The organism is Kitasatospora sp. NPDC096140, from assembly GCF_040303045.1.
Taxonomy (GTDB): domain Bacteria; phylum Actinomycetota; class Actinomycetes; order Streptomycetales; family Streptomycetaceae; genus Kitasatospora.
This window is the reverse complement of record NZ_JBEOUW010000004.1, coordinates 1-57,671: the sequence shown is the minus strand read 5'-3', so window position 1 is coordinate 57,671 and position 57,671 is coordinate 1. Positions and strand designations below refer to the sequence as shown.

General features: G+C 71.5%; 47 protein-coding genes and 3 tRNA genes (1 of these 50 running past the window's edge). 8 read left to right on the top strand and 42 right to left on the bottom strand.

The window, feature by feature from the left end; all coding sequences use genetic code 11:
* Positions 1-1,248 carry the 3' portion of a DUF2142 domain-containing protein gene (locus ABT048_RS04955; protein ID WP_350519898.1) on the top strand. It extends 321 nt beyond the left edge of the window, so only the last 1,248 of its 1,569 coding nucleotides appear in the window; its start codon lies beyond the left edge, outside the window; it ends in the stop codon at positions 1,246-1,248.
* On the opposite strand, the gene ABT048_RS04950 is transcribed toward ABT048_RS04955, so the two are convergent.
* The 7 genes from ABT048_RS04950 to ABT048_RS04920 form a co-directional block, all read right to left on the bottom strand.
* Positions 1,235-1,720, bottom strand: a complete 486-nt coding sequence (locus tag ABT048_RS04950; RefSeq protein WP_350519897.1) for a GtrA family protein — start codon at positions 1,718-1,720, stop codon at positions 1,235-1,237. The genes ABT048_RS04955 and ABT048_RS04950 overlap by 14 nt on opposite strands.
* Positions 1,717-2,679 carry a glycosyltransferase family 2 protein gene (locus ABT048_RS04945; RefSeq protein ID WP_350519896.1) on the bottom strand — a complete coding sequence of 321 codons (963 nt, stop codon included), beginning with the start codon at positions 2,677-2,679 and terminating at the stop codon, positions 1,717-1,719. The genes ABT048_RS04950 and ABT048_RS04945 overlap by 4 nt, the downstream gene beginning before the upstream one ends.
* 191 nt (positions 2,680-2,870) lie before the next feature.
* Positions 2,871-4,064, bottom strand: a complete 1,194-nt coding sequence (gene tuf / locus ABT048_RS04940; protein WP_350519895.1) for an elongation factor Tu — start codon at positions 4,062-4,064, stop codon at positions 2,871-2,873.
* 220 nt (positions 4,065-4,284) lie between these two features.
* Positions 4,285-6,390: an elongation factor G gene (gene fusA / locus ABT048_RS04935; RefSeq protein WP_350519894.1), complete on the bottom strand. Its 2,106-nt coding sequence runs from the start codon at positions 6,388-6,390 to the stop codon at positions 4,285-4,287.
* A 39-nt stretch (positions 6,391-6,429) separates the two neighbouring features.
* Positions 6,430-6,900, bottom strand: a complete 471-nt coding sequence (rpsG, locus tag ABT048_RS04930) for a 30S ribosomal protein S7 (RefSeq protein WP_148644378.1) — start codon at positions 6,898-6,900, stop codon at positions 6,430-6,432.
* A 2-nt stretch (positions 6,901-6,902) separates the two neighbouring features.
* Complete coding sequence (rpsL, locus tag ABT048_RS04925) at positions 6,903-7,274, bottom strand: 30S ribosomal protein S12 (RefSeq protein WP_014144289.1); 372 nt, start codon at positions 7,272-7,274, stop codon at positions 6,903-6,905.
* Between the two features lie 410 nt (positions 7,275-7,684).
* Positions 7,685-8,275 (bottom strand): DUF1707 and DUF4190 domain-containing protein, encoded by a 591-nt coding sequence (locus ABT048_RS04920; protein WP_350519893.1) that lies wholly within the window; start codon positions 8,273-8,275, stop codon positions 7,685-7,687.
* A gap of 244 nt (positions 8,276-8,519) precedes the next feature.
* Here ABT048_RS04920 and ABT048_RS04915 point away from each other — a divergent pair, with 244 nt between their 5' ends.
* The 4 genes from ABT048_RS04915 to ABT048_RS04900 all read left to right on the top strand — a co-directional run bounded on the left by ABT048_RS04915 (position 8,520) and on the right by ABT048_RS04900 (position 13,563).
* Complete coding sequence (locus tag ABT048_RS04915) at positions 8,520-9,371, top strand: ABC transporter ATP-binding protein (RefSeq protein WP_350519892.1); 852 nt, start codon at positions 8,520-8,522, stop codon at positions 9,369-9,371.
* Positions 9,368-10,990, top strand: a complete 1,623-nt coding sequence (locus ABT048_RS04910; protein WP_350519891.1) for a transporter — start codon at positions 9,368-9,370, stop codon at positions 10,988-10,990. The genes ABT048_RS04915 and ABT048_RS04910 overlap by 4 nt, the downstream gene beginning before the upstream one ends.
* Before the next feature lie 119 nt (positions 10,991-11,109).
* On the top strand, positions 11,110-12,396 hold the full coding sequence (locus ABT048_RS04905; RefSeq protein ID WP_350519890.1) for a DUF2786 domain-containing protein: 1,287 nt from the start codon (positions 11,110-11,112) through the stop codon (positions 12,394-12,396).
* 54 nt (positions 12,397-12,450) lie between these two features.
* Positions 12,451-13,563 carry an ADP-ribosylglycohydrolase family protein gene (locus tag ABT048_RS04900; RefSeq protein ID WP_350519889.1) on the top strand — a complete coding sequence of 371 codons (1,113 nt, stop codon included), beginning with the start codon at positions 12,451-12,453 and terminating at the stop codon, positions 13,561-13,563.
* 52 nt (positions 13,564-13,615) lie between these two features.
* On the opposite strand, the gene ABT048_RS04895 is transcribed toward ABT048_RS04900, so the two are convergent.
* From ABT048_RS04895 to ABT048_RS04800, 20 genes are all read right to left on the bottom strand, one after another.
* Positions 13,616-14,935, bottom strand: a complete 1,320-nt coding sequence (locus ABT048_RS04895; protein WP_350519888.1) for a serpin family protein — start codon at positions 14,933-14,935, stop codon at positions 13,616-13,618.
* 118 nt (positions 14,936-15,053) lie between these two features.
* Positions 15,054-16,052, bottom strand: a complete 999-nt coding sequence (locus ABT048_RS04890) for an ADP-ribosylglycohydrolase family protein (protein WP_350519887.1) — start codon at positions 16,050-16,052, stop codon at positions 15,054-15,056.
* Between the two features lie 18 nt (positions 16,053-16,070).
* A complete protein-coding gene (locus ABT048_RS04885) occupies positions 16,071-17,285 on the bottom strand; it encodes a cytochrome P450 (protein ID WP_350519886.1) in 1,215 nt (404 codons plus the stop codon).
* Positions 17,286-17,376: 91 nt separating this feature from the next.
* Entirely contained in the window at positions 17,377-18,117 is a 741-nt protein-coding gene (locus ABT048_RS04880) for an SIR2 family NAD-dependent protein deacylase (protein ID WP_350519885.1), read from the bottom strand.
* Between the two features lie 142 nt (positions 18,118-18,259).
* Positions 18,260-18,868 carry a hypothetical protein gene (locus tag ABT048_RS04875; RefSeq protein ID WP_350519884.1) on the bottom strand — a complete coding sequence of 203 codons (609 nt, stop codon included), beginning with the start codon at positions 18,866-18,868 and terminating at the stop codon, positions 18,260-18,262.
* 133 nt (positions 18,869-19,001) lie between these two features.
* Entirely contained in the window at positions 19,002-19,682 is a 681-nt protein-coding gene (locus ABT048_RS04870; protein ID WP_350519883.1) for a response regulator, read from the bottom strand.
* Complete coding sequence (locus ABT048_RS04865) at positions 19,679-20,866, bottom strand: sensor histidine kinase (protein ID WP_350519882.1); 1,188 nt, start codon at positions 20,864-20,866, stop codon at positions 19,679-19,681. The genes ABT048_RS04870 and ABT048_RS04865 overlap by 4 nt, the downstream gene beginning before the upstream one ends.
* Before the next feature lie 82 nt (positions 20,867-20,948).
* Positions 20,949-21,623, bottom strand: a complete 675-nt coding sequence (locus ABT048_RS04860; RefSeq protein WP_350519881.1) for a DUF4097 family beta strand repeat-containing protein — start codon at positions 21,621-21,623, stop codon at positions 20,949-20,951.
* 223 nt (positions 21,624-21,846) lie between these two features.
* Positions 21,847-25,740 carry a DNA-directed RNA polymerase subunit beta' gene (locus ABT048_RS04855; RefSeq protein WP_350519880.1) on the bottom strand — a complete coding sequence of 1,298 codons (3,894 nt, stop codon included), beginning with the start codon at positions 25,738-25,740 and terminating at the stop codon, positions 21,847-21,849.
* A 100-nt stretch (positions 25,741-25,840) separates the two neighbouring features.
* Positions 25,841-29,317 carry a DNA-directed RNA polymerase subunit beta gene (gene rpoB / locus ABT048_RS04850; RefSeq protein WP_350519879.1) on the bottom strand — a complete coding sequence of 1,159 codons (3,477 nt, stop codon included), beginning with the start codon at positions 29,315-29,317 and terminating at the stop codon, positions 25,841-25,843.
* A 719-nt stretch (positions 29,318-30,036) separates the two neighbouring features.
* Positions 30,037-30,420 (bottom strand): 50S ribosomal protein L7/L12, encoded by a 384-nt coding sequence (gene rplL, locus ABT048_RS04845; RefSeq protein WP_350519878.1) that lies wholly within the window; start codon positions 30,418-30,420, stop codon positions 30,037-30,039.
* Positions 30,421-30,508: 88 nt separating this feature from the next.
* Positions 30,509-31,072, bottom strand: coding sequence for a 50S ribosomal protein L10 (rplJ, locus tag ABT048_RS04840; RefSeq protein WP_045693068.1), 564 nt, complete (start codon positions 31,070-31,072; stop codon positions 30,509-30,511).
* Positions 31,073-31,423: 351 nt separating this feature from the next.
* On the bottom strand, positions 31,424-32,290 hold the full coding sequence (locus ABT048_RS04835) for an SCO4651 family lipoprotein (protein WP_350519877.1): 867 nt from the start codon (positions 32,288-32,290) through the stop codon (positions 31,424-31,426).
* 268 nt (positions 32,291-32,558) lie between these two features.
* Positions 32,559-33,401 carry an SCO4651 family lipoprotein gene (locus ABT048_RS04830; RefSeq protein ID WP_350519876.1) on the bottom strand — a complete coding sequence of 281 codons (843 nt, stop codon included), beginning with the start codon at positions 33,399-33,401 and terminating at the stop codon, positions 32,559-32,561.
* 134 nt (positions 33,402-33,535) lie between these two features.
* Positions 33,536-34,318, bottom strand: a complete 783-nt coding sequence (locus tag ABT048_RS04825; RefSeq protein ID WP_350519875.1) for a hypothetical protein — start codon at positions 34,316-34,318, stop codon at positions 33,536-33,538.
* A 225-nt stretch (positions 34,319-34,543) separates the two neighbouring features.
* On the bottom strand, positions 34,544-35,266 hold the full coding sequence (gene rplA / locus ABT048_RS04820; RefSeq protein ID WP_329930358.1) for a 50S ribosomal protein L1: 723 nt from the start codon (positions 35,264-35,266) through the stop codon (positions 34,544-34,546).
* Positions 35,267-35,342: 76 nt separating this feature from the next.
* Positions 35,343-35,777: a 50S ribosomal protein L11 gene (gene rplK / locus ABT048_RS04815; RefSeq protein ID WP_350519874.1), complete on the bottom strand. Its 435-nt coding sequence runs from the start codon at positions 35,775-35,777 to the stop codon at positions 35,343-35,345.
* Between the two features lie 165 nt (positions 35,778-35,942).
* Complete coding sequence (gene nusG, locus ABT048_RS04810; RefSeq protein ID WP_350519873.1) at positions 35,943-36,803, bottom strand: transcription termination/antitermination protein NusG; 861 nt, start codon at positions 36,801-36,803, stop codon at positions 35,943-35,945.
* 210 nt (positions 36,804-37,013) lie between these two features.
* The gene (secE, locus tag ABT048_RS04805) at positions 37,014-37,373 is read right to left on the bottom strand and encodes a preprotein translocase subunit SecE (RefSeq protein ID WP_350519872.1); all 360 of its coding nucleotides are present in this window, start codon (positions 37,371-37,373) and stop codon (positions 37,014-37,016) included.
* A 150-nt stretch (positions 37,374-37,523) separates the two neighbouring features.
* Positions 37,524-37,596 (bottom strand) — tRNA-Trp (locus ABT048_RS04800).
* 285 nt (positions 37,597-37,881) lie between these two features.
* On the opposite strand from ABT048_RS04800, the gene ABT048_RS04795 reads away from it, so the two are divergent.
* Together ABT048_RS04795 and ABT048_RS04790 are read left to right on the top strand one after the other, a co-directional pair.
* A complete protein-coding gene (locus ABT048_RS04795) occupies positions 37,882-39,129 on the top strand; it encodes a pyridoxal phosphate-dependent aminotransferase (protein ID WP_350519871.1) in 1,248 nt (415 codons plus the stop codon).
* Between the two features lie 109 nt (positions 39,130-39,238).
* Positions 39,239-40,312, top strand: a complete 1,074-nt coding sequence (locus tag ABT048_RS04790; protein ID WP_350519870.1) for an adenosine deaminase — start codon at positions 39,239-39,241, stop codon at positions 40,310-40,312.
* Between the two features lie 70 nt (positions 40,313-40,382).
* Here the strand turns inward: ABT048_RS04790 and ABT048_RS04785 are convergent, their stop codons facing one another.
* The 8 genes from ABT048_RS04785 to ABT048_RS04750 form a co-directional block, all read right to left on the bottom strand.
* Positions 40,383-41,426 (bottom strand): UDP-N-acetylmuramate dehydrogenase, encoded by a 1,044-nt coding sequence (locus ABT048_RS04785; protein WP_350519869.1) that lies wholly within the window; start codon positions 41,424-41,426, stop codon positions 40,383-40,385.
* A 79-nt stretch (positions 41,427-41,505) separates the two neighbouring features.
* Positions 41,506-42,963, bottom strand: coding sequence for an MFS transporter (locus tag ABT048_RS04780; RefSeq protein ID WP_350519868.1), 1,458 nt, complete (start codon positions 42,961-42,963; stop codon positions 41,506-41,508).
* A 107-nt stretch (positions 42,964-43,070) separates the two neighbouring features.
* Positions 43,071-43,637: a TetR/AcrR family transcriptional regulator gene (locus tag ABT048_RS04775; protein WP_350519867.1), complete on the bottom strand. Its 567-nt coding sequence runs from the start codon at positions 43,635-43,637 to the stop codon at positions 43,071-43,073.
* Between the two features lie 135 nt (positions 43,638-43,772).
* The gene (locus ABT048_RS04770) at positions 43,773-44,195 is read right to left on the bottom strand and encodes a MaoC family dehydratase (RefSeq protein ID WP_350519866.1); all 423 of its coding nucleotides are present in this window, start codon (positions 44,193-44,195) and stop codon (positions 43,773-43,775) included.
* Between the two features lie 5 nt (positions 44,196-44,200).
* A complete protein-coding gene (locus ABT048_RS04765; RefSeq protein ID WP_350519865.1) occupies positions 44,201-44,659 on the bottom strand; it encodes an FAS1-like dehydratase domain-containing protein in 459 nt (152 codons plus the stop codon).
* Between the two features lie 132 nt (positions 44,660-44,791).
* On the bottom strand, positions 44,792-44,956 hold the full coding sequence (gene rpmG / locus ABT048_RS04760; protein WP_006604855.1) for a 50S ribosomal protein L33: 165 nt from the start codon (positions 44,954-44,956) through the stop codon (positions 44,792-44,794).
* An 83-nt stretch (positions 44,957-45,039) separates the two neighbouring features.
* Positions 45,040-45,112 (bottom strand) — tRNA-Met (locus ABT048_RS04755).
* Positions 45,113-45,155: 43 nt separating this feature from the next.
* A tRNA-Thr gene (locus ABT048_RS04750) sits at positions 45,156-45,228 on the bottom strand.
* A 252-nt stretch (positions 45,229-45,480) separates the two neighbouring features.
* On the opposite strand from ABT048_RS04750, the gene ABT048_RS04745 reads away from it, so the two are divergent.
* Positions 45,481-46,749 carry an amidohydrolase family protein gene (locus tag ABT048_RS04745; protein WP_350519864.1) on the top strand — a complete coding sequence of 423 codons (1,269 nt, stop codon included), beginning with the start codon at positions 45,481-45,483 and terminating at the stop codon, positions 46,747-46,749.
* A 335-nt stretch (positions 46,750-47,084) separates the two neighbouring features.
* Here ABT048_RS04745 and ABT048_RS04740 read toward each other — a convergent pair whose 3' ends face one another.
* From ABT048_RS04740 to ABT048_RS04710, 7 genes are all read right to left on the bottom strand, one after another.
* Complete coding sequence (locus tag ABT048_RS04740; protein WP_350519863.1) at positions 47,085-47,759, bottom strand: response regulator; 675 nt, start codon at positions 47,757-47,759, stop codon at positions 47,085-47,087.
* Positions 47,752-50,385 carry an ATP-binding protein gene (locus tag ABT048_RS04735; RefSeq protein WP_350519862.1) on the bottom strand — a complete coding sequence of 878 codons (2,634 nt, stop codon included), beginning with the start codon at positions 50,383-50,385 and terminating at the stop codon, positions 47,752-47,754. Before ABT048_RS04735 ends, ABT048_RS04740 begins: the two co-directional genes overlap by 8 nt.
* Before the next feature lie 125 nt (positions 50,386-50,510).
* Complete coding sequence (gene kdpC / locus ABT048_RS04730) at positions 50,511-51,146, bottom strand: potassium-transporting ATPase subunit KdpC (protein WP_350519861.1); 636 nt, start codon at positions 51,144-51,146, stop codon at positions 50,511-50,513.
* Between the two features lie 14 nt (positions 51,147-51,160).
* Positions 51,161-53,275: a potassium-transporting ATPase subunit KdpB gene (gene kdpB, locus ABT048_RS04725; protein ID WP_350519860.1), complete on the bottom strand. Its 2,115-nt coding sequence runs from the start codon at positions 53,273-53,275 to the stop codon at positions 51,161-51,163.
* On the bottom strand, positions 53,275-54,939 hold the full coding sequence (gene kdpA / locus ABT048_RS04720; RefSeq protein WP_350519859.1) for a potassium-transporting ATPase subunit KdpA: 1,665 nt from the start codon (positions 54,937-54,939) through the stop codon (positions 53,275-53,277). The genes kdpB and kdpA overlap by 1 nt, the downstream gene beginning before the upstream one ends.
* 1 nt (position 54,940) lies before the next feature.
* On the bottom strand, positions 54,941-55,030 hold the full coding sequence (kdpF, locus tag ABT048_RS04715) for a K(+)-transporting ATPase subunit F (protein WP_350519858.1): 90 nt from the start codon (positions 55,028-55,030) through the stop codon (positions 54,941-54,943).
* 397 nt (positions 55,031-55,427) lie between these two features.
* On the bottom strand, positions 55,428-57,257 hold the full coding sequence (locus ABT048_RS04710) for an APC family permease (protein WP_350519857.1): 1,830 nt from the start codon (positions 57,255-57,257) through the stop codon (positions 55,428-55,430).
* Positions 57,258-57,671: the final 414 nt, after the last annotated feature.

Genomic DNA, 57,671 nt, shown 5'->3' with positions numbered 1-57,671 from the left:
AAGGCGCCCGGCGGCGCGGACCAGCAGATCGAGCGGGTGGGCACCCGGGCCGGCCGGTACAACCCGGTCTACTACGCGCTCGTCGGCTGGCCGATGGCCCTCTGGCCGAACTGGCTGGGCCTCACCCTGGCCCGGCTGGTCAGCGCCGCCCTGGTGTCGGCGCTGCTCGCCTCCGCCGCGCACAGCCTGGTCGCCTGGACCAGGCACCGGATCGCGGCGGCCGGGCTGCTGGTCGCGGTGACCCCGATCACCGCGCACCTGGCGGGCTCGATCAACCCCAACGGCATCGAGATCGCGGCCGGCGTGGCCCTGGTCGCGGCCCTCATCCCGACCATGCTGGACCCGGAGCAGCCGCTGCGGCGCGCGGCCATGGTGCAGATCGCGATCGCCGGATCGGTGCTCATGACGGTCCGCGCGCTCGGTCCGCTCTGGTGCGCGGCGGTCCTCGGGATCATGCTGATCCCGGCCAAGCGGGAGCGGGTGAAGGAGCTGCTGCGCTTCCGGCCGGCCTGGTGGGCGGCCGGGACGCTGTTCGCCGCCGGCGCCGCGGGGGCGCTGTGGACCGTGGTCATGAAGGCCTCGGAGATGATGCCCGTCCAGGTGCCGCCCGGCATCACGGTGCCCAAGGCGATCCGGCACGAGGTGATCGTCCGCTGGCCCGACTACTTCACCGAGGTGATCGGCGTCCCGTCGTGGCTCGACACGCACCTGCCCGGCACCGCCTACTACCTCTGGTACCTGGCCATCGGCTGCCTGGTGCTGCCCGCGCTCGCCTTCGGCGCGTGGAGCGACCGCTGGCGGGTGCTCGCCTTCTTCCTCGCCCCGTTCGCGGTGATCACACTCTCGGACGCGATAGCGGCGCACAAGGTCGGCTTCGCCGGCCAGGGCCGGTACATGCTGCCGGTCGCCGTCGGGGTCCCGCTGGTCGCGGCCTTCGTCCTCGGACGCCGGGACGTGCTCGACGGGGCCCGGTCGGCCTCGCTGGTCCGGATGATCGCGCTGCTGGTGCTGCCGCTGCAGCTGGCCTTCCTCGGGTACACCATGATCCGCTGGCAGGCGGGGCTCGGCACCTCGGTGGACTACACCCCGCTCAACCCGCTGGCCGGCACCTGGCACCCGCCGGCGGGCTCGGCGACCGCGCTGCTGACCGCCGTGGCCGGCTGCGTGGTGCTCGGGTACTGGGCGTGGACGAGCACCGGCGGCCGCGCCGGGCGGCAGGAGCGGACCGCCGCGGTCAGCGCTTCCTGAAGACCCACAGTTTGAGGAGGACGAACCGGGCCACGGTGGCGAGACCGTTCGCCACCACGAGCCCGGTCACCTCCACCACCCGGGAGGCGTGCGGCACCGCCGCGTCGAGCAGCGCGAGGACACCGCTGCTGAGGCCGAGGCCGATCAGGAACGCGACCGCGCCCTGGAGCTGGTGGCGCACCGCGCCGTCCGAACCGGTGATGCCGAAGGTGAAGCGGCGGTTGGCCGCGGTGTTGGCCACCGCGCTGACGGCCAGCGCGACCAGGTTGGCCACCTGCGACGAGGCGACCAGCCGCAGGGCGACGAACAGCGCCAGGTAGAACAGGGTGCTCAGCACCCCGATGACCAGGAACGACGGCAGCTGCCGACGGACCGCCGGCGGCTCGGTGCGCGGCCCGTCGCGGTGGTCGTGCCCGTCGCGGTCGTTCGGCCCGTCGTGCTCGCCCCGGTCGGCGGAGAGGATCTCGTTCACTCGCCCGTACCGTACCGGTCCGGCTCCTCGGCCGAGTCGTAGCCGATGAAGTAGGCGGGCCGCGCCTGGACCGCGGAGTAGATCCGGCCGACGTACTCGCCGAGCAGTCCGACGCAGACCAGCTGGACGGCGCCGATGAACAGCATCCCTATGAAGAGCGAGGACCAGCCGGGCACGGTGGAGCCGACCGCGTACGCGACCGTGGTGTAGAGCGCCAGCGCGATGCAGACCAGGAAGCTGAACAGCCCGAGCCAGGTGGCGAGCCGCAGCGGGGCCGCGGAGAAGTTGGTGATGCTGTCCAGCGCCAGTCGGACCATCTTGGACAGCGGGTAGTGGGTGCTGCCCGCGACCCGCTCCTCGCGCACGTAGACCACCTCGCCGCTGGGGAAGCCCAGCCACGGCACCAGCAGCCGGTAGACCGGCTGGTGCTCGGGCATCGCCTTCAGCGCATTCACCGCGGCCCGGCTGAGCAGCCGGAAGTCGCCGGCCTGGTTGGGCATCCGCTTGCCGACCAGCTTGCGCATCAGCCAGTAGTACGCCCCGGCGGTGCGCCGCTTGAAGGAGGTGTCGGTGCCGCGGTCGCCGCGGACGCCGTAGACGATGTCGAGGCTCTCCTCGCGGGCGAGCTCCAGCATCTCCGGGATCTTCTCCGGCGGGTCCTGGAGGTCGGCGTCGATGGAGACGACGTAGTCGCCGAAGGCGCGGTGGAGGCCGGCGGTGAGGGCGGCCTGGTGCCCGGAGTTGCGGGCGAAGCGGACGATGCGGAACTCCGGCCAGTCCTGGTGGATCTTCTGCATCAGCACCGGCGTCGCGTCGGTGCTGCCGTCGTCGACGCCGACCACCTCGTAGGCCACGTCGAGCCCGTCGAGGATCGGCCGCAGCCGCTCGACGGTCAGCGGGAGCGCCTCCTGCTCGTTGTAGATCGGCATCACGACCGACAACAGCGGTGCCGTTGACATGCGTTGGATCCCACTTTCCGCGACGGCGGGGCTGGTTGGTGGCCCGACCATAACAGTCTGCGATGAGCGGCCGGTGAAAGGAGGCGCGCTCCGGTGAGCGCCCCGTGAGACGCCGAAGGGCCCCGCGCACCGTGCGGTGCGCGGGGCCCTTCGGACTCAGCCTGTACGGGGCAGGCAGGTCAGATCGTCAATTACTTGATGATCTTGGTGACCTGGCCGGCGCCGACGGTGCGGCCACCCTCACGGATGGCGAACTTCAGGCCCTCCTCCATGGCGATCGGCTGGATCAGCTGAACCGTCATGGCGGTGTTGTCGCCCGGCATGACCATCTCGGTGCCCTCGGGGAGGGTCACGACGCCGGTCACGTCCGTGGTACGGAAGTAGAACTGCGGGCGGTAGTTGTTGAAGAACGGGGTGTGGCGGCCACCCTCGTCCTTCGACAGGATGTAGGACTGGGCCTCGAAGTCGGTGTGCGGCGTGACCGAACCCGGCTTGATGATGACCTGGCCGCGCTCGACGTCCTCGCGCTTGATGCCACGGAGGAGCAGACCGACGTTCTCACCGGCCTGGCCCTCGTCGAGCAGCTTGCGGAACATCTCGATGCCGGTGACCGTGGTGGTGGTCTTGGTCTCCTTGATGCCGATGATGTCGACAGTCTCGTTGACCTTGAGGATGCCACGCTCGATACGACCGGTGACGACGGTGCCACGACCGGTGATCGTGAAGACGTCCTCGATCGGCATCAGGAACGGCTGGTCCACGGCGCGGGCCGGGGTCGGGATGCTCTCGTCGACGGCGTGCATGAGGCCGAGGAGCTTCTCGCCCCACTCCTTGTCGCCCTCCAGCGCCTTCAGCGCGGAGACGCGGACGACCGGCAGGTCGTCGCCCGGGAACTCGTACTCGGAGAGGAGCTCACGGACCTCAAGCTCGACGAGCTCCAGGATCTCCTCGTCGTCCACCATGTCGGCCTTGTTCAGGGCGACGACGATGTACGGAACGCCGACCTGGCGGGCCAGGAGGACGTGCTCCTTGGTCTGCGGCATCGGGCCGTCGGTGGCGGCGACGACGAGGATCGCACCGTCCATCTGGGCCGCACCGGTGATCATGTTCTTGATGTAGTCCGCGTGACCCGGGCAGTCGACGTGGGCGTAGTGACGCGCCTCGGTCTGGTACTCGACGTGCGCGATCGAGATGGTGATACCGCGCTGCCGCTCCTCCGGCGCCTTGTCGATCTGGTCGAACGGCGTGAAGGGGTTGATCTCCGGGTACGCGTCGTGCAGCACCTTGGTGATGGCCGCGGTAAGGGTCGTCTTACCGTGGTCGATGTGACCGATGGTGCCGATGTTGACGTGGGGCTTCGTCCGCTCGAACTTCGCCTTCGCCACTGCAGTCCTCCTGAGGACAGATCCTGTACGCCGTGCTGACGTCAGTTGGTCTTGTATCGGGCTTGGTCCGCGGTGCCGGAAGCACCTCGTACCGTCCCGCGGGTGGGGGCCGGAGGCCCCGGGAGGATCCGTCCGGATCCTCCCGGGTCGCCTCCTCATAGCCTAAGGGGTCGAAATCATCCCGAATGTCGGACTGATCCCGAGGCCGGCAGAGCCGGACTCACTCGCCCTTGGACTTGGCGATGATCTCCTCAGCCACGGCCTTGGGGACCTCGGCGTACGAGTCGAACTGCATCGAGTAGCTGGCGCGACCAGAGGTCTTGCTGCGCAGGTCACCGACGTAGCCGAACATCTCGGAGAGGGGCACCAGCGCCGTGACGACGCGGGCACCGTGACGCTCGTCCATGGACCGGATCTGGCCACGGCGAGAGTTGATGTCGCCGATCACGTCGCCCATGTAGTCCTCGGGCGTGGTGACCTCGACGGCCATCATCGGCTCAAGAAGGACCGGCTTGGCCTTCTTCGCGCCTTCCTTGAAGGCCATCGAGCCGGCGATCTTGAACGCGAGCTCCGAGGAGTCGACGTCGTGCGACGCACCGTCGAGCAGCGTGACGCGGACACCCTGCAGCGGGTAGCCGGCGAGCACACCGAACTCCATGGCCTCCTGGCAACCGGCGTCGACCGAAGGGATGTACTCCTTCGGCACGCGGCCACCGGTGACCTTGTTCACGAACTCGTAGCCCTCGGCCTGCTCAAGCGGCTCGATCGCGATCTGGATCTTCGCGAACTGGCCCGAACCACCGGTCTGCTTCTTGTGCGTGTAGTCGATGCGCTCGACGGCCGAACGGATCGTCTCGCGGTAGGCGACCTGCGGCTTGCCGACGTTGGCCTCGACCTTGAACTCACGCTTCATACGGTCGACCAGCACCTCAAGGTGCAGCTCGCCCATACCCGCGATGATGGTCTGGCCGGTCTCCTCGTCCGTGTTGACCTGGAAGGACGGGTCCTCCTCGGCGAGACGCTGGATGGCGACACCCAGCTTCTCCTGGTCACCCTTGGACTTGGGCTCGATGGCGACGCGGATGACCGGGGCCGGGAAGTCCATGGACTCCAGGATGACCGGGTTCTTCTCGTCGGCCAGCGTCTCACCGGTGGTGGTCTGCTTCAGGCCCATGACGGCGACGATGTCGCCGGCGCCCACCGACTCGATCTCCTCACGCTTGTTCGCGTGCATGCGGTAGATCTTGCCGATGCGCTCCTTCTTGCCCTTGACGGCGTTCAGCACCGAGGTGCCGGACTCCAGGCGGCCGGAGTAGATCCGGACGAAGGTGAGCTTGCCCAGGTGCGGGTCGGACATGATCTTGAACGCCAGCGCGGACAGCGGCTCGTCGTCCGACGCCTTGCGGGAGATCTTGGTCTCCGGGTCGTTCGGCTTGGTGCCCTCGATGGACTCGATGTCCAGCGGGGACGGCAGGTACTTGACGACCGCGTCGAGCAGGGGCTGAACGCCCTTGTTCTTGAAGGCGGTACCGCAGAAGATCGGGGTGAAGTCCGAGTTCAGGGTGCCCTTGCGGATCGCGTCCTGCAGCAGCTCGACCGGGATCTCCTCGCCCTCAAGGGCGAGCTCCATGATCTCGTCGCTGATGTTCGAGACGGTGTCGATCAGCGTCTCGCGGTACTCGTCAGCCTGCTCCTGCAGCTCGGCCGGGATGTCGACGACGTCGTACATCTCGCCCTTGGCGGCCTCGGCGGACCAGACCAGCGCCTTCATGCGGACCAGGTCGACGACGCCCTGGAAGTCCGACTCGGCACCGATCGGGAGCTGCATGACCAGCGGGGTGGCGCCGAGGCGGTCCACGATGGTCTGCACGCAGAAGAAGAAGTTCGCGCCCGTGCGGTCCAGCTTGTTGATGAAGCAGATGCGCGGGACGCCGTAGCGGTCAGCCTGCCGCCACACGGTCTCGGACTGGGGCTCGACACCGGCGACACCGTCGAACACCGTCACGGCACCGTCGAGGACGCGCAGCGAACGCTCCACCTCGACGGTGAAGTCGACGTGACCCGGGGTGTCGATGATGTTGATGGTGTTGTCGACGTCGTCGACCGTCCAGTGACAGGTCGTCGCGGCCGACGTGATCGTGATGCCGCGCTCCTGCTCCTGCTCCATCCAGTCCATGGTGGCAGCGCCATCGTGGACCTCACCGATCTTGTACGAGACACCGGTGTAGAACAGGATCCGCTCGGTGGTGGTGGTCTTGCCCGCGTCGATGTGCGCCATGATCCCGATGTTGCGGACCCTGGCGAGGTCAAGGGAGGTTGCAGCCATGGTGGCTCGTTCTCTCTCTGTCTAGTGACGGGGTACGGACTACCAGCGGTAGTGCGCGAAGGCCTTGTTGGACTCGGCCATCTTGTGGGTGTCCTCGCGACGCTTCACGGAAGCGCCCAGGCCGTTGCTGGCGTCGAGGATCTCGTTCATCAGGCGCTCGGTCATGGTCTTCTCGCGACGGGCGCGGGAGTAACCGACCATCCAGCGCAGCGCCAGGGTGCTGGCGCGGCCCGGACGGACCTCGACCGGAACCTGGTAGGTCGCGCCACCGACACGGCGGGACTTGACCTCAAGGGCCGGCTTGACGTTCTCCAGCGCGCGCTTCAGCGCGACGACCGGGTCGGAGCCGGTCTTCTCACGGACGCCCTCAAGGGCGCCGTAGACGATCCGCTCGGCGGTGGAGCGCTTGCCGTGCAGCAGGATCTTGTTGACCAGCTGGGTGACGACCGGGGAGCCGTAAACCGGGTCGATGATGACCGGGCGCTTCGGGGCGGGGCCCTTACGAGGCATTCTTACTTCTCCTTCTTGGCGCCGTAGCGGCTGCGGGCCTGCTTGCGGTTCTTGACACCCTGGGTGTCGAGCGAACCGCGGATGATCTTGTAGCGGACACCAGGAAGGTCCTTCACACGACCACCGCGCACCAGCACGATGGAGTGCTCCTGCAGGTTGTGGCCCTCGCCCGGGATGTAAGCGGTGACCTCGATCCCGCTGGTGAGGCGCACACGGGCGACCTTACGAAGCGCCGAGTTCGGCTTCTTCGGGGTGGTCGTGTACACACGCGTGCAGACCCCACGGCGCTGCGGGGAGCCCTTCAGCGCGGGAGTCTTGTTCTTCTCGACCTTGTCCTGCCGGCCCTTTCGGACCAGCTGCTGGATCGTAGGCACCGTTTCTCCGTTTTCTGTGTGCCAAGGCTTGGTGGAACTAACCTGCGGTGTCTTCCCTCGCAACCGGCCCCGTGGTCGACCCACGCGGTCGGGTGTGTTGGGCTTTTCCGACACGGAATCCCATGGCTGATGTACAGCGACGGCGCTCTACGCGCGGGGCGCTGGAAAGCGCTCCGGCTCGGCGCGGCGACCGGTGTGCATGCACGCACAAGGACCCGGGGACACCCCAGGCACAAGGTCAGAGCGTACCTAGCGCATGGGGCGCGGTCAAAACAAATGCAACGCCGCAGGTCGTCGCCTTCGGCCGGGCGTCACGCGGGTGTCCCGCACGTGACCGCCCGGTGTCGGGCCGTCTTCACCCGCTCTACCACAGTCGTCGGCCGCCCGCCAGCGGAGCGCCGCCGCGCGGCCTAGGCGATGCCCACCAGGATCAGCAGCGCCCAGAAGGCGCTGCCCATGTAGCCGAGGACCAGGCCGAGGACGGCCGCCCAGTCGCCGTCCATGTTGCGCTCGCGGATCTGGGCCCGGGCGATGTGCCCGGTGATCACCGCACCCACCGCCGGCAGCGCCAGGAAACCGCTCAGGCCGCACACCACCGAGACCACCGCCAGCACGTTGGTCTGGCGGGCCGGCGGGGGCGCGGCGGGCAGGAAGGTGGCCGGGACCGGCGGGCCGGCGGGGGCCGTCATCGGGCCGGCGGGCAGGTCCGCCACCAGCGCGGCCAGCTGCCCGTAGGTCTGCGCCTCGACGGCGGCCTCGTGACGCTGCTCGTACTCCTGGACGGAGAGCCGGCCCTCGGCGAAGGCGGCCTTCAGCACGTCGACCGTGCGGTCGCGGTCCGCGTGGCCGGCCCGCATCGCGGCCTGCGGGGACGGAGCGGGGACAGGAGCCTGGGCCGGGATCGGCGCGGGCTGCCAGCCGACGACCGGCCGGTGGCCGTGGCCCGGCTCGTGGCCGTGCTTGTAGGCGGGACCGGGTTCGCCCCACGGTTGAACGGACATCCGCCACCTCCCGGTACCGCGGTTCCCCCGCGCACCCTCACTGCTCCTCATAGTGCAGGACGAACAGGCGAACTGAGTAGTTGCCAAATCGGACCGACAAGGTCGGGAAAGGCGTTCCGCACGGCGTGCCTCACCCGTTCGGCGGACACGCTCAGGGGATCCTCAACTCGGGCGACAGCCCGTTCGTGCAGTGACAGGCTGAGCCGGAGAGCAGTTCCGCCGACCACGAGCAGAGAAGGCAGCGATGCAGGCGTCAGCACCACCTCCCTCCGACCTCCCCCGACCGGACGCCCCGTCCGCCGTCAGCATCCGAGGGCTGTGGAAGCACTTCGGCGCCCAGGCCGCCGTGGCCGGGCTGAGCCTGGAACTGCCGGCGGGCTCGTTCATCGGCCTGGTCGGCCCGAACGGCGCCGGCAAGACCACGACGCTGTCGATGGTCACCGGGCTGCTGCGGCCCGACCAGGGCACCGTCCTGGTGCACGGCGCCGACGTCTGGGCCGACCCGGTCCTGGTCAAGGCACGGATCGGCATCCTGCCCGAGGGCCTGCGGATGTTCGAGCGGCTCAGCGGGCGCGAACTGCTGCAGTACACCGGGCGCCTGCGCGGCCTGCCCGGCGCCGAGGTCGACCGCCGGGCCGAGGAACTGCTGGCCGTCCTGGACCTCGGCCGGGACGCCGACAAGCTGGTCGCCGACTACTCCACCGGCATGCGCAAGAAGATCGGCCTGGCCGCCGCGCTGCTGCACAACCCCGACGTGCTGTTCCTGGACGAGCCCTTCGAGGGCGTCGACCCGGTCTCCGCCCAGACCATCCGCGGTGTGCTCAAGCGGTACGCGGCGGCCGGCTCCACGGTCGTCTTCTCCAGCCACGTGATGGAGCTGGTCGAGCAGCTCTGCGACTGGGTCGCGGTGGTCAACGCGGGCCGGGTCATCGCCCACGGCCCGCTGGACTCCGTCCGCGGCGGGCGCAGCCTGCACGAGGCCTTCCTCGACCTGATCGGTGTCCGCGAGGACGACGGGCAGGCCCTCGGCTGGCTCGGCGGCGGGCAGTTCGGCAGCGGGCAGCTCGACGGCGGACAGCTCGGGGGCGCGCAGTGACTGCGGCCGTGCCCGGCGCGGTGCCGGACGGGCGGACGGTGGTCCGCGCCCTGGTGGCGCTCAAGCTGCGACTGCTGCGCAACGGGCTGCGGCGCAGCCCCGGCAGGACCACCGTCTACGTGCTCGGCGGCGTCGTGGGCCTGGCCTTCGCGGCCGGCATCGCCGTCGCCATGGCCGCGCTGAACGGGCGGTTCGCGGGCTCCGGGGACGCCGGGGTGATGCTGCTCGGCGTGCTGACCCTGGGCTGGGCGGCGCTGCCGCTGTTCCTGTTCTCCAGCGACGAGAGCGCCGACCCGACCCGGCTCACCATGCTGCCGCTGCGGCCCGGTCCGCTGCTGCGCGGCTCGCTGCTGGCCGCGCTGATCGGGCCCGGACCACTGATCAACCTGGTGCTGGTGACCGGCGCGGTGCTGGCCGGCGCCGGCGGCGGGGCCTCCGCCGCGGTCGCCGTGGTCGGCGTGCCGCTCGCACTGCTCGGCCTGGTCACGCTCTCCCGGGCGGTCGCGGCCGGCAACGCCCGGATGCTCTCCAGCCGCCGGGGCAAGGACTTCGCGGTCTTCGGCGGGCTGGCCTTCGCCCTGCTGATCCAGACCGCCAACGTCGGTTCGCAGAGCATCTTCGGCCGCCCCGGCGGCGACATCGACCTCAGCCCGCTGAAGCCGATCGCCTCCGTCCTGCGCTGGATCCCGCCGATCAGCGCGGCGGACGCGCCGCGCACCGCCGCCGAGGGCCGGTACGGGCTGGCGCTGCTGCAGCTCGCCGCGGCCGGCGTGCTGGTGGCGCTGCTGCTGCGCTGGTGGCGCAGCAGCCTGCAGGAGCTGATGGTCACCGCCGACTCCTCCACCCTGGAGGTGGCCCGCGGGGTGCAGCGCTCGCGCGGCTGGGGCTTCCTGCCCGGGGGCCGGACCGGCGCGGTGATGCAGCGCCACCTGCGGTACGCCTGGCGCGAACCGCGTGCCAAGGCCGCGGTGTTCACCAGCATCGGCATGACGGTGGTGATCTGTGTGCTGTCGATGGTCCAGGGCTGGGCGAGCGTCTACCTGCTGGCGATGACGGGGACGTTCCTCGGGCTGCAGATGCTCAACCTGTTCGGCATGGACGGCTCGGCGTTCTGGATGGTCGCCGCCACTCTGCGCACCCCGGCCGACGCCCGGGACGAGCTGCGCGGCCGGGCGTACGCGGTGCTGTCGTACGCGATCCCGGTGACGCTGGTGCTCGGCCTGGTGCTGGCGGCCGTCACCGGCACGTGGGCGGAGCTGCCCGCCGCGGTCGGCCTCGCGCTCGCGCTGCTCGGCTGCGGGGTGGCGCTCGGCGCGATGTTCAGCGTGCTGGTGCCGTACAGCATGCCCGCCGACAGCAACCCGATGCGCAACGCCGCCCCGGGCCAGAGCGGGCTGGTGATGCTCAACTCCTTCGGCTCGATGATCGGCGTCGCCCTGCTCGCCCTGCCGGTGGGCGGCTACCTCGGCTGGGCGCTGATCTCGGACGGGCCGAGCTGGCCGGTCCTGCTGATCGGCCCGCTCTACGGCGCGCTGGTCGCCGTCCTCGGTGTGCGGATGGCGGCCACCCGGCTGCTGGAGCGCGCCCCGGAGATCCTGGCCACGGCCGTCGAGCGCTAGCCGCACCACCATCGGCGCCCCCGCTCGTTGCCGCCCCGCCGTCCGCTCCCGGTCCTCGGTGCGCGCTCCGGCATCATGGGCAGGAGGAACCGGGCCGTCGAGGAGAGCAGGGACACACCGTGGGCAAGCGCACGCAGCAGGGCGGGGACGCCGGGCCGCTGCTGGAGCAGGCGGTGCGGTCGGTGCTGACGGCACCCGAGGAGGGGCTGGACCTCGCCCTGGACAACGGGGCGTCCCTGCTGGCCGCCTCGGCCGGGCAGTGGTCGGCGGTCAGCCGGGCGCTGCTGGGGTACGCGGACACCGCCGTCGGCCGCTGCTGGTCCGCCGGCTGGCGCCCGGCCGACCTGGTGCGGGTGGTGCGGCGCGGGCTGAAGCCCGTCCACCTCGCCCTCGCGGTGGACCTGATCGCCGCCGAGGGCCGCCGCCACCCGGCGGCCGCGCTCGACCGGCGCTGGCTGGAGCAGCTGCGCGAGCTGGAGGCCGAGGTCTGGTGGCCCGGCGACGAGCAGTACCTGGGGGCCTTCGCCCAGCGGCACCGGCTGGACCGCTTCGCGCTCGCCACCGCCGTCCTGGAGCTGCTGCGCACCTGGGGCCGGCTGCCCCCGATCGCCCCGGTGGGGCCCGGCCCCGGGCAGGCGGGGCGGCCCCGGCACTCCGGCCCGCAGCACCCCGGGCCCCCGGCCGGCGAGCCGCGGATGCTGGCCCGGATCCGGGCGCTGCTGGCCAAGGCCGAGTCCACCGAGTACTCCGAGGAGGCCGAGGCGCTGACCGCCAAGGCCCAGCAGCTGATGGCCCAGCACAGCATCGACGACGCGCTGCTGGCGGCCGCCGGTGCGGACCGGAACGCCCCGGCGGCGCTGCGGATCGGGGTGGACAACCCGTACGAGGGCCCCAAGACGATGCTGCTGGACGCGGTCGCGGCGGCGAACCGGTGCCGGGTGGTCTGGGCGAAGGAGTTCGGTTTCTGCACCGTGGTCGGCTTCGACGGCGACCTGGACGGCGTCGAACTGCTCTACACCTCGCTGCTGGTGCAGGCCACCCATGCGCTCAACAAGGCGGGTTCCCGCCGGGACTCGCGCAGCAAGGCGTTCCGGCAGTCCTTCCTGGTCGCGTACGCGGCGCGGATCCGCGAGCGGCTGACCGCCGCCACCGAGCGGACCACCAGCGCCGCCGCGGCCGGCCGGCACCTGCGCGAGGACGGCACCGAGGAGCAGCTGCTGCCGGACGCGCGGCTTCTGCCCGCGCTCGCGGCCCGCTCGGAGGCGGTGGACGAGGAGGTCGGCCGGCTGTTCCCGAAGCTGGTCTCCCAGCGGGTCCGGGTCAGCGACGGCGAGGGCTGGGCGGCCGGGCGCGCCGCCGCCGACCGGGCCGCGCTGCACGGGCGCGCCGGGCAGATCCGCCGGTAGCTTCGCACGCGGACCTGATAGAACTACTCCGCCACGAACGAAGGGGGATCCGACGTGACGGAGCCGGCTGCCGAGTCGGGGTACCGGGACCGGGTGCGCGGAGCGCTGCTCGGCGGAGCCGTCGGCGATGCGCTGGGCTGGCCGGTGGAGTTCCAGCAGCTCCATCAGATCCAGGGCCGCTACGGGCCGGAGGGCGTGACCTCCCTGCCGGGCGGTCCCGGGCCGGTCGAGGTCACCGACGACACCCAGATGACGCTGTTCACCGCCGAGGGCCTGATCCGCGGCTTCGTGCGCGGCTGGACGGGCGGCGGCGGCTCGGTGCCGGAGGCCGTCCACGGCGCCTACCGGCGCTGGCTGATGACGCAGTACCAGCCCGCGCCGGACACCGCGCCGCAGCCGCGCCCGTACGACGGCTGGCTGCTGCGGCAGCCCTTCCTGTACGCGCGGCGGGCGCCGGGCAACGCCTGCCTGAGCGGGGTGTCCGAGCACCCGGTGTTCGAGGCGCCGTCCGTGATCGGGCGGCCGGGGCCGATCAACCCGGGTTCCAAGGGCTGCGGCACGGTGATGCGCTCGGCGCCGTTCGGGCTGGCGCGGCTGGGTGTCGAGCAGTCCTTCGGGCTGGCGGTGCAGTGTGCCCAGCTCACCCACGGTCACCCGACCGGGTACCTCGCGGCGGGCGCCTTCGCGGCGCTGGTCGAGCGGCTCGCGAACGGGACGGAGCCGTGGGCGGCGGTCGGCGAGACCGTGGAGCAGATCCGCGACCTGCCGGCGTCCAAGGAGACCGTCCAGGCGCTGGCCAGGGCGGTGCGGGTCGCCCAGGAGTCCGAGCCGTCGGCGGAGGCGGTGGAGCGGGTCGGGCTCGGCTGGATCGCCGAGGAGTGCCTGGCCATCGCGGTGTACTCGCTGCTGGCGGCCACCCTCGACCCCGACCCGGTGCGCACCGCGCTGCTGCTGTCGGTGAACCACTCCGGGGACAGCGACTCGACGGGCGCGGTCTGCGGCAACCTGGTCGGGGCCGCGTACGGCGCCTCGGCGCTGCCCGCCGAGTGGGCCGGGGCGGTCGAGGGGCGGGCCGAGCTGCGGCAGGTCGCGGACGACCTGCTGGTGCTGTTCGGCACCCGCGACCCGCTCCACCCGGGGCTCGGCGGGCGCTACCCGGCCTGGTGAGCCCGCCGGCCCCGGCGCGACGGGCGCTCCCGGCCGGGCCCGGTGAGCGCGCCTAGCCGGCCTGCGGGTCGGTGACCTGGCCGAGGAACAGCGGCTGCCCGCCGGCGGTGTCCCGGATCAGGAACAGGAACGGCCGGTCGATGTGCAGCTGGGCGGCCTGACGCGGGGCGGGCGCCGCCGCGGCACCCACGCCGACCCCGCTGCCGGCCGCCGCGACCGTCCCCTCCTCGTCGACCTGCACGGTGGCCTTCTGCACCACCGAGCTGACGACGAGCGGCTCCTTGGCGATGCCGCCGAGGTCGGCGTCGTCGAAGGCCGTGTGGACACCGAGCGAACGCAGCGCGGAGGTGAGCTCGTTGGACGTGTCGAAGTGGAAGCGCGGCAGCTGCAGGTCGACGGGCTGTGCGCTGAGGGCGCCGAGGATCCGGTCCAGCTGGGGCTGGTCCAGGCCCTTGGTGAAGGCGTCGAAGCCGCCCTGCGCGGGAACGATCAGGTCCATCGCCAGTCCGCCGTCCGCATAAGGCAGTTCGACGGCCTGCCAGGGTTCGCCGACGATCCCGCCGGAGCCGTCGGCGTACTTGAAGTCGCCGGTCTGGCCCATCGTGGAGACGTTCGGCGCGGTGCCGTCGAGCTTGTGGAACGGACGGTCCTCCGTGTGCGCGGGCTTGAACGCGGAGGCCCACTTCGCCTTGAGGTAGAGCGCGTCGGTGAGCACCAGCCGGGTGTCCGGGTTGATCGCCTTCGGGGCGAACAGGTCCTTGATCCGCCCCTCGGTGGCCTTCTCCACAGCCGCGTTGACCGCCTTGCGGCTGCCCTCCGGGTCCTTCTTGAAGTCGGTGGTGTGCACTCCGGCGTCGAAGGCCGCAGCGAGCGTCGCCAGGTAGTCGGGCTCCACCGTGAAGCCCTGTTGCGTCCAGACCTCGTCGCTCCGGTGCAGGGTGAGTCCGTCGGTGGTCGGCACGGGTCGGTTCAGCGCGCCGACGGCGAGGGCGTACTGCTTCGGGTCGAGCTCGGTGTGCAGGGCCTTCGCCAGCTCCTGGGCGGTCGCGCCGCGGGCACCGGGCAGCAGCATGGCGAGCACGGTGGAGAGCCCGGACGGGGAGAGCACCACGTTGCGGCCGGCGCCGTCCGGCGTGGCGGTGAGGGTGTGCAGGAGGTCCAGTCCGAAGGCGTCGGTGGCCTTCGCGGTGGCCGCCACCCGGGCCGGGTCCACCGCGGGCGGACTGGCGGGTGCGGAGGCCCTCACCTCCGCGCCGGTGGCGGCCCCGGTGCTGCCGCACCCGGCCAGCAGCGGCGCGGCGAGTGCGGCGGCGAGGAGCAGCGCCGCCGGGCGGCGGGACGTACGACGGGTTCCGGTGCTGCGGTTCGTCATGGCCCTTCGACGCACCACCCCGCCGAGCGGTTCCGCCCGCCCGGGGGGACGCAGGCCGGGAGCGCACCGGCCGGGAGCGCGCCGGCCGGCCCCGGGACCGGGACCGGGCCTCGACCGCTCAGTCCCAGAGCGCCCCGAGCTCCAGGAGCTCGTCCCGGTACTCGATCCGGTCCACCCATTCGGCCGGCCAGACCGCTTCGCCGTGGTGGGCGCCCGCGAAGGCGCCGGTCAGGCAGGCGAGGGAGTCGGAGTCGCCGCTGGAGTAGGCGGCCCGGCGGACGGCGGCGACCGGGTCGTCGGGCAGCAGCAGGAAGCAGAGCAGGCCGGTGCCGAAGGCCTCCTCGGCGACCCAGCCCTCGCCGGTGGCCAGGCAGGGGTCGGCCTCGACGTCGGGCGCGGCGAGGGCGGCCTCCAGGTCGTCGAGCACCTTGAGGCAGTCGTCCCAGCCGCGGGCCATGACGGCCTGCGGGGAGCTGCCGTACCAGCGGTCGGCGAGGTCGCCGAGCCAGAACTCGTCGTAGCGCTCCCGGCCGGCCAGCGCGTACGCCCGCAGCACCGCGGGCAGGCCGGCCGGCGGGACGCCCTCGGCCAGCTTGCGGACGGCGTACGCGGTGAGGTCACTGGCGGCGAGCGCGGTGGGGTGGCCGTGGGTGAGCGCGGACTGCAGCTGGGCGGCGCCGGAGAGCTGCCGGGCGTCCAGTGCGCGGACCAGCCCGATCGGGGCGACCCGCATGTTGGCGCCGCAGCCCTTGGAGCCCACGTCGCTCGCCTGCTGCCAGCGGTACTCGGGGCGGCTGAGCCGCTCGCAGGCGCGCAGGCAGGTCATGCCCGGGGCGCGGTTGTTCTCCGGGGAGCGCCACCAGTCGACGAACTCCTCGCGGACCGGCCGCTCCAGGCGCAGCGGGGTCAGCGGTCCGTCGGCCAGGGCGGTGCGCAGGCCGCGGCCGAGAGCGAGCGTCATCTGGGTGTCGTCGGTGACCGACGCCCTGGCGGGCAGCGGGAGTCGACGCCAGTCCGGATGGTCGACGGCGATCCGCTCGACGTCCTGGAACTCGGTCACCCGGCCCATCGCATCACCGATCGCCAAGCCCAGCAGTGCCCCCGTCGCCTTGCCCACGGCCGTTCCCCCTCGTCGTCAGACCTCGACCTGCAGTTCCTTGAGCCCGCGGATCACGTAGCCCGGGTTCCACTCGGGCTCGCGGACCAGCCGCAGGCCCGGGGCCCGGCGCAGCAGCGTGCCGTAGGACTCGGTGAGCTCCAGTCTGGCAAGCGGGGCGCCGAGGCAGAAATGGATTCCGGCGCCGAAGGTGATGTGCGGGTTGTCGGTGCGGGCGAGGTCGAGCCGGTCGGGGTCGGCGAAGCGCTCGGGGTCGCGGTTGGCGGAGCCGAACAGCAGGGCGATCTCGGAGCCGCGCGGGACGGTGACGCCGTGGACCTCGATGTCCTCCAGCACCCAGCGCTCGAACATCTGCAGCGGGGTGTCCCAGCGCATCAGTTCCTCGATCGCGGTGGGCAGCAGCCCGTCCACCGAGGCGCGCAGCCGGGCGAGCTCCTCGGGGTGGCGGAACAGCGCCCACCAGCCGTTGCCGGTGGTGTTGACGGTCGCCTCGTGGCCGGCGTTGAGCAGCAGCACGCAGGTGGAGACCATCTCCTGTTCGCTGAGCGCGTCGGAGCCCTCCTGGGCCTGGATGAGCGCGCTGACCAGGTCCTCGCCGGGTTCCGCCCGGCGTTCGCGGATCAGGGCGCGCAGGTAGTCGGAGAACTCGGTGCTCGCGGTGACGGCCCGGCGGGCGGCCTCCTCGCTCGGGTTGAGTTCGAACATCCCGGTGATGTCGGAGGACCACGGCCGCAACAGGTGCCGGTCGCCCTCCGGCACGCCGAGCATCTCGGCGATCACGGCGACCGGCAGCGGCTCGGCGACGGTGGCGATCAGGTCGCCGCCGCCGGCCGCGAGCAGGTCGTCGACCAGTTCGCCGGCCAGGCGCCGGACGGTCGGGCGCAGGCCCTCGACCATGCGCGGGGTGAAGGCCTTGGAGACCAGCCGGCGGATCCGGGTGTGGTCGGGTGCCTCCAGGTCGAGCAGCCCGTGGTCGTTCAGGGTGTGGAAGGGCTCGTGCGCCGGGTCGGGCTCGGGGCGGCCGAACTCCGCGTGGCTGAAGCGGTGGGTGTAGGTGCGGCCGAGCCGCCGGTCGCGGAGCAGCGCGCTGACGTCCTCGTGGCGGGAGACGAGCCACTGGTTCGTCGGCTCGAAGTACGTCACCGGCGCGTGCTCGCGCAGCTCGGCGTACGCGTCGTACGGGTGGGCCACGAACGCCGCCGACCAGGGGTCGAAGTTCGCCGTCGTCGTCATCGGTCGATCACTCCAGGCCGTGAGGGGGAGCCGGAAGGATCATCGTACGCACGCGGTGCGTCCGTGCGGAGCCCCCTCCGGCCCCCTCGCCTCAGGCCTGTTCGGCCACCAGCCGCCGCACCAGCGCCGGCAGTGACCGGGAGATCGGCTCCCGGATCACCTCGTCCGCCGCCTCGTCGAACGGGGTCGGCTCGCCGTTCACCACGATCAGCCGGGCGCCGTTCTCCACCGCGATCTGCGGCAGCGCGGCCACCGGGTAGACCTGGAGGCTGGTGCCCACCGCGACGAAGACGTCGCAGGCCCGGGCGATCGCGTCGGCCTGCTGGAGCACCACCGGGTCCAGGTTCTCGCCGAACATCACCGTGCGCGGCTTGAGGACACCGCCGCACTCCCGGCAGGCCGGGTCCGGCTCCCCCGCCGCGACCCTCGCCAGCGCGTCCTCCATCGTCCCGGTCACCCGGCAGCGCACGCACTGCACCTCCCGTGCGGTGCCGTGCAGTTCGAGCACCTTGCGGGCGGGGAGCCCGGAGAGCTGGTGCAGCCCGTCCACGTTCTGGGTGAGCACCCGCACCGGCAGCCCGGAACGCTCCAGCTCGACCAGCGCCCGGTGCCCGGCGTTCGGCTCGGCGGCCAGCGCCCCGGCGTCGCGGCGCATCAGCCAGGCCCGCTCCCGCACCAGGCCGTCGGTCAGGTACGGCTGGAGGGTGACCAGTTCCTGCGCCGACGGGTCCCGCTGCCAGAGCCCCTGCGGGCCGCGGTAGTCGGGGATGCCGGAGTCGGTCGAGATGCCCGCGCCGGTGAGCACGGCGATCAGGGGACGCTTCGCGTTCATGCCCCGGACGGTACGGTGCCCGGCCCGCCCGCGGCCACCGAAAATCCGGGCCCGCCGACTCCCCCCGCGCACCGGGCCGGTCACCCCGCGCGGGCCGGCCCTCCGGACTAGCCGACCGGCCGGCGTCGGGCCTGCCCTGGCGTCAGGCCAGCGCCGGCCGCGGCGCCGCCACCGGACGGGCCAGCGGGGCCAGCGCCACCAGGTAGCAGGCGGCGGCCACCGGGATCATGGCCAGGTCGGCCGCCGAGGCGACGGTGCCGACCAGCATCAGCACCGGGCTCCACCAGCGCAGCGTCCGGGCCGCGCCCACCGACGCGGCGACCAGCAGCGCCAGCAGGCCGACGTAGAAGAACAGCGGGCCCACCTGGTACACGGCCGGGAGCACCCCCGGCACCTCCTGCACCCGGTCGAACAGCCGCGACTGCTCGGCCTTGTCCGCCGCCACCAGGCCGACCACCAGGTCGATGCCGATCTGCGCCAGCGAGCAGAGCAGCCCCGCGAAGGCCGTCCCCAGCGCCGCCCCGGCGGCGATCCGCCCGGCCGTGCCGCGCGGGGCGAGCTGCCGGCGCAGTGCGAGGAAGAGCGGGGCGAACAGCAGCAGCCCGGCGAACATCGCGGTGTGGCCGACCGTCCAGCCGAGGCCCGGCTCGCGGGAGCCCGGCACCAGGCGGATGCCGCCGTAGAGGGCCATCAGGGCGGGCGCGCCGACGACGGCGTACGCGGTGCGGCGGCTGTGCTGGGTGGTGTTCATCTGCGGTCTCCTGCGGTGTCCGTGATCCGTTCCGACACCGCACAGCCTGTCCGCCGGACCCCTCGTCCCGGATCGCCCGCACCGGCGAACTCCCCGCCTCCCCCGCACGGGGGAGGCGGTCCGCCCCCGGGCGTCAGGACTCCCCCGCCACCACCGCCCCCGCCTCGTAGGCGAACACCACCGCGTGCACCCGGTCCCGCAGGCCGAGCTTGCTCAGCACGTTGCTGACGTGCGTCTTCACCGTGTGCTCGCTGACCACCAGCTCGGCCGCGATCTCCGCGTTGGACAGCCCGCGCGCGATCAGCTGCAGCGTCTCCTGCTCGCGCAGGGTCAGCTGCTCCAGCAGCTTGGACGGCGGCCGCACCGCCCGCTCCGGCGCGCCCGGCCGGCGGGCGGCGAACTCGCCGATCAGGCGCCTGGTCACCGAGGGTGCGAGCAGCGCCTCCCCCGAGGCGACCATCCGCACCCCGTGCGCCAGGTCGTCCCGTCGGACGTCCTTGAGCAGGAAGCCGCTGGCGCCCGCGTACAGCGCGTCGAAGACGTAGTCGTCGATGTCGAAGGTGGTCAGCATGATCACCTTGGTGGAGGGGAACTCCGCGCACACCCGGCGGGCCGCCTCCAGCCCGTCCATCACCGGCATCCGGACGTCCAGCAGCAGCACGTCCGGACCGTGCGCGCGCACCGCCTCGACCGCCTCGGCGCCGTCGGCCGCCTCCGCCACCACCTCGATGTCCGGCTGTGCGTCCAGGATCATCCCGAACCCGGCCCGCACCAGCTCCTGGTCGTCCGCGACGACCACCCGAATCGGCGTCATCCGCCCACCCTCTCCACCCTCGTGCCCGCGGCCAGCGGCAGCCGGGCGCTCACCAGGAAACCCCTGCCCTCCGGCCCCGGCCCGGCCTCGGCCAGCCCGCCGCAGGCCGCCGCCCGCTCCCGGATGCCGACCAGCCCGCGCCCGCCCGACCAGCCGATCACCGCGCGGTCGGCCGTCGGCGGCACCCCGCGGCCGTTGTCGGAGACCACGACCTCCAGCACCTCGGCGGAGCGCCGCACCCGGATCGCCACCCGGTCGGCCCCGGCGTGCTTGACCGTGTTGGTCAGCGCCTCCTGCACGATCCGGTACGCCGCCGCCTCCACGTCGGCCGGCAACGCGCCCTTCTCCTCCGGGAGTTCGAGCTCCACCCGCAGCCCCGCCCCGCGCACCCGCTCGGCCACGTCGGCGAGTTCGGCCAGTCTGGGCTGCGGCGCCAGCTGGCGGCCGGCCTCGGGGTCCTTCAACACCCCGAGCACGCGCCGCAGTTGGACCATCGCATCGCGGCCCGCGTCGGCGATGGTGTCGAACGCGCGGATCGCCCGGTCCGGATCGCTGTGCACCACCACCGGCCCGGCCTCGGCCTGGATCACCATCAGCGAGACGGCGTGCGCCAGGATGTCGTGCATCTCCCGGGCGATCCGCGCCCGTTCCTCCGCCACCGCCCGGGCCGCGTCGCTCGCCGCCCGCTCGCCGGCCTCCCGGGCGCGCTCCGCCTGCAGCCGGGCCAGCTTCCGCTGGGCGCGCACCAGCGAGCCGAACACGAAGGTGCCGACGGAGGTGAGCAGGCTGAACAGCGCGCCGTTCGGCGAGTGGGTGCCGACGACGTTGCCGACCACCACCACCGCCAGGACGCTCCACCGCACCCGCTCCGAGGACCGCTCCGCCACCGTGTAGAGGGCGATCACCCCGGACAGCGGCACCTGGGGGTTCGCCGAGTGCGCCACGATCGAGATCACCAGGGACGGCAGCGTCGCCAGCGTCAGCACCGTCAGCGGCCTCCGGCGCCGCCAGGGCAGCGGCAGCGCGGTCGCCACCGCGAGCAGGTAGATCCACCACGACCAGGCCGTCTCGTCCTGGGACACCGCCCACACCGCGACCCCCGCCGCGACCACCGCCAGCAGCGAGTCCTGCACGTACGGACTCAGCCCGGCCGACCAGCTCGGCCGACCCGTCGCACGCTCCACCCCGGTACCTCCCCCGTAGCCGGGGACGCCGCCCCCGCGGAGAAGATCATGCCCTACCGGCAGGACCTCCGGAACGGCCCGGTCAGGCACCGCTGACCGTCACGCCGCCGGTCTCCGCCCGGGCGGTGATGCTGCGCGCCGCACCCGACTGCGAGGGGAGGCCCACGTCCACGCCGCCGACCGAGGCGTGCGCGTCCACCGCGTACGCCTCCCCGGTCGGGACCTTCACCCGCACCCCGCCGTTCGAGGTCGTCGCCTCGACCTTGGTCGGCGCGGCCGCGAAGTCGGCCCGCACCCCGCCGTTCACCGCGGTCAGCTTCACCTGCGCCGAGCTGAGCCCGCTCGCGTCGACCCCGCCGTTCTTGACGTCGGCCTCCGCGTCGCCGGCCAGCCCGGTCAGCCTGATGCCGCCGTTGGTCTCCTTGACCCGCACCTTGGTCCCGGCCGGCACCCGCACGGTGTACCCGATGCCGCAGTGGTCGCAGTCGTACGTCAGCCGGAGCACGCCGTCCTTCACCTCGTGCGTGCTCTTCGGCGCGGCCCCCTGGTAGTTCTGCTTCTCGACGACGCTCACGGTGTCGCCGTCGCCGGTCACCTGCACGCCGCCGTTCTCCCCCTCGACCACCAGCTCCTTGACCGGCTCGGCCACCCCGTAGCTGACCGTCCGGTGCTCCTGGTCGTCCCCGATCGGCAGACAGCCCATCATCCCGGCCAGGACCCCCGCCGTGATCGCCATCGCACCCAGTACCCGCTTCATCCCCTGCCCCCTTCGAAAGCACCGTCGTCCCGACACCGAGAAGCCTCCCGCAACCGCCCCCTCCCCCACCTCCCTCCGCGGAGCGGTTCCCGCCCCTCCCCCGCACGGGTGAGCCGGTCCGGGCGGCCGACGACCCGCCCGGCGCCGGGAACGCCGCAGGGCGGCCACCCCGTGAGGGGTGACCGCCCTGCGATCAGCGGCCGTCGAAGGCCGAAGAGGTGACTCAGCCGGTGTACGGGCCGTAGTCGTAGTCGTCCAGCGGAACCGCCTGGCCGGAGCCGGCGCCGAAGGGCGACAGGTCGTAGTCGTCGTAACCGACGGCCGAGTACATCGCGGCCTTGGCCTCCTCGGTCGGCTCGACCCGGATGTTGCGGTAGCGGGGCAGACCCGTACCGGCCGGGATGAGCTTACCGAGGATGACGTTCTCCTTGAGGCCCAGCAGCGGGTCCGACTTGGCGTGGATCGCCGCGTCGGTGAGGACCCGGGTCGTCTCCTGGAAGGAGGCGGCCGACAGCCAGGACTCGGTGGCCAGCGAGGCCTTGGTGATACCCATCAGCTGCGGACGGCCGGAGGCGGGGTGACCGCCCTCGGCGACCACACGACGGTTCTCGGTCTCGAAGCGGCCGCGCTCGACGAGCTCGCCCGGGAGCAGCTCGGCGTCGCCCGACTCGATGATCGTCACGCGGCGGAGCATCTGCCGGATGATGATCTCGATGTGCTTGTCGTGGATCGACACACCCTGCGAGTTGTAGACCTTCTGGACCTCGGCGACCAGGTGGACCTGGACGGCACGCTGGCCCATGATGCGCAGGACGTCGTGCGGGTTGGTGGCCCCCATGGTCAGCTTCTGGCCGACCTCGACCGCCTCGCCCTCGCTGACCAGCAGCTTGACACGCTTCGAGACCGGGTAGGCGATCTCGTCGGTGCCGTCGTCCGGCGTGATGACGATCTTGCGGGTCTTCTCGGTGTCCTCGATCCGCGCCCGGCCGGTGGCCTCCGAGATCGGGGCCACACCCTTGGGGGTACGGGCCTCGAAGAGCTCGACGACACGCGGCAGACCCTGGGTGATGTCGTCACCGGCCACACCACCGGTGTGGAAGGTACGCATCGTCAGCTGGGTACCGGGCTCACCGATGGACTGGGCGGCGATGATGCCGACCGCCTCACCGATGTCGACCAGCTTGCCGGTGGCCAGCGAGCGGCCGTAGCAGAAGGCACAGGTGCCGACGGCCGACTCACAGGTCAGGATCGAGCGGGTCTTGACCTCGCTGATGCCGTGGCGGATCAGCTCGTCGATCAGCACGTCACCGAGGTCGGTGTTCGCGGTGGCCAGCAGCTTGCCGTCCACCGTGATGTCCTCGGCGAGCATGCGGGCGTAGACGCTGGTCTCGACGTCGTCCGTCTTGCGCAGGACGCCGTCCGCACCCACGATGCCGATCGCCAGCTTCAGGCCGCGCTCGGTACCGCAGTCCTCCTCGCGGATGATGACGTCCTGGGAGACGTCGACCAGACGACGGGTGAGGTAACCGGAGTCGGCGGTACGGAGGGCGGTGTCGGCCAGACCCTTACGGGCACCGTGGGTGGAGATGAAGTACTCCAGCACGGTGAGACCCTCACGGAACGACGCCTTGATGGGTCGCGGGATGGTCTCGTTCTTGGCGTTCGACACCAGACCACGCATACCGGCGATCTGGCGCATCTGCATCATGTTTCCACGAGCACCCGAGTCGACCATCATGAAGATGGGGTTCGTCTTCGGGAAGTTCGCGGCCATGGCGTCCGCGACCTCGTTGGTCGCCTGGGTCCAGATGCCGACGAGCTCCTGCTTGCGCTCGTCGTTGGTGATCAGACCGCGCTCGTACTGCTTCTGGACCTTCTCCGCCTTGGCCTCGAAGCCCTCAAGGATCTGGGGCTTGCTCGGCGGGACGATGACGTCCGAGATCGAGACGGTGACACCCGAGCGGGTCGACCAGTGGAAGCCGGCCGACTTCAGGTTGTCCAGGGTCGCCGCGACGACGACCTTGGGGTAGCGCTCGGCCAGGTCGTTGACGATCGCGGAGAGCTGCTTCTTGCCCACCTCGTAGTCGACGAACGGGTAGTCCTCGGGCAGCAGCTCGTTGAAGAGCGCGCGGCCCAGGGTGGTGGTGAGGCGGAAGGGCTCGCCCTCGTACCAGGTCTGCTGGCCGTCCTCGTCCACCGGAGCGGCCCAGCCGCGCGGCGGGACGGTGCCGGCCGGCAGGCGCAGCTCGATCGGGGCCTGCACGTCCAGGTCGCGGGCGTCGAAGGCCATGATCGCCTCGGCGGTCGACGAGAAGGTGCGACCGGCGCCCTTCACGTTCTCGCGGTCCGAGGTGAGGAAGAACAGACCGAGCACCATGTCCTGGGTCGGCATGGTGACGGGGCGACCGTCGGCCGGCTTCAGGATGTTGTTCGAGGACAGCATCAGGATGCGGGCCTCGGCCTGCGCCTCCGCGGAGAGCGGCAGGTGGACGGCCATCTGGTCACCGTCGAAGTCCGCGTTGAACGCGGTGCAGACGAGCGGGTGGATCTGGATGGCCTTGCCCTCGACCAGCTGCGGCTCGAAGGCCTGGATGCCGAGGCGGTGCAGGGTGGGCGCACGGTTCAGCAGGACCGGGTGCTCGGCGATGACCTCTTCGAGCACGTCCCACACGACCGGGCGGGCACGCTCGACCATGCGCTTGGCCGACTTGATGTTCTGCGCGTGGTTCAGGTCGACCAGGCGCTTCATCACGAACGGCTTGAAGAGCTCCAGCGCCATGGCCTTCGGCAGACCGCACTGGTGCAGCTTGAGCTGCGGGCCGACGACGATGACCGAACGGGCCGAGTAGTCGACTCGCTTGCCGAGCAGGTTCTGACGGAAACGACCCTGCTTGCCCTTCAGCATGTCGCTGAGGGACTTCAGCGGGCGGTTGCCCGGGCCGGTGACCGGACGGCCGCGGCGGCCGTTGTCGAACAGCGCGTCGACGGCCTCCTGGAGCATGCGCTTCTCGTTGTTCACGATGATCTCGGGGGCACCGAGGTCGAGCAGGCGCTTCAGGCGGTTGTTGCGGTTGATGACGCGGCGGTACAGGTCGTTCAGGTCGGAGGTCGCGAAGCGGCCACCGTCCAGCTGCACCATCGGACGCAGGTCCGGCGGGATGACCGGGACGCAGTCCAGCACCATGCCGTTGGGCTTGTTGGTGGTCTGCAGGAACGCGGAGACGACCTTGAGGCGCTTCAGCGCACGGGTCTTCTTCTGGCCCTTGCCGGTGCGGATGATCTCGCGCAGGCGCTCGGACTCCTCCGCCAGGTCGAAGTTCTCCAGGCGGTCCTTGAGCGCCGCGGCGCCCATCGAGCCGGAGAAGTACGTGCCGAAGCGGTCGCGCAGCTCGCGGTAGAGCAGCTCGTCGCCCTCAAGGTCCTGGACCTTGAGGTTCTTGAAGCGGGCCCACACCTCGTCGAGGCGGTCGAGCTCGCGCTGCGCGCGGTCGCGCAGCTGCTTCATCTCGCGCTCGGCACCCTCGCGCACCTTGCGGCGCACGTCGGCCTTGGCGCCCTCGGCCTCCAGCTCGGCCAGGTCGGTCTCGGCCTTCTTGGCGCGGCCTTCGAGGTCGGAGTCGCGGCGGTTCTCGATCTGCTGACGCTCGACCGAGACGTGCGCCTCCAGGGACGGCAGGTCGCGCTGGCGGCGCTCGTCGTCGACCCAGGTGATCATGTAGGCGGCGAAGTAGATGACCTTTTCGAGGTCCTTCGGCGCCAGGTCCAGCAGGTAGCCCAGGCGGGACGGGACACCCTTGAAGTACCAGATGTGGGTGACCGGGGCGGCCAGCTCGATGTGGCCCATCCGCTCACGGCGCACCTTGGCGCGGGTCACCTCGACGCCGCAGCGCTCACAGATGATGCCCTTGAAGCGGACGCGCTTGTACTTGCCGCAGTAGCACTCCCAGTCCCGGGTGGGGCCGAAGATCTTCTCGCAGAAGAGCCCGTCCTTTTCCGGCTTCAGGGTGCGGTAGTTGATGGTCTCCGGCTTCTTGACCTCGCCGTGCGACCACTGGCGGATGTCGTCGGCGGTGGCCAGGCCGATGCGGAGCTCGTCGAAGAAGTTGACGTCAAGCACTGGTCGTCAAGCCCTCTTTCGTAAGTCGAGAGTCGTTCATGTGGTCTGAGGGGGGCCTGGGGGCGGGCCGGCCGCGGTCGTGCGGCCGGCCCCACCTCCGTCAGACCTCTTCGACGCTGCTCGGCTCGCGCCGGGACAGGTCGATGCCGAGCTCCTCGGCGGCGCGGAACACGTCCTCGTCGGAGTCCCGCATCTCGATGGACTGGCCGTCCGAGGACAGCACCTCCACGTTGAGGCAGAGCGACTGCATTTCCTTGATGAGGACCTTGAAGGACTCGGGAATGCCGGGCTCGGGGATGTTCTCGCCCTTGACGATGGCCTCGTAGACCTTCACGCGGCCGAGCACGTCGTCGGACTTGATGGTGAGCAGCTCCTGCAGCGCGTAGGCCGCGCCGTACGCCTCAAGGGCCCACACCTCCATCTCACCGAAGCGCTGACCACCGAACTGCGCCTTACCACCGAGCGGCTGCTGGGTGATCATCGAGTACGGGCCGGTCGAACGGGCGTGCAGCTTGTCGTCGACCAGGTGGTGCAGCTTGAGGATGTACATGTAGCCGACCGAGACCGGCATCGGGAACGGCTCGCCGGAGCGGCCGTCGAACAGCCGGGCCTTGCCGGTGGAGTTCACCAGGCGCTCACCGTCACGGGTGAGGGTGGTGTTGTCCAGCAGGCCGGTGATCTCGTCCTCGCGGGCGCCGTCGAAGACCGGGGTGGCGAGGTTGGTGCCACCGTCGACCTGGTCGGCGCCGATCGCCTGCAGGCGCTGGGCCCACTCGTCGGCGAGGCCGGAGACGTCCCAGCCCTGCTTGGCGAGCCACCCGAGGTGGATCTCCAGGACCTGTCCCGGGTTCATTCGGGACGGGACACCCAGCGGGTTGAGGATGATGTCGACCGGGGTGCCGTCCTCCAGGAACGGCATGTCCTCGACCGGCAGGATCTTGGAGATGACGCCCTTGTTGCCGTGACGGCCGGCGAGCTTGTCACCGTTGGTGATCTTGCGCTTCTGGGCCACGTAGACGCGGACCAGCTGGTTGACGCCCGGGGGCAGCTCGTCGCCCTCTTCGCGGTCGAAGACGCGGACGCCGATGACCTTGCCGGACTCACCGTGCGGCACCTTCAGCGAGGTGTCGCGGACCTCACGGGCCTTCTCACCGAAGATCGCGCGGAGCAGGCGCTCCTCGGGGGTCAGCTCGGTCTCACCCTTCGGGGTGACCTTGCCGACCAGGATGTCGCCGGTGACGACGTCGGCGCCGATGCGGATGATGCCGCGCTCGTCGAGGTCGGCGAGGACCTCCTCGGAGACGTTCGGGATGTCCCGGGTGATCTCCTCGGGGCCGAGCTTGGTGTCACGGGCGTCGACCTCGTGCTCCTCGATGTGGATCGAGGAGAGGACGTCGTCCTGCACGAGGCGCTGCGACAGGATGATCGCGTCCTCGTAGTTGTGACCCTCCCACGACATGAACGCCACGAGCAGGTTCTTGCCGAGGGCCATCTCGCCCTCGTCGGTGCAGGGGCCGTCGGCCAGCACCTGGTTGACCTCGACCCGGGCGCCCTCGTCCACGAGCACCTTCTGGTTGAAGGCGGTGCCCTGGTTGGAGCGGGTGAACTTGGCGGCGCGGTACGTGGTGTACGTGCCGTCGTCGTTGGCCACGGTGACGTAGTCGGCCGAGACCTCCTGGACGACACCGGCCTTCTCGGCGGTGATGACGTCGGCGGCGTCGACGGCGCAGCGGTACTCCATGCCGGTGCCGACCAGCGGGGCCTCGCTCTTCAGCAGCGGCACCGCCTGACGCATCATGTTGGAGCCCATGAGCGCGCGGTTGGCGTCGTCGTGCTCAAGGAACGGGATCATGGCGGTCGCGACCGACACCATCTGGCGCGGCGAGACGTCCATGTAGTCGATCTCGGAGCCCGGGATGTAGTCGATCTCGCCGCCGCGGCGGCGGACGAGGACACGCGGCTCGGCGAAGGTCAGCTCCGCCGTCAGCGGGGCGTTCGCCTGCGCGATGACGTAGCGGTCCTCCTCGTCGGCGGTCAGGTAGTCGACCTGCTCGGTGACCACACCGTCGACGACCTTGCGGTACGGCGTCTCGATGAAGCCGAACGCGTTGACCCGGCCGTACGAGGCCAGCGACCCGATCAGACCGATGTTCGGGCCTTCGGGGGTCTCGATCGGACACATGCGGCCGTAGTGCGAGGGGTGCACGTCACGGACCTCGAAGCCGGCGCGCTCACGGGAGAGACCGCCGGGGCCGAGGGCGGACAGACGACGCTTGTGGGTCAGGCCCGACAGCGGGTTCGTCTGGTCCATGAACTGCGACAGCTGGCTGGTGCCGAAGAACTCCTTGATGGAGGCGACGACCGGCCGGATGTTGATCAGGGTCTGCGGCGTGATCGCCTCGACGTCCTGGGTGGTCATGCGCTCGCGCACGACGCGCTCCATACGGGCGAGACCCGTACGGACCTGGTTCTGGATGAGCTCGCCGACGTTGCGCAGGCGACGGTTGCCGAAGTGGTCGATGTCGTCGACCTCGACCACGATGTCGCGGCCGTCGCCGTCACGCCACTCGGTCTCGCCCGCGTGCAGCTTCACCAGGTACTTGATCGCACCGATGATGTCGGGCTCGGTGAGCACGCCGGAGTCCAGCGACTCGGCGTTGCCCAGCTTGCGGTTGACCTTGTAACGACCGACCTTGGCCAGGTCGTAGCGCTTCGGGTTGAAGTACAGGTTCTCCAGAAGCGTCTGCGCGGCCTCGCGCGTCGGCGGCTCGCCCGGACGCAGCTTGCGGTAGATGTCCAGCAGCGCGTCGTCCTGGCCCTGGGTGTGGTCCTTCTCCAGGGTGGCGCGCATCGACTCGTACTCGCCGAACTCTTCGAGAATCATCTCGTTGGTCCAGCCGAGCGCCTTGAGCAGCACGGTGACGGACTGCTTGCGCTTGCGGTCGATGCGGACGCCGACCATGTCGCGCTTGTCGATCTCCATCTCCAGCCAGGCACCACGCGAGGGGATGACCTTGCAGGAGTAGATGTCCTTGTCGGACACCTTGTCCAGGGTGGAGTCGAAGTACACACCCGGGGAGCGGACCAGCTGCGAGACGACGACACGCTCGGTGCCGTTGATCACGAACGTGCCCTTGTGGGTCATGAGCGGGAAGTCGCCCATGAAGACCGTCTGAGACTTGATCTCACCGGTCTCGTTGTTGGTGAACTCGGCCGTGACGAAGAGCGGGGCCGCGAACGTGAAGTCGCGGTCCTTGCACTCGTCAATGGAGTTCTTCGGCGGCTCGAAACGGTGGTCGCGGAAGGTCAGGGACATCGACCCGCTGAAGTCCTCGATCGGGGAGATCTCCTCGAAGATCTCCTCCAGACCGGACTTGGTGGGGACGTCCTGACCACTCTCCAGGGCCGCCTCGACCCGGGACTTCCAGGCCGCGTTGCCGAGCAGCCAGTCAAAGCTCTCGGTCTGCAGGGCCAGGAGGTTCGGGACCTCAAGGGGCTCCTTGATCTTCGCGAAGGAGACGCGGAGCGGGGCGGTGGATGCGGCGGAATTGTTCGAGGCGTTGCGCGGCGCGGCCAAGAGGGGGGTCCTTCCGAGGGCTCGGAGCTCACTACGCGCGTACCAGCCGGGCCTGCTTGGGCTTGGTCCCGCCTCCATCGCCACCGGCCTCTGCCGGAGTCGAAACCCCAGGTCAGAGCCGCTTTGCGGAGGCGATGCCAGACCCCTTCAGGGCAACGCAAACTCCGGGCGACGAGTCACGGAGCAGCTAACAGGCAGCGCAAAGGGACAGTGTAGCCAAAGGCCACACTGCTGTCCAGCTCTGATTCGGAGACCGAATCGGAGACTCCTCCCGGTAGCCGGTGAGCGCGGACGCCCACCGGGTACTGCTCTAACTCACGTGGAGTCATTTCCCGCCGGGCCACTGGTTATGCATCCAGCAGCGGACCAACCGGGCGGACTCGCGCCTTGAGAATCGCGCGCCGCGCCTGGTTCGTCAAGGGCCCGCCGACGGTGCGGACCTCGCCCCGTCCATCGGTCGGATCCCCTCCGGCGTTACAGAAGCCGTGGTGGGGACCGCCCCGACGACGTTGATCACCATACCCCTCACCACCGACACTGCCGAGTGCGCGATCGGCCACACCGGTGGGGCGCATCGACCCGGACGGCGGAACGGGGCCCGGAGCGGGGCCCGGAACGGGGCCGGACGGGGGCCCGCCCCCGGGAACGCGAAAAGGCCGGGCCGACCACCCGTGAGGGTGGTCGGCCCGGCCGCACGCCCCCTCAGAGGGGGCGCAAGATCACTTGACGGTGACCTTGGCGCCGGCACCCTCAAGGGCAGCCTTGGCCTTCTCGGCAACGTCCTTGGCAACCTTCTCCAGGACCTTGGCACCAGCGGTGTCAACGAGGTCCTTGGCCTCCTTCAGGCCGAGGGAGGTCAGGGTGCGCACCTCCTTGATGACCTGGATCTTCTTGTCGCCGGCACCGTCGAGGATGACGTCGAACTCGTCCTGCTCCTCAGCGGCCTCGGCGGCCGGGCCGGCAACGCCGGCGGCGGCAACGGCGACCGGGGCGGCAGCGGTGACGTCGAACTTCTCCTCGAAGGCCTTCACAAAGGCGGCCAGCTCGATGAGGGTGAGCTCCTCGAACTGCGCGAGCAGCTCGTCCTGGGACAGCTTCGCCATGATGGCGTCCTTCCACTAAATCGGCAGGTGGTGCCGGATGTACGGGTTGGGCGGGCACGGGCCCGCAGCGAGGCGTGAGCCTGCCGAATTACTCGGCGGCAGCGTCCTCGGCGGCGGGAGCCGGCGTACCGGCACCGCCCTGCTCGACCTTGTCGCGCAGCGCGTCCACAGTGCGGACGAGCTTCGACGGCAGGGCCTGGAAGAGCGCGGCAGCCTGGGACTGCTTGGCCTTCAGGGCACCCGCCAGCTTGGCGAGCAGCACCTCGCGGGACTCAAGGTCCGCGAGCTTCTTGATCTCATCGGCGGACAGCGCCTTACCGTCAAGGACACCGCCCTTGATGATGAGAGCGGGGTTCTCCTTGGCGAAGTCACGCAGAGCCTTCGCCGACTCCACCGGGTCACCGGTGACGAAGGCGACAGCCGTCGGACCGTTGAACAGGTCGTCGAGCTCCGTGATCCCGACCTCATTGGCCGCGATCTTGGTCAGCGTGTTCTTCACCACGGCGTACTCGGCGTTGTCGCCGAGCGAGCGACGCAGGGTCTTGACCTGCTTCACCGAGAGACCGCGGTACTCGGTCAGCAGCGCCGCGGAGGAGCCACGGAACTTGTCCGTGATCTCGGCGACGGCAGCAGCCTTGTCGGGCCTGGCCATAGGCTTACGCCTCCTTCCGTGATGTCGAAGTCAGGCCGACCACGAAAGTCGACCAATTCTGCCGCTGACCGGCTGGACGGAAGGAAAGCCCTTGCAGAAATGCAATGAGCCCCGATGCGCAGGGGCACGGGGCTCGGAACGACCTCGACGGGCTGCCGCGCGAACGCGAGACCCGGAAGTCGAAGCTCCAGACACACCTGCGCGGGCTGCCTGCGACGAATCGCAGATCCTTCGGCCACCGACTCCCTCTCGGGCGCCCGGCGACAACCAGCGGTCTTTGGCTTCGGCCAGATTAGCCGGACGCGTCCGCGAGGTGCAAATCGCCCTCGGACGGAGCAACCCCGGAGCGGCTCAGCGGGCCAGCGGGGAGACCGTCCGCACGCCGGTGTCCGCGGTGTCCGTCTCGGCCGGCGCCTGCGCCGAGAGCAGGGCGCCGGCCAGGTCGGTGTAGAGCACCGAGTCGTCCGCCCGGCCGCTGTCCCCGCTGCCGGTGCGCTGGAGCCGCACCAGCTGGTCCTTGTCGTTGAGCCAGAGGTCCAGGGTGAGCAAGAGCGAACCGCCGGGGGCGAGCGCGGCCCGCAGGCCGTCCCGGCGGGCCTGGGGCAGCTGGGTCTGGGCGGCCGCGTACCGCTCGGCGTTGGTGGTGACCCGGTAGTGCTCGACGGTCGAGTCCTCGTACTTCTCCTCGCCGACGAAGGCGGGGTCCGTCCCGTCGGCGGTGGCCGCGGCCAGCGCCTCCACCGGGTTCAGCAGGTCGATCAGCCCGGCGTACGGGATCTCCTTGCGGCCGTCCGGGTCCGGCGGGACGGTGAAGCGCTCCCAGTGCCGGCCGCCCTGCCGGGCCGCGGTGGCCGCGTCGCCGCCCTGGTAGGCGACGGTGTCCACCACGATCAGCTGCTCGGCGTCGGCCGGGGTGGAGCGCTTGACCTGCAGCGCCGTCTTCGGCTGCCAGAACAGCGGGCCGGATCCGGCGTCCGCGCCGAGCCGGTAGCTGACCTTGGCCCGGCGGGCGGTCTGCATGGCCAGCTGGGCGGAGAGCAGCACGCCGTGCGGGGAGCGGTCGGTCGGCTTGGCCGCGGAGGCGGTCGGCGACGCGCTGGTCGGGGTCGGGCTGCCGGACGGCGCGGCCGAGCCGTCGGCTCCCCCGCCGCAGCCGCTCAGCCCGCTCGCCAGCAGGGCGACGACGGCCACTGCCGCCAACCGCTGCCGTCCCGCCACGTCCGTTCCCTTCCTCACCCTGCTCCGTCCGACGACGGCCCTCGTCCCGCCACCTTGCCACCCGTCACCGGCCCGCGCGGTGGCGGCCCCCTCGGCGATCGGGCCGGTCCGGCCGGATCCACCGGGTCGGCCGAGCCGGGGCCGTGCGCGCGGTCGGCCGGTGGCGCCCTCCTCCGGGCTCCGCGGGCTCGGTGGACGCCACCACGTCGGACGGCTCCGGGTGGTGGCGGTCACCGGGACGGCGCGGTCCGGGTGGGCGACGGCCGGATCAGCTGCCGAGCAGCTTGAGGAGCTCGGCCTGGTCGCCGAGGTCGGCGGCGGCGGGCGCGGTGATCGCGGCGGCCTTGCCGAGGTCCGAGTAGGTGACCGTGACGGCCTCCTTCGCACCGTTCGTGTCGCCGTACTCCTGGTACTGGACGAGCTCCTGCTTGGCGTTCAGCCAGAAGTCGAAGGTGAGGGTCTTGCCGTCCTCCTCCAGCGTCTTCTGGACGGCCTTGCGCTGCTCCTCGGGGAGCCCCGACATCCCGGCCACCAGGGTGGAGGTCTCCTCGACCGCCCGCAGGTGGGTGGTCGGGGTGCCCTTCAGGTCCTCCTGGCCGACCTTGGTCGGCTTGCCGCCCTGGGCCGCGACGGTGAGCAGGACGACCGGGTTCAGCATCTGGCCCGCCGCCCGGAAGCCGTCCCCGGCCTCGTTCCCGGCGGGCAGCTTCACCCAGTGCTTCCCGCCCAGGACCGCGGCCGCGTCGTCGCCGCCGAGGTAGGCGTCCGGCCCGACCACCCGGATCCGGAGCTTCTTGCCCCCCATGTCGCCGACCAGGTCCACGGCGGCCTTGGCCGGGTCCTTCCAGTCGGCGTCGCCGGTGCCGCCGCCCTTGGCGTCGTCCGGGGCGACCATGGTGACCTTGCCGTTGCCGGCCTTCTGCATGACCAGCGCGGAGGCGGCCAGCGCCGCCTTCGGGTCCCCGGTCAACGCCGCCGCGATCGGGTCGCCGCCGCCCTTGGCGTCGCCGGCCTTGGCGTCGTTGCCGCCCTTGCTGCTGCTGCAGGCGGTGACCGCACCGAGCAGGACGACCGTCGTCGCGACGGCCGAGGCGAGGCGCACAGCGCGCATGAAGTCCCCCGTGAAGATCATCGTCGACCCGGACAGGAGCCGGTTCCCGGCTCTTCCCAGGTCTCTCCCAGTCATTCCCAGCCGGACTCTAACGGATCTCCCGAGCCGTCACTCACCGGATTTCGGGCATCCCGTCAGCCGTCCGCGGCGGGCGACGCGTCGCCCGTCCCGGAGGACGGGACGTCCGTCGTGGTCACGGTGGTTCCGGCGGTGCCCCGGACCGTCTCGCGCAGTCTCATCAGCCGCTCGCCGGGCCCCACCCAGACGTCGAAGCCGATCGTCGTGACCCCGCGCTGCCGGTACCAGTCGACCGCGGCCGCGCGCCGCTGCGGGCTCGACTCCCGGTCCGCGCCGAAGAATCCGTCCACCGACACGGTGCCCTGGTAGTGCGCGACGGTCGTGCCGGCCAGCTGCTCGCCGCCGAGCGATCCGAGCGGGACGGCCTGGGCGATCGCGTAGGCGCGGCTGCCCGGGTCGGTGACCAGCGCGGTCGTCCAGCCGCCCGCGTAGCCGTCCGGATCGGGGCCGGCCGTCGGGTCCAGCGACTCGGCGCCGGCCCGGTCGGCGTGCTTGGCCGCGCCGCCCTGGTAGACGAGGTCGATCGCGCCGTTCCTCGACGTCAGCTGCCCGGTGCCCGCCTCGTCGGTGACGGTCAGCGCGGCCTCGTCCCGGGGGCCCCAGACCAGCGTGCCGCTCGCGGTGCGGCGCCCCTCGGGCCCCTCCCGCTCCACCTCGATCCGGGCACCGCCGGCGTCGTCCAGGGCCTGCGCGGCCGAGAGCACCACCTGCTTGGGCGGCAGGGCCGCGGGGACGCCGGGCATGCCGGTGTCCGGTACGGCCAGCAGGCTGCAGCCGGTGCCGGCGCCGAGCAGCAGCAGGACGGCCGCCAGGGCGGCGGAGCGGGGGGCTGGCGGCACGGCACACTCCGTCGGTCGCGGGCTCTCCACATGATCTGACCGGCAGAGCGTACGACGGTTCGTGCATGCGTTCCCATCCGGGCAGGTCCCGGCCCGACAGCCGCTCCCGTCGCGCCCCCGGCCCCGGCTCCGGGAGCGGCTCCGACCGCGGGAACGACGACGGGCCCGCACCCCCGGTGAAGGGGGTGCGGGCCCGTCGTACGGACTGCTCTAGAGCGCTGGGGCTCAGACCGCGGCCGGGTCCTCCTCGACGAGGAGGTTGCGGGTGCGGTTCGGGTCCACCAGGATGCCGGGGCCCATGGTGGTCGAGAACGCGGTCTTCTTGATGTAGCGGCCCTTGGCGGCGGACGGCTTGGCGCGGAGCACCTCGTCCAGCGCGGCGGCGTAGTTCTCGACCAGCTGCTCGTCGGTGAAGGAGGCCTTACCGATGATGAAGTGCAGGTTCGAGTGCTTGTCGACGCGGAACTCGATCTTGCCGCCCTTGATGTCGTTGACAGCCTTGGCGACGTCCGGGGTCACGGTGCCGGTCTTCGGGTTCGGCATCAGACCACGGGGACCGAGCACGCGGCCCAGGCGGCCGACCTTGCCCATGAGGTCCGGGGTGGCGACGACGGCGTCGAAGTCCAGCTTGCCCTTCGCGACCTCGTCGATCAGCTCGTCGGCACCGACGATGTCGGCACCCGCAGCACGCGCGGCCTCGGCACGCTCGCCGGTCGCGAAGACCAGGACCCGAGCGGTCTTACCGGTGCCGTGCGGGAGGATCACGGTGCTGCGGACCATCTGGTCGGCCTTGCGCGGGTCGACGCCCAGACGCATGGCGACCTCAACGGTGCCGTCGAACTTGGTGGTGCTGGTCGCCTTGGCGAGGCGGACAGCCTCAAGGGGGGCGTAAAGGCGCTCGCGGTCGACCTTGGCGTCCGCGGCCTTCAGAGCCTTGCTGCGCTTCACTGCTGCTCCTGAATGGTGATTGGAGTTGTGGTGTCTCGGGCCTGCGCAGGCCCTACCACAGGGAACGAGAAGGGGATCAGCCCTCGACCGTGATGCCCATCGACCGGGCGGTGCCGGCGATGATCTTCTCCGCGGCGTCCAGGTCGTTGGCGTTCAGGTCGGGCATCTTGGCGGTGGCGATGTCGCGGACCTGGGCGCTGGTGAGCTTCGCGACCTTGGTCTTGTGCGGCTCGCTGGAGCCCTTCTCGATACCGGCGGCCTTCAGGATGAGGCGCGCGGCCGGCGGCGTCTTCGTGATGAAGGTGAAGGAACGGTCCTCGTAGACCGTGATCTCCACCGGCACGATCATGCCGCGCTGCGACTCGGTCGCAGCGTTGTAGGCCTTGCAGAACTCCATGATGTTGACGCCGTGCTGACCCAGCGCGGGGCCGACCGGCGGCGCCGGGTTGGCCGCGCCGGCGTTGATCTGGAGCTTGATAAGCCCCGTGACCTTCTTCTTCTTGGGAGGCATGTCTCTCCGGGTCCTTCCGAGAGGTGATTGCTGGTGCGTGCGGAACCGGGGCGACACCCGGCCGCCAGCACACACATCGAACCAGGCTAACGCGTCCGCGCCGCTGGACCAAAACGGATCCGGGGCAGGGCCCTCGGCCCCGCCCCGGATCCGAAGACCGTATGACTAGTTCTTCTGGATCTGGTCGAAGGAGAGCTCGACCGGGGTCTCCCGGCCGAAGATCTCGACCAGGCCCTTGACCTTCTTCGAGTCGGGGTTGATCTCGTTGATGGTCGCCTGCAGGGTCGCGAACGGGCCGTCGGTGACGGTGACCGAGTCGCCGACCTCGAAGTCCAGCACCTGGATCTCGCTCGGCTTGACCGGCGAGGGCTTGCCGGCCTCCTTGGCCGCCTGGCGCTCGACGTCGGGGGCGAGCATCTTGACGACCTCGTCCAGCGTCAGCGGGTACGGGTCGTAGGCGTTGCCGACGAAGCCGGTGACACCCGGGGTGTTGCGCACGACGCCCCAGGACTCCGGGGTGAGGTCCATGCGCACCAGGACGTAGCCGGGGAGCTTGTTCTGGCGGATGGTCTTGCGGTCGCCGTTCTTGATCTGGACGACCTCCTCCTGCGGCACCTCGGCCTGGAAGATGTACTCCTCGACGTTCAGCGAGACGGCGCGCTGCTCCAGGTTCTGCTTCACCCGGTTCTCGTAGCCGGCGTAGGTGTGGATCACGTACCACTCGCCCGGCATGAAGCGCAGGTCCTCGCGGAACTTGGCGACCGGGTCGACCTCCTCGGCCTCCTCGACCTCGGTCTCCTCGGCGGCGGCCTCGACGTCGCCCTCCTCGTGCAGCGCGGCCTCCTCGGCGGGCTCGCCGGCCTCGGCCTCGTCGTACGCCTCGACCTCGTCCTCGTCGCTGTCCGCGGCGTCCACGATCTGCTCGGCGGACTCGACGTCGTCAGCCAGCTCGGCCGCGTCCAGCTCGGCGGCGACATCCGCCTCGCGGACGGTCTCGTCGGCGTCGTACAGGGGGGACTCAGACACGGTGGCTGCTTCTTTCCTGGAGATGGTGAAGGTGGCGCGCTCCGGAACCGGACCCGGCGCGCTGCCGCTCGCGCGGGCGCCTGGATGAGGCCTCGGAGACTTCAACAGTACCGAGTCAACGGTAACGGCGCGTACGACCTCCGCCGACAGCTCGACCCGGGCCGAAGGTCGGCCCGGGTCGGGAGGTTGTTTCGAAGGTGGTCGGCTGCGTCAGCCGAAGATCCAGAGGCTCAGCTTGGAGAAGCCGTAGTCCAGACCGGCCACGAAGGCCATCACGACGACGACGAACACGACCACGACGGTGGTGTAGTTGGTGAGCTCGCTCCGGGTGGGCCAGACCACCTTGCGCAGTTCGGCGATGATCTGGCGGTAGAACAGCGCCATGCGGGCGAACAGGCCCTTCTTGGCCCGCTTGCCGGACTTCTTGTCGCCCGAGCGGTTGGCCCGCTTGCGGTCGCGGCGCGAGAGCGCCTTCTCCTCGCCCTCGGCAGGCGTGGTCCCGGCAGCGCCGTCGGCACCCTCGGGGTTGCCGCTCTCAGGCGTTGCGGTGGAGCCCGTGGTCTCCGTCACTCGTCCTCACCTGAATCCGGGTCCTGCCGGACCGTCGCCGCGCACCCTAGATGGAGCACGACCGGCCGGCTTAGCGGTGCTGATCGGTGCCATCTCCGCATCAAGCCCGCTCGCTCTGTGGAGCGAACGGGCTAAGTGCGGATCTAGCAGCAGGGCAAGAGGGACTCGAACCCCCAACCGCCGGTTTTGGAGACCGGTGCTCTACCAATTGAGCTATTGCCCTACGGTGCCTCGCGGCTCCGGTGGCGACCAACCTACCGCATCTCTCCCCGCTGTCTGCACAGGCGGTTCAAGCTCCGGTCTTTTTCGGCGGGCCGTCGAGCAGCGAGTGTACGTGGTCGAGGGGCGTTTGGTCGAACCTCTTCTTCCGGGACGATCGATCGCCCGGCGGATGTCCGGTCCGGCGGGGCGCCCGCCGACGGATCGCCGGGCGCCGGGATCCGGACGGAGCCGTACGGATACTGGAACCGCGCTGCCCGGTCCGTCCCGGTTCTGCGACGATGCAGGCATGAGCGCTTCCACCCCGCAGCCCGACCAGTCCATCCGCCCCGCCGACCGCCGGGTCTCCGCCCGGATCGGCGCGATCGCCGAGTCCGCGACCCTCGCCGTGGACGCCAAGGCCAAGGCTCTCAAGGCCGCCGGCCGCCCGGTCATCGGCTTCGGTGCCGGCGAGCCCGACTTCCCCACGCCGGACTACATCGTCGAGGCCGCCGTCGAGGCCTGCCGCGACCCGAAGAACCACCGGTACACCCCGGCGGGTGGCCTGCCCGAGCTGAAGGCCGCGATCGCCGCCAAGACGCTGCGCGACTCCGGCTACGAGGTGGACGCCTCCCAGGTACTGGTCACCAACGGTGGCAAGCAGGCGATCTACGAGGCCTTCGCCGCGATCCTGGACCCGGGTGACGAGGTCATCGTCCCGGCCCCGTACTGGACCACCTACCCGGAGTCGATCCAGCTGGCCGGCGGCGTCCCGGTGGAGGTCGTGGCCGACGAGACCACCGGCTACAAGGTCTCGGTCGAGCAGCTGGAGGCCGCCCGCACCGAGAACACCAAGGTGGTGCTGTTCGTCTCGCCGTCCAACCCGACCGGCGCGGTGTACACCCGGGCCGAGGCCGAGGCGATCGGCCGCTGGGCGCTGGAGCACGGCCTGTGGGTGCTCACCGACGAGATCTACGAGCACCTGGTCTACGGCGACGCCGAGTTCACCTCGCTGCCGGCCCTGCTGCCCGAGCTGGCCGACAAGTGCATCGTGGTCAACGGTGTCGCCAAGACCTACGCGATGACCGGCTGGCGGGTGGGCTGGGTGATCGGCCCCAAGGACGTCATCAAGGCCGCGACCAACCTGCAGTCGCACGCCACCTCGAACGTCTCCAACGTCGCCCAGCGCGCCGCGATCGCCGCCGTCGCGGGCGACCTCTCGGCCGTGCACGAGATGCGCACCGCCTTCGACCGTCGCCGCCAGACCATCGTGAAGATGCTCAACGAGATCGACGGCGTCGTCTGCCCCGAGCCGCAGGGCGCGTTCTACGCGTACCCGTCGGTCAAGGGCCTGCTGGGCAAGGAGATCCGCGGCAAGCGTCCGCAGACCTCCGCCGAGCTGGCGGGTCTGATCCTGGACGAGGTCGAGGTCGCCGCCGTCCCCGGCGAGGCCTTCGGCACCCCCGGCTACCTGCGGTTCTCCTACGCGCTCGGCGACAACGACCTGGTCGAGGGCATCAGCCGGATCCAGAAGCTGCTGGCCGAGGCCCGCGACTGACGTCAAGCAGACATTCGGGATTCACCCGGCACACCGCCCTCTTTCACCCCTTCGGGGGACGAAAAGAGGGCGGTTCCCGTTCTGGGGCCGCATACGGCAGTATCGGTGAATGGAACGCCTGTTGAACCCGCGAGACGTCAGGGGCCTCCCGAAGGCCCACCTGCACCTGCACTTCACCGGCTCGATGCGACCCGCCACGCTGCTGGAGCTGGCCGACAAGCACGGCGTCCGGCTGCCGGAGGCACTGAGTTCCGGCGAACCGCCCAGGCTGCGGGCCACCGACGAGCGCGGCTGGTTCCGCTTCCAGCGCCTGTACGACACCGCCCGCTCGGTGCTGCGGGACGAGACGGACATCCGCCGGCTGGTCCTGGAGACCGCGCAGGACGAGCGGCGGGACGGCTCCCGCTGGCTGGAGATCCAGGTCGACCCGACCTCGTACGCACCCCGGCTCGGCGGGCTGATCCCGGCGCTGGAGCTGATCCTGGACGCGGTGGACCAGGCCGCCCGGGCCACCGGGGTGGGCATCCGGGTGCTGGTCGCGGCCAACCGGATGAAGTCCCCGATGGACGCCCGGACGCTGGCCCGGCTGGCCGTCCGCTACGCCGACCACGGGGTGGTCGGCTTCGGCCTCTCCAACGACGAGCGCCGCGGCCTCGCCCGGGACTTCGACCGGGCCTTCGCGATCGCCCGCAAGGGCGGCCTGCTGGCCGCCCCGCACGGCGGGGAGCTGGCCGGCCCGGAGTCCGTCCGGGACTGCCTGGACGACCTGGACGCCGGCCGGATCGGCCACGGCGTCCGGGCCGCCGAGGACCCGCGGCTGATGGAGCGGCTGGCGGCCCGGCAGATCACCTGCGAGGTGTGCCCGTCCTCCAACGTCTCGCTCGGCGTCTACGAGAGCCCCGAGGAGGTCCCGCTGCGCAAGCTCTTCGACGCCGGCGTGCCGCTGGCGCTGGGCGCGGACGACCCGCTGCTGTTCGGCAGCCGCCTGGCCGCCCAGTACGACCTGGCCCGGGACGTCCTGGGCTTCGACGACGCCGAACTCGCCGAGCTGGCACGGCAGTCGGTGCGCGGCTCGGTCGCGCCGGAGGCCGTCCGCAAGGAGCTGCTGGCGGACATCGACGCCTGGCTGGCGAACGGGCACGCCCCCGCGGACGCGCCCGTCACCGCCGCCGCGGCACCCTAGGCGCGCCGCCGGGCCGCACCGCGGAATCGCGCCGCCGGATCGCGCCGCGCAGCGCGGCCGGAGCGCCGCGCTAGAGCGCGACGCCCACCATCACCGGCTCGTTCACCAGCTCCACCCCGAAGGCCTCGCGGACCCCGTCCCGGATCTCCCGGGCCAGGGCCAGCAGGTCCTCGGCGGTGGCCGAGCCGCGGTTGGTGAGCGCCAGGGTGTGCTTGGTGGAGAGGGTCGCCGGGCCGCTGCCGTAGCCCTTGCCGAAGCCGGCCTTGTCGATCAGCCAGGCCGCCGAGGTCTTGGTGCAGCCCTCCGGGGCCGGGTAGGCGGGGGCGTTCTCGGTGCCCGGGCGGGTCCGGAAGGACTCGTACTGCGCGGCCGTGAGCACCGGGTTGGTGAAGAAGGAGCCCGCCGACCAGGTGTCGTGGTCCGCCGGGTCCAGCACCATGCCCTTGCCGGCCCGCAGCCCCAGCACCGCCTCGAAGGCCTCGGCCAGCGGCACCCGCTCGTCCTGTCCGACCCCGAAGTGCTTGGCCACCTCGGCGTACTTGACCGGGCTGGAGAGGCCGGCGTGGTCCGCCAGGGCGAACCGGACCCGCAGCACCACGTAGCGGTCCGGCTCGGCCTTGAACCGGCTGTGCCGGTAGGAGAACGCGCACTCGGCGTTCGAGAGCGTGACCACCTCGTCGGCGGTGCGGTCGTAGGCGACCACTTCGGTGATCGTCTGGGCGACCTCCTGGCCGTACGCGCCGACGTTCTGCACCGGGGTGGCGCCGGCCGAGCCGGGGATGCCGGCCAGGAACTCGATGCCGGCCAGGCCGTGCTCGCGCACCGCCAGGGCGACCGCCTCCGACCACACCTCGCCGGCCGCCAGCTCCAGCACGGTGCCGTCCAGGGCGAAACCGGCGGTGGCGATCCGCAGCACGGTGCCGGGGAAGCCGGCGTCGCCGATCACCAGGTTGGAGCCGCCGCCGAGGACCAGCAGCGGCTCGCCGGCCGCGTCGGCCTCGCGGACGGCGGCGATCACCTCGTCGTCGGTGTGGGCGGTCACCAGGCGGCGGGCCGGGCCGCCGAGCCGGAGCGTGGTCAGCGGGGCGAGGGGGGCGTCGTTTTCTACCAGCACGCCCACCAGCGTACGGGGGGAAGGGCGGCCCCCCGGCCGCCCTTCCCCCGCCCCGGTCCGGTGCGGGTCCGCCACCGGCTCAGACCCGGGCCGCCCCGGCCCGGCCCGCCGCCGGCTGCCCGTCGGCGGCCCGGCCCGCGACCGCCGCCCCGGCCCCGCGCCGGCGCGGGATGAGCGCCGCGGCGAACGCCCCGGCCCCGACGGCCGCCGCGCCGACGTACAGGGCGGGCACCAGCCCGTCCGCGAAGGACCGGGCCGACTCGTAGCCGCCCTGCGCCGAGAAGACCGCCGAGAGCACGGCGACCCCGAGCGCCCCGCCGACCTCGCGCAGCGCGTTGTTGGCACCGGAGGCGATGCCCTGCTCCTTCGGCCGGACGCTCGCCATCACCAGCTGGGCGGTCGGGCCGAAGTACAGCGACATCCCGATCCCGCAGATCACGATGACCGGGACCTGCGCGGCGTAGTCGAAGCCGCCGCCGTCCGCGACGAGGCCGAACAGCGCGAGGCCGATCGCCTGGAGCGCCAGCCCGGCCACCACGATCGGCCGGCCGCCGATCCGGTCGGAGACGATGCCCGCGATCGGCGAGACCAGCAGCGGCATCGCCGTCCAGGGCAGCATCCGGATGCCGGCCTCCTGCGGGCTGTAGCCGCCGACCCCCTGGAGGTACTGGCTGATCAGGAAGATCGAGCCGAACATCCCGAGGTACATCAGCAGGCTGGCGGCGTTGACGGCCGAGAAGGTGCGGCTGCGGAAGAGCCGCATCGGCAGCATCGGGTGGGCGGCCACGCGCTGCTCGTACCGGACGAAGGCGGCCAGCAGCACGACGCCGCCGATCAGGGCGCCGAGGACCAGCGGGCTGGTCCAGCCGTCCGGGTTGCCGCGGATCAGGCCGAGCACCACCCCGAACATCCCCAGGCTGACCAGCGCCGTTCCGGGCACGTCCAGGGCCCCGTCCGCGCCGCGGCTCTCGCCGAGCCGGCGGAAGGCCAGCGGCAGCAGGACGAGGCCGACCGGGACGTTCACCCAGAAGATCCACTGCCAGGAGAAGTGCTCGGTCAGCGAGCCGCCGATCAGCGGTCCGGCGGCGACGGCGAGGCCGCTGACGCCCGACCAGATACCGAAGGCCAGCCCCCGCTTGGCCTCGGGCACGGCCGCGGTGAGCAGGGTGAGGGTGAGCGGCATCATCACCGCGGCTCCGACGCCCTGGACCGCCCGGGCGGCGATCAGCTCGCCGATCTCCGGGGAGAGGGCGGCCCCGGCGGAGCCGGCCGTGAAGATCGCCAGGCCGACCAGGAAGATCCTCCGGCGGCCGAAGCGGTCGCCGAGGGCGGCGCCGAACATCAGCAGCACGGCGAAGCTCAGGGTGTAGGCGCTGACCGTCCATTCGAGGTCGGACAGCCCGCCGCCGAGCTCCTCGCGGATCGACGGCAGTGCGGTGGTGACCACCAGGTTGTCCAGGGCGGCCATGAAGCCGGCCGCGCTGACGATCACCAGGGTCCAGATCGCGGTCCTGCCGAGGACCGGTTTCTCCGTCATGACTTCCCCCAGGTTCCTCTCGGGTGTTCCAGGAGTCTCAGGTAGTTATCGCTCAATAACTTTCGGGGGCCGAAAAGAGGCCGCACGGACGCCACCGTGCGGCCCGCCTACTCGGCCTTGTCGCACTTGTCGTCGAAACCGGTCCAGATCCGGTGGTCCGGCGGGAAGCCCAGGGCCACCAGGGTGTTGATCAGCATCCCGTGCGCGAAGAACTGCGTGGTGTCCCGCATGTCGCCGCCGATCCGGATCCTGACCCGCTCGAACAGGCCCTCCCAGAGCCGCCGGGCGCTCTCCCCGATCTCCTCCTCGCCGGACGCCCTGGCCGCGAACACCGAGACGTAGAGCTGCATCTGCATCATGAGCTGGTCACGGTCCTCGACCAGCCCCATGTACGCCCCGGACATCGCCTCGGCGGCCGCCTCACCGGTCAGACCGGCCGAGGCCTCGTCGAAGACCCGCCAGGTCTCCTCCACGCAGCGTTCGGCGGCCGCCTCGAAGATGGCCTGCTTGCCCGGGAACAGCCGGAACAGGTACGGCTGCGAGACGCCCACCCGGCGGGCGATCGCCTCGGTGGAGGTGCCCCGGTAGCCACCCCGGGCGAACTCGATCATCGCGGCACGGACGACGCTCTCGCGCCGCTCCTCCGCACTCATCCTCATGCTCGACCTCGCCATGCATTCAAAGTTAGTGGCCAATCACTATCTTCGCAAGGCCCGCGACCGCGGCCCGGTTCCGCCGCACGGCCCCGGTCGCGGCCCGGCCGGTCGAGCGAACGCCCGACCGGCCCGCAGCCCCGGACCGGCCGGTCCTCAGACCAGCCGGACGACCGCCTTGGACATCCCGAGGACCTTCTGCCCGCCCGTGGTGGCCAGCAGGTCGATCTGCACCCTGCGGTCGTCCAGCTTCTTGGCGACCTTGGCCGAGACCTCGACCACCGCGCCGACCCCGTCGTTGGGCACCGGCACCGGACGGGTGAACCGCACGCCGTACTCGACCACCGCGGCCGGGTCGCCGACCCAGTCGGTGACCACCCGGATCGCCTCGGCCATGGTGAACATGCCGTGCGCGATGACGTCGGGCAGGCCGACCTCCAGGGCGAACTTCTCGTTCCAGTGGATCGGGTTGAAGTCGCCCGAGGCGCCCGCGTAGCGCACCAGTGTGTCGCGGGTCACCGGGAACGACTGCGCCGGCAGCTCGGTGCCGACCTCGACCTCGTCGTAGCTGATCGCCATCGCGCTCACTCCCCCGCCTCGTCGGCGGCCCGGGCCACCAGGGTCATGACCGACGTCACCACGTGCTCGCCGGTCGCGTCCGTCACCTCGCCGCGCACGGTGAGCACGTCGTTGCCCGCGAGCGACTTGATGTTGTCGATGGTCACCTCGACCGACAGCCGGTCCCCGGCCCGCACCGGGCGGGTGTAGGCGAACTTCTGGTCGCCGTGCACCACCCGGGTGAAGTCCAGGCCCAGCTCCGGGTCCTCGACGACCTGGCCGGCCGCACCGTAGGTGACCACGAACGGGAAGGTCGGCGGGGCGATCACGTCCGGGTGGCCCAGCGCCTTCGCCGCCTCCGCGTCGGTGTACGCCGGGTTGGCGTCACCGATCGCGATCGCGAACTCGCGGATCTTCTCCCGGCCGACCTCGTACGGCTCGGTGGGCGGGTAGCTACGCCCGATGAAGGAGGGGTCGAGCGCCATGGCAGCTCCTGGGATCACGGGTGGACACGAAGCGGACGGATACGGAAAAGACTCCGGGCCGCACCCCCCGTGAGGGATGCGGCCCGGAGTCGAAGACCTGAATTCACACAGGCCCGATGCCCTACGACGAGGTCAGCGGGTCTCGCGGTGCGCGGTGTGCGAGTTGCAGCGGGGGCAGTGCTTCTTCATCTCAAGACGGTCCGGGTCGTTACGCCGGTTCTTCTTGGTGATGTAGTTCCGCTCCTTGCACTCCACGCAGGCCAGCGTGATCTTCGGGCGGACGTCGGTGGCAGCCACGGGAGTGCCTTCCTTGGACAACGAATAAGAACACAACAAGAGTAGCCGACCGGGAGTGCGATCTCCCGACCGACTACGCGGGGTAGCGGTGACCGGACTTGAACCGGTGACACAGCGATTATGAGCCGCTTGCTCTACCAACTGAGCTACACCGCCACAGTGATCCGCAGCACAGCCGAAACTGACTGCTTCTCACCAGAGCCCCCATGCGGAATCGAACCGCAGACCTTCTCCTTACCATGGAGACGCTCTACCGACTGAGCTATAGGGGCGAACGAGGAAGAGATTACACGTTTCGCGCCCGGAGGTGAAATCCGTATCCCGCGGCGAAGACCGCAGGTGGGCGAGGTGCACGGACGAGCGATCCAAGGCAGCTCGTTCGATCGGCCTCCGAGGCGCGCGGCCCGACCCGATACGACTATTGCCCGCCTCCCGGCACCCCGCCCCCTGGCGCCATAGGCTCGACGCTCATTGATCGGGATCGACTGGCCGACCGCACGGTCCGGCGCGAGAAGGAGCCGGCGATGGACAGCGCAGCCGCCGACGGGCCGCACCACGGGCCCGGCCCGGCGGCCAACCCGCTCGGGCACGGCCCGGTCCTGCTGCTCACCGGCGCCCGGCTGGCCGACGGACGGGTGGTGGACGTCCGGATCAGCGGCGACCGGATCCAGGCCGTCGGCACCGTCGGCAGCCTCGGCCCGCTGCCCGCCCTGCCCGGCGCGCCCACCGTGACCACCGGCGCCCGGATCGACCTCAAGGGCTACCTACTGCTCCCGGCCCCCGCCGAGGCGCACGCCCACTACGACGCGGCCTTCTCCGCCGCCCTGCCCGCCCCGCCCCCGGACACCCAGACCGACCTCACCCGCCGGGTCACCGAGGCCGCGCTCACCTCGCTCGGCTACGGCGCCACCGCCCAGCGCACCCACGTCCGGATCGGCGACGTGCACGGGCTGCGCCCGCTGGAGGCGGTGCTCACCGCCCGGCAGGCACTGCGCGGGCTGGCCGACCTGCAGGCGGTCGCGATGCCCCGGCTGCTCACCGGGCGGGCCGGTGCGGACGGCCGGGCGCAGCTGCGCGAGGCGCTCAAGCTGGGCGCCACGGCGGCCGGCGGCTGCCCGGAGCTGGACCCGGACCCGTCCGGCTACGTGGAGCTGCTGCTGGAGGCCGCCCGGGAGGCCGACTGCCCGGTGGACCTGCACACCTCGGCCGCCGACGGGGCCCAACTCGCCCGGCTGGCGGGCGCCTTGGCACCGCTGAGGCCACGGGTGACGCTCGGGCCGTGCGGTGCGCTGCCGCGCGGCGCGTCGGCGGTGCTGGCGACCAGCGGGGTGCGGGTGGTCTGCCTGCCGCAGAACGGCGGCTGCACCGGCCTGGAGGGCCGGCCTTCCGGCCTGCGGCCGGGCCTGCTGCGGGAGTTGGCGGCGGCCCGGGTGCCGCTGGCGGCGGGCAGCGGGGCCCTGCGCGACCCGTCCAACCCGGTCGGCCGGGCGGATCCACTCGCGTGCGCCTATCTGCTGGCGGCGAGCGGGGAGTTGACGCCGGAGGCGGCGTACGACGCGGTGGCGAACCAGGCCCGGGCGGCGCTCGGGCTGGCACCGGTCCGGGTGGACGCCGGGTTCCCCGCGGAGCTGCTGGCGGTGCGCGGGGACAGCCTGGCCGGGGCGCTCTCGGGCGGGCACAGCCGGCTGGTGGTGCACAGCGGCCGGGTGGTCAGCCGGACCAGCGCGGTACGGGAGTTCGCGGACACCGTGGCGCTGGCGCTGCCCAGGCAGTCCGGGAGCGCCGAGGGCTGAGCGACGGCCGGGGTCCGGGCTGCGGGGTCCGGGCCGCGGGGCCGACGTGCGGGTTCCGACGTGCGGGTTCCTGCGCGAACACCAAGGGGCGCGCGACGGGTTGTCGCGCGCCCCTCCCCCACCTGCCGGCCGTCGTTCGACGGCGGTGCGAGCGGCCCCGGGCTTCCCCACACGGAGCTGGGCCCGCTCGGTTCGGTACCGACGCTACGCCTACGGAGCACCACCGCCGTCCCGCCTTGACGCCCTCCTGTCGGCACGCGGCGGACTCTTGATGCCCCCTTGACGACCGGGCCTGCTCTTCCCCGCCCCCTCCCTCTCCCCCTCGCCCACCCGCGCTACGGCACGTACCGGTACCCGATGCCCGGCTCGGTGATCAGGTGCCGCGGCCGGGCCGGGTCCCGCTCCAGCTTGCGGCGCAGCCCGGCGAGGTAGACCCGCAGGTAGTTGCCGCGCCCCTCCTGCGCCGGGCCCCACACCTCGCGCAGGATCTGCCGGCCGGGCACCAGCCGGCCGGGATTGGCGAGCAGCAGGGCGAGGATCCGCCACTCGGTCGGGGTGAGCCGCACCGTGCCGTCGGGGCCGTTCACCGTGGTGGCCGCGAGGTCCACGGTGTGGTCGCCGATCACCGGCCGGACCGGCTGGACGCCGCCCAGCGGCCGGCGCAGCACCGCGCGTAACCGGGCCAGCAGTTCGTCCATCAGGAACGGCTTGGTCAGGTAGTCGTCGGCGCCCGCGTCGAGGGCGCCGACCTTGTCCGCGGCGTCGCTCCGGCCGGAGAGCACGATGATCGGCATCGCGCTGTGGGTGCGCAGGCCGCGCAGCACGTCCATCCCGTCGAGGTCGGGCAGGCCGAGGTCGAGCAGGACGGCGTCCGGGAGCGAGTGCGCGGCGCGGTCGAGCGCCTCGCCGCCGCTGGCCGCGGTGCGGACGGCGTACTGCCGGGCGCTGAGGTTGATCCTCAAGGTGCGCAGCAGGGCCGGTTCGTCGTCGACGATCAGGATCTCACTCATGCGGCGCCTCCTCCTCGGGGCCGACGGGCTCGGGGGTGACGGGCTCGGGGGTGATGGGCTCGGGGGTGATGGGCTCAGCTGCGACGGGCTCGGAGGCGGGGTGCGCCGTGGCGGCGGGCAGGGTGAGCAGCATGGTGGTGCCGCCGCCGGGGGTGTCCTCGACCTCCAGGCTGCCGCCCATGGCCTCGGCGAGGCCGCGGGAGAGCGCGAGGCCGAGGCCGACGCCGGTGGTGTTGTCGGTGTCGCCGAGGCGCTGGAAGGGCAGGAAGACCCGGTCGCGGTCCTCGGGGGCGATGCCCGGGCCGCGGTCGATCACCCGGACCTCGACCTGGTCGGCGTGGTGGCTGGCGGTGACCAGGACGGGCGCGCCGGGGGCGTTGTGGCGCAGCGCGTTGGTGATCACGTTGGCGAGCACGCGTTCCAGCAGGGGCGGGTCGGCGAGCACCGCCGGGGCGGTGTCGAGGTCGAGCGGCTGGATCGGCGCGTACGGGCCGGTGAGGCTGTCGAGCGCGCGGGGCAGGACCTCGTCGAGGTGGGTCTCGGTGAGGTGGAGGGTGAGCGCGCCGGCCTGGAGGCGGCTCATGTCGAGCAGGTTGTCGACCAGACGGGTGAGCTTGACCAGCGACTCGTCGGCGGTGGCGAGCAGTTCGGCCTGGTCCTCGGGCGAGAACTCGACGTCGGGGCTGCGCAGCGAGCCGACCGAGGCGCGGGCGGCGGCGAGCGGGGTGCGCAGGTCGTGGCTGACGGCGGCGAGCAGGGCGGTGCGCATCCGGTCGGCGGCCTTGATCGGTTCGACCTCGGCGGCGACCACGGCGAGCCGGTCGCGTTCCAGGGCGGCGGCGACGTGCGCGGCGAAGGCGGTGAGCACGCGCTGGTCGGCGGCGGGCAGCCGGCGGCCGGTGAGGACCAGGACGGCGTCCGGGCCGACCGGGACCTCGGTGGTCTCGTGCGGGCCGTCGCCGTCGCCCGGGTGCTCGTCCGCGCAGTGCGCGAGCACCTCGCCGTCGGCCCGGGAGAGGAGGGCGACGGCCCGCATGCCGAAGGCCGTCCGGGACTTCTCCAGCAGGGCGGGCAGCGCGTCGGCGCCGCGCAGCACGCTGCCCGCCAGGGTGGAGAGGGTCTCGGCCTCGGCGGTGGCCCGGGCGGCCCGGGCGGTGAGCCGGCCGGCGTGGTCGACGACGGTGGAGACGGTGAGCGCGATGGCGGCGAAGACCACCAGGGCCACGATGTTGTTGGTCTCGCCGATGGTCAGGCTGTGGATCGGCGGGATGAAGTAGTAGTTCAGCAGCACCGAGGCGAAGAGCGCGGCCACCAGGGCGGACACGGCGCCGCCGAGCAGGGCCACGATGACCACGCCGAGCTGGAAGATCAGCGCGTCGGTGGTGAGGTTGATCCGGTGGTGCGCCTGGGAGAGCAGGGCGGTGAGCAGCCAGGGCAGGACGAAGCCGGCCGCGTAGCCGACGACGGTGCGGCGCCTGGAGTGGCGGCGGCCGAGCGAGGGCAGCCGGCCGCGGCCGGTGAACTCGTGGGTGACCATGTGGACGTCGATGTCCTCGGAGGCGTCCACGGTGGTCTCGCCGATGCCGGGGCCGGTGAGGAAGCGGTTGATCCGGCCGCGGCGGCTGGTGCCGAGGACCAGCTGGGTGGCGTCGTGGGCGCGGGCGAAGGCGAGCAGCGCGGTGGGGATGTCGTCGCCGACGACCACGTGGTAGCTGCCGCCGAGGTCCTCGACCAGCTGTCGCTGCTGGGCGAGCGCGCCGGAGGAGGCGCCGGCCAGGCCGTCGCTGCGGGTGACGTGGACGGCCAGCAGGTCGCCGCCGGCCGTCCGGTCCGCGATCCGGGCGGCGCGGCGGATCAGGGTCTCGCCCTCGGGGCCGCCGGTGAGGGCGACCACGACGCGTTCGCGGGTCTCCCAGACCCGGTCGATGTTGTGGCTGGCCCGGTAGTCGCGCAGTCCCTCGTCCACCCGCCCGGCGACCCACAGCAGGGCGAGTTCGCGCAGGGCGGTGAGGTTGCCGACCCGGAAGTAGTTCGAGAGTGCGGCGTCCACCTTCTCCGCCTTGTAGACGTTGCCGTGGGCCATCCGGCGGCGCAGGGCCTGCGGGGCCATGTCGACGAGCTCGATCTGGTCGGCCCGGCGGACCACCTCGTCCGGGACGGTCTCGCGCTGCGGGATGCCGGTGATCTTCCGGACGACGTCGTTCAGCGATTCCAGGTGCTGGACGTTCACCGTGGTGATGACGTCGATCCCGGCGGCGAGCAGTTCCTCGACGTCCTGCCAGCGCTTGGCGTGCCGGCCGCCGGGGATGTTGGTGTGCGCCAGCTCGTCGACCAGGACGACGGACGGGCGGCGGGCGAGCGCGGCGTCGAGGTCCATCTCCTCGAACTCGGCGTCCCGGTAGGAGCGGTGGACCCTCGGCAGGACCTCCAGGCCCGCGAGCATGCCCTCGGTGTGGCGTCTGCCGTGGCACTCGATGTACCCGACCACGACGTCGGACCCGCGGTCCCGTCTGCGCCGGGCCTCGTCCAGCATCCGGTAGGTCTTGCCGACGCCCGGCGCGGAGCCGAGGTACACCCTCAGCCGGCCGCGGCGGACGCCGGAGCCGGGGGTGAGGTCGCGGGCCATGGGCACTGCTCTTTCCATCGGATCGGAGGTGGTGGACGTCTGCGGACACGGGTCGGCCGACCCGGGCGCGGGAGGCGTCCTCCCGTGCCCGGGCCGGCCCGGTCACCCGCTCGTGTGGGGTGGTGTCACTTCTGCTCGCTGAGCGCCTTGTTGAGCAGCACGACGTTGACGCCGTCCTGTCCGAGGAAGCCGAGCGAACGGCTCTCGGTGTACTTGTCGACCAGCTGGTTCAGTTTGTCGGCCGGCAGGCCGCGCTCCTTGGCGACCCGGTTGACCTGCTCCTTGGCGTAGGCCACGGAGATGTGCGGGTCGAGGCCGGAGCCGGAGGCGGTGAGCGCGTCGGCGGGCACGCTCGCCGGGTCGACGCCGTCGAACGCGGCGACGGCGGCGCGGCGGTCGTTGACGGCCTTCAGCAGGTCGTCGCTGTTCGGGCCCTGGTTGGAGGCGCCCGACGAGGAGGCGTCGTAGCCGGTCCCGGCGGCGGAGGGGCGGGGCTGGAACCACTTCGGGTCCGGCTGGGCCTCCTCCTTCGGGTCGTCCGGGTTCACCTTGGGGAGGTTGAAGTTCTGGCCGATCAGGCTGGAGCCGGCCTCCTTGCCGTCGGCCTTCACGATCGAGCCGTTCGCCTTCTCACTGAACGCGACCTGGCTGATCCCGGTCACCAGCAGCGGGTAGGCGACTCCGAGGATCACCGTCAGGACCAACAGGATCCGCAGTGCGGTGAAGTGCGTGCGCACGGTGGTGGGCAGGGGCTTGGACATCGGATTCTCCTCTCTCAGCTCAGGCCGGGGATGAACTGGACGATCAGGTCGATCAGCTTGATGCCGACGAACGGCACCACCAGACCGCCGAAGCCGTAGATCCCGATGTTGCGGCGCAGCAGGGAACTGGCGTCGGACGGGCGGTACTTCACGCCGCGCAGGGCGAGCGGGATCAGGCCGATGATGACCAGGGCGTTGAAGATGATCGCCGAGGTGATCGCGGACTGGGGGCTGTGCAGGCCCATGATGTTGAGGTGGCTCAGGCCCGGGTAGACCCCGGCGAACATCGCGGGGATGATCGCGAAGTACTTGGCCACGTCGTTGGCGATCGAGAAGGTGGTCAGCGCGCCTCGGGTGATCAGCAGCTGCTTGCCGATCTCCACGATCTCGATCAGCTTGGTCGGGTTGGAGTCGAGGTCGACCATGTTGCCGGCCTCCTTGGCCGCCATGGTCCCGGTGTTCATCGCGACGCCGACGTCGGCCTGGGCGAGCGCGGGGGCGTCGTTGGTGCCGTCGCCGGTCATCGCGACCAGCTTGCCGCCCTCCTGCTCCTTCTTGATCAGGGCCATCTTGTCCTCGGGCGTGGCCTCGGCGAGGAAGTCGTCCACGCCGGCCTCCTCCGCGATCGCCTTGGCGGTCAGCGGATTGTCGCCCGTGATCATGATGGTCTTGATGCCCATCCGGCGGAGCTCGTCGAAGCGCTCCCGCATACCCTCCTTGACCACGTCCTTGAGGTGGATGACACCCAGGACGCGGGCGGGCTGGTCACCGATCCTGGTCGCGACCACGAGCGGGGTGCCGCCGGCGGCGGAGATGCCGTCGACCAGGGCGGAGACCTCGTCGCCGACCGAACCGCCGTTCTCGACGACCCAGTTGGTGACCGCGCCGGCCGCGCCCTTGCGGACCTGGTGGACTCCGTCGGTCTCGTCCAGGTCCACGCCCGACATCCGGGTCTGGGCGGTGAACGGGACCCAGGTGGCGTGCGTGAGCTCGCCCTGGGCGCGGGCCCGCAGACCGTACTCGGTCTTGGCGAGGACCACGATCGAGCGGCCCTCCGGGGTCTCGTCCGCCAGCGAGGAGAGCTGTGCGGCGCCGGCCAGTTCGCCGGTGGACACGCCCGGGGCGGGCAGGAACTCGGCGGCCTGGCGGTTGCCCAGGGTGATGGTGCCGGTCTTGTCGAGCAGCAGGGTGTTGACGTCCCCGGCGGCCTCGACGGCGCGGCCGGACATCGCCAGCACGTTGCGCTGCACCAGCCGGTCCATGCCGGCGATGCCGATCGCGGAGAGCAGCGCGCCGATGGTGGTCGGGATGAGCGCCACGATCAGGGCGACCAGCACGATCATCGACTGCGGGGCGCCCGCGTAGGTGGCCATCGGCTGCAGGGTCACCACGGCGACCAGGAAGACGATGGTCAGCGAGGCCAGCAGGATGTTGAGCGCGATCTCGTTCGGCGTCTTCTGCCGGGCCGCGCCCTCGACCAGGGCGATCATCCGGTCGATGAACGACTTGCCGGGCTCCGAGGCGATCTTCACCACGATGCGGTCGGACAGCACCTTGGTGCCGCCGGTCACCGCGGAGCGGTCGCCGCCGGACTCGCGGATCACCGGCGCGGACTCGCCGGTGATCGCCGACTCGTCCACGGACGCGACGCCCTCGACGACGTCGCCGTCACCGGGGATGACCTGCCCGGCCTCGACCACCACGTGGTCGCCGAGGCGGAGTGCGGTGCCGGGGACCTCCTCCTCGGCGTCACTGGCGGGCCAGTTGGTGAGCCGGCGGGCGACGCTCTCGGTCTTGGTCTTGCGCAGGGTGTCGGCCTGGGCCTTGCCGCGGCCCTCGGCGACGGCCTCGGCCAGGTTGGCGAAGACCGTGGTGAGCCAGAGCCACACGGTGATGGCCCAGGCGAACACGGACGGGTCGGCTATCGCGGAGATCGTGGTGACCACCGATCCCACCTCGACCACGAACATCACCGGGTTCTTGACCATCACCCGGGGGTCGAGCTTCCTCACCGCGTCCGGCAGGGACGCGACGATCAGCTTCGGGTCGAGGAGGCCGCTCGACACTCTGTGCGGCGCGGCGGGCTCGGCCGTGTCGGCCGGAGCGGGGTTGAGCGTTGGGGTGGACATCAGGAGGTGAGACCTTCCGCGAGCGGCCCGAGGGCCAGGGCCGGGAAGTAGGTGAGGCCGACGACGATCAGGATCACGCCCGACAGCAGGCCCACGAACAGCGGCTTGTGGGTGGGCAGGGTGCCCGGAGTGGCCGGGACGGGCTGCTGCTGGGCGAGCGAGCCGGCCAGCGCCAGGACGAAGACGATCGGCAGCAGACGGCCGAAGATCATCGCCAGGCCGAGCGCGGTGTCGTACCAGTCGGTGTTGACGGTGATGCCGCCGAAGGCCGAGCCGTTGTTGTTGGCGGCGGAGGTGAAGGCGTACAGCACCTCGGAGAAGCCGTGGGCGCCCGAGTTGAGCATCCCGGCCCGCTCGCCCGGCAGGGCCATCGCCACACCGGTGCCCACCAGCACGATCGTCGGCGTGGTGAGGATGTAGAGGGAGGCGAACTTCATCTCCCGACCGCCGAGCTTCTTGCCCAGGTACTCGGGGGTACGCCCGACCATCAGACCGGCGACGAACACCGCGACGATCGCCAGCACGAGCATGCCGTACAGGCCGGAGCCGGTGCCGCCGGGCGCGATCTCGCCCAGCATCATGTTGAAGACCGTCAGCCCGCCGCCGAGCGGCGTGAACGAGTCGTGGAAGGAGTTCACCGCACCGGTCGACGTCAGCGTGGTCGAGGCGGCGAAGAGACCGGAAGCCGCAATGCCGAACCGCTGCTCCTTGCCCTCCATCGCCCCGCCGGCCGCCTGCAGCGCACTGCCGGAGTGCTGGGCCTCGGCGAGGGTGATCAGCGCGGTCGAGGCGATCCAGAACAGGCCCATCACGGCGACGATCGCGTAGCCCTGGCGGTTGTCGCCGACCATCCGGCCGAAGGTCCGGGGCAGGGCGAACGGGATCACCAGCAGCAGGAAGACCTCGACCAGGTTGGAGAAGCCGTTCGGGTTCTCGAAGGGGTGCGCCGAGTTGGCGTTGAAGAAGCCGCCGCCGTTGGTGCCGAGCAGCTTGATGACCTCCTGGGAGGCCACCGGGCCGCCCGGGATCTTCTGGACGTCACCCGCGAGGTTGGTCACCTCGTGGAAGCCATGGAAGTTCTGGATCACGCCGGTGGCGGCCAGGACCAGGGCGAACACGATCGAGATCGGCAGCAGCAGCCGCAGGTTGATCCGGACCAGGTCCACCCAGAAGTTGCCGACCCGGTCGGTCCTGTTGCGGGTGAAGCCCCGGATCAGCGCGGCGACGACGGCGATGCCGACGGCCGCGGAGACGAAGTTCTGCACCGCCAGACCGGCCATCTGCGCCAGGTGGCCCATCGCCTGCTCGCCCGAGTACGACTGCCAGTTGGTGTTGGCGACGAACGAGATCGCGGTGTTCCAGGCCTGGTGGCCCGCCATCTGCGGAACGCCCAGGTTCAGCAGCAGGTAGCCCTGCAGGCGGATCAGGCCGTACAGGAAGAGCACGGAGACGGCCGAGAAGGCCAGCACCGAGCGCAGGTACACCGGCCAGCGCTGATCGGCGTCACCGTCGACGCCGATCACCTTGTAGATGCCGCGCTCGACTCTGAGGTGCTTGGCGGTGGTGAGGAGCTTGGCGATGTAGTCGCCGAGCGGGCGGTAGCACAGGGCCAGCGCGCCGACGAGGGCGAGGGCCTGCAGCCAGCCCGCGAGAGTGGATCCCATGTCAGAACTTCTCCGGGAAGATCAGCGCCACGACGAGATAGCCGACGAGGGCGACGGCCACGATCAGACCAGCGACGTTCTCGGCGCTCATGCGCCCACCTCGCTGCGCTCGCCGGGCGCTTCGCGCAACACGCGCCCCTCGATGGTTCGTTCACTGCGCTCACTCACAGCTTCTCCACCCCCCGTGCGATCAGGGCGATGACGGCGAACACGGCGACCGTGACACCGACGTAGATGAGATCGGACATGGGCTCCACCAGCGTGGTTCGGGAGATGCCGCGACCGGAGCCGAGGGGCTCGCGCGGCGCCGGCGGACGGCCGGCAGATGCAGCAAACCAGCCGTCACGGGCGCGTTATCGGGCCCTGACGCCCTCCATACGGGTGATGGCGCCGCGTTGACGCGACCTTGACGCGCAGGGGTGACGGAACGGCGGAAGGCCCCGGTCGGCAGGGTGCCGTCCGGAGCCTTCCGCGGGTTCCGCCGCTGGTCACATCCGCATCCGCAGTCGGCAGACCACGGCGTCGGTGTGCCGGCGCAGGGCGCGGTCGATCACGGCGCCGCGCCGGTTCTGCAGCGCCCGCTGCCACCAGTGGGCGGGCTCCACCTCGGGGATCAGCACGGTCAGCCGGTCGTAGGCGTGCTCCGCCCCGAGCTCGTTGACGAAGTCGGCGATCGGCCTCCCCAGCCGGCGGTGGTCGTCCGGGATCTCCACCAGCGGCACCCCCGGCTGCCACAGCTCCCAGTCGCGGCGCAGCGCCTCGGCCGCGGCCGGTTCGAGGACCACGGTCACCGCCATGACCTCGTCGCCGAGCGAGAGCGCGGCGGACAGGCCGTCCCGGGTGAGCCGGGTGATCGCGGTGACCGGGACGACGACCAGGCTGCGCTGTCTGGTCACCGGGCCGGGGACGCGGCCCAGCTCCAGGCGTTCGCCGATCCGCGCGTAGCTGCGGTGGATCGCCTCGAACAGCGCCACCAGCAGCGGCAGGGCCAGCACGATGCCCCAGGCGCCCTCGGTGAACTTGGTGCCGGTGACGACCAGCGCCGCGACGCCGGTGAGCAGCGCGCCGAAGCCGTTCAGCGCGGTCTTGCCCCGCCAGCCGGGCGGGCGGTGCAGCAGCCAGTGCCGGACCATGCCGACCTGGCAGACGGTGAAGCCGACGAAGACGCCGATGGAGAACAGCGGTACCAGGCTGTTGACGTCCCCGCCGGAGCCGATCAGCAGCGCCGCCGACACCGCGGCCAGGAAGAGCACGCCGTAGCGGTACACCTGGCGGTCGGCGCGCAGGGCGAAGACGTGCGGGAGGTGGTTGTCCCGGGCGAGGAGGTCGAGCAGCACCGGCAGTCCGCCGAAGGAGGTGTTGGCGGCCAGGCCGAGCAGGACCACGGTGGCGAACTGGACGACGTAGAAGCCGATGCCGTGGCCGAGCGAGGCGTCGGCGAGCTGGGCGAGGACGGTGACGCCCTCGACGGGCTGGAGGTGGAAGCGGCCGATCAGCACGGCCAGTCCGATCAGCATCACGCCGAGCAGGGCGCCGAGCGCGACCTCGGTGTGCTGGGCGCGTCTGACCCGCGGGGTGCGGAAGGAGGGGACGGCGTTGGCCACCGCCTCGACGCCGGTCAGCGCGGAGCACCCGGCCGCGAAGGCCTTGAGCAGCAGCAGTGCGCCGACGGCGGTGGCGTTCTCGGCGAGCACCGAGGCGTGCCCGGCGGCCGCCGCGGTGCTGACCGGGGCGTCCCGGAAGAGGCCGACCACGATGATCGCCATGATGGCGAGGACGAAGACGGCCGTCGGCGCCATGAACCAGCGCGCCGACTCGGCGATCCCACGCAGGTTCACCGCGGTGACCAGCACGAGCACGCCCAGGCAGAGCCAGACCCGCCGGTCGTACAGGCCCGGCACGGCCGAGGTCAGCGCGGCCACGCCGGCGGTGACCGAGACGGCGACGTTCAGGACGTAGTCGATCACCAGCGAGGCGGCCGCGGTCAGCGCCGTCCGGCGGCCCAGGTGCGCCTTGGCGACGGCGTAGGAGCCGCCACCGTCCGGGAACGCCGCGATCACCTGCCGGTAGGAGGCCACCAGCACCGCCAGCAGCACCGCGATCGCGGCGGTGACCGGCAGCGTGAAGCCCAGCCCGTACCCGCCGGCAGCGGCCAGCACGAGGACGATCGACTCCGGCCCGTACGCGACCGAGGCCATCGCGTCCAGTGAGAGCGCCGCCAGTCCGCCGAGCGCGCTGAGCCGGTGCCGCTCGTCGCCCGCGCCGGTATCGGGCGGCTCATCGGCCCTGACGGCCGGGGTCGTGGTGGCGCTGGACATCGGACGGAACCTCCGCGATCGGTAGTTGCTCCGATCCTGCGGTCCGCGTTCCCGGCCCTCCCCCGGCCCCTACGCGTTCCTGACGCGGCCACGAGCGGCTTTGACGGGCCCTTGACGTGCCCGTCGTCCTGCCCGGAGGGGCTGTTGGCGGGGGTGGGGTGAGCCGTTGTCCCGGCGGGCGCCGGTTGGGAAGACGATCAGCTCGTCGAAGGACTCCCACCCCCGGCTCCCCACTCTGCTGCCTCATGCACGTAATTGCAAGCAGTGTGCAATAAGTACACCCACCTGCACCCACCTGCGCGGGCTGGGATCCGGGCAGGACGAGGTGAGACCAAACCGCTCGAAAGGACCATCCGGCATTGCCGGTGTTCGAATGCGACAAAACAGCCCCTGATCTGCGTTTCCGCAGATCAG

Bases quoted from the DNA above. Each gene is read 5' to 3' on its own strand.
- ABT048_RS04735 (WP_350519862.1), bottom strand. From the start codon at position 50,385: ATGGCCCGCGACCTCACCCCCGGCTCCGGCGTCCGCCGCGGCCGGCTG.
- kdpB (WP_350519860.1), bottom strand. From the start codon at position 53,275: ATGTCCACCCCAACGCTCAACCCCGCTCCGGCCGACACGGCCGAGCCC.
- ABT048_RS04870 (WP_350519883.1), bottom strand. From the start codon at position 19,682: ATGACGCCGATTCGGGTGGTCGTCGCGGACGACCAGGAGCTGGTGCGG.
- kdpF (WP_350519858.1), bottom strand. From the start codon at position 55,030: ATGAGCGCCGAGAACGTCGCTGGTCTGATCGTGGCCGTCGCCCTCGTC.
- ABT048_RS04885 (WP_350519886.1), bottom strand. From the start codon at position 17,285: ATGACGACGACGGCGAACTTCGACCCCTGGTCGGCGGCGTTCGTGGCC.
- ABT048_RS04920 (WP_350519893.1), bottom strand. From the start codon at position 8,275: ATGTCCGTTCAACCGTGGGGCGAACCCGGTCCCGCCTACAAGCACGGC.
- ABT048_RS04895 (WP_350519888.1), bottom strand. From the start codon at position 14,935: ATGACGAACCGCAGCACCGGAACCCGTCGTACGTCCCGCCGCCCGGCG.
- kdpC (WP_350519861.1), bottom strand. From the start codon at position 51,146: ATGTCCAAGCCCCTGCCCACCACCGTGCGCACGCACTTCACCGCACTG.
- ABT048_RS04915 (WP_350519892.1), top strand. From the start codon at position 8,520: ATGCAGGCGTCAGCACCACCTCCCTCCGACCTCCCCCGACCGGACGCC.
- ABT048_RS04740 (WP_350519863.1), bottom strand. From the start codon at position 47,759: ATGAGTGAGATCCTGATCGTCGACGACGAACCGGCCCTGCTGCGCACC.
- ABT048_RS04780 (WP_350519868.1), bottom strand. From the start codon at position 42,963: ATGACGGAGAAACCGGTCCTCGGCAGGACCGCGATCTGGACCCTGGTG.
- rplL (WP_350519878.1), bottom strand. From the start codon at position 30,420: ATGGCGAAGCTGTCCCAGGACGAGCTGCTCGCGCAGTTCGAGGAGCTC.
- ABT048_RS04860 (WP_350519881.1), bottom strand. From the start codon at position 21,623: ATGAAGCGGGTACTGGGTGCGATGGCGATCACGGCGGGGGTCCTGGCC.
- ABT048_RS04765 (WP_350519865.1), bottom strand. From the start codon at position 44,659: ATGGCGCTCGACCCCTCCTTCATCGGGCGTAGCTACCCGCCCACCGAG.
- ABT048_RS04745 (WP_350519864.1), top strand. From the start codon at position 45,481: ATGGACAGCGCAGCCGCCGACGGGCCGCACCACGGGCCCGGCCCGGCG.
- ABT048_RS04880 (WP_350519885.1), bottom strand. From the start codon at position 18,117: ATGAACGCGAAGCGTCCCCTGATCGCCGTGCTCACCGGCGCGGGCATC.
- ABT048_RS04830 (WP_350519876.1), bottom strand. From the start codon at position 33,401: ATGCGCGCTGTGCGCCTCGCCTCGGCCGTCGCGACGACGGTCGTCCTG.
- ABT048_RS04770 (WP_350519866.1), bottom strand. From the start codon at position 44,195: ATGGCGATCAGCTACGACGAGGTCGAGGTCGGCACCGAGCTGCCGGCG.
- ABT048_RS04795 (WP_350519871.1), top strand. From the start codon at position 37,882: ATGAGCGCTTCCACCCCGCAGCCCGACCAGTCCATCCGCCCCGCCGAC.
- rplK (WP_350519874.1), bottom strand. From the start codon at position 35,777: ATGCCTCCCAAGAAGAAGAAGGTCACGGGGCTTATCAAGCTCCAGATC.
- rplJ (WP_045693068.1), bottom strand. From the start codon at position 31,072: ATGGCCAGGCCCGACAAGGCTGCTGCCGTCGCCGAGATCACGGACAAG.
- rpsG (WP_148644378.1), bottom strand. From the start codon at position 6,900: ATGCCTCGTAAGGGCCCCGCCCCGAAGCGCCCGGTCATCATCGACCCG.
- ABT048_RS04775 (WP_350519867.1), bottom strand. From the start codon at position 43,637: ATGGCGAGGTCGAGCATGAGGATGAGTGCGGAGGAGCGGCGCGAGAGC.
- ABT048_RS04875 (WP_350519884.1), bottom strand. From the start codon at position 18,868: ATGAACACCACCCAGCACAGCCGCCGCACCGCGTACGCCGTCGTCGGC.
- ABT048_RS04945 (WP_350519896.1), bottom strand. From the start codon at position 2,679: ATGTCAACGGCACCGCTGTTGTCGGTCGTGATGCCGATCTACAACGAG.
- kdpA (WP_350519859.1), bottom strand. From the start codon at position 54,939: ATGGGATCCACTCTCGCGGGCTGGCTGCAGGCCCTCGCCCTCGTCGGC.
- ABT048_RS04790 (WP_350519870.1), top strand. From the start codon at position 39,239: ATGGAACGCCTGTTGAACCCGCGAGACGTCAGGGGCCTCCCGAAGGCC.
- ABT048_RS04710 (WP_350519857.1), bottom strand. From the start codon at position 57,257: ATGTCCAGCGCCACCACGACCCCGGCCGTCAGGGCCGATGAGCCGCCC.
- fusA (WP_350519894.1), bottom strand. From the start codon at position 6,390: ATGGCTGCAACCTCCCTTGACCTCGCCAGGGTCCGCAACATCGGGATC.